This is a genomic window from Metamycoplasma equirhinis (assembly GCF_006385185.1).
Classification (GTDB): Bacteria; Bacillota_I; Bacilli_A; order Mycoplasmatales; family Metamycoplasmataceae; genus Metamycoplasma; species Metamycoplasma equirhinis.
Window position 1 is genome coordinate 1 of sequence record NZ_VFIX01000006.1, and the last position, 52,983, is coordinate 52,983.

The 52,983-nt window shown below is 29.0% G+C and carries 42 protein-coding genes, 8 tRNA genes and 1 rRNA gene; 4 read left to right on the forward strand and 47 right to left on the reverse strand.

Annotation, left to right across the window (positions count from 1 at the left end; translation table 4 throughout):
- From FJM08_RS02390 to FJM08_RS08065, 8 genes are all read right to left on the reverse strand, one after another.
- On the reverse strand, positions 1-4,120 hold a 4,120-nt coding region (locus FJM08_RS02390; RefSeq protein WP_140031615.1), incomplete at its 3' end, for a hypothetical protein.
- Positions 4,121-4,333: 213 nt separating this feature from the next.
- Positions 4,334-5,227 carry a class II fructose-bisphosphate aldolase gene (locus tag FJM08_RS02395; protein ID WP_140031616.1) on the reverse strand — a complete coding sequence of 298 codons (894 nt, stop codon included), beginning with the start codon at positions 5,225-5,227 and terminating at the stop codon, positions 4,334-4,336.
- Between the two features lie 9 nt (positions 5,228-5,236).
- A complete protein-coding gene (locus FJM08_RS08045; RefSeq protein ID WP_140031617.1) occupies positions 5,237-7,177 on the reverse strand; it encodes a transketolase family protein in 1,941 nt (646 codons plus the stop codon).
- A 49-nt stretch (positions 7,178-7,226) separates the two neighbouring features.
- Positions 7,227-8,042, reverse strand: a complete 816-nt coding sequence (locus tag FJM08_RS02405; RefSeq protein WP_140031618.1) for an HAD hydrolase family protein — start codon at positions 8,040-8,042, stop codon at positions 7,227-7,229.
- A 104-nt stretch (positions 8,043-8,146) separates the two neighbouring features.
- Positions 8,147-8,542, reverse strand: coding sequence for a nuclear transport factor 2 family protein (locus FJM08_RS08050; RefSeq protein ID WP_140031619.1), 396 nt, complete (start codon positions 8,540-8,542; stop codon positions 8,147-8,149).
- A 155-nt stretch (positions 8,543-8,697) separates the two neighbouring features.
- Positions 8,698-9,867 (reverse strand): ABC transporter permease subunit, encoded by a 1,170-nt coding sequence (locus FJM08_RS08055; protein WP_140031620.1) that lies wholly within the window; start codon positions 9,865-9,867, stop codon positions 8,698-8,700.
- Positions 9,857-10,834, reverse strand: a complete 978-nt coding sequence (locus FJM08_RS08060) for an ABC transporter permease subunit (protein ID WP_140031621.1) — start codon at positions 10,832-10,834, stop codon at positions 9,857-9,859. Before FJM08_RS08060 ends, FJM08_RS08055 begins: the two co-directional genes overlap by 11 nt.
- A 15-nt stretch (positions 10,835-10,849) precedes the next feature.
- The gene (locus FJM08_RS08065) at positions 10,850-11,602 is read right to left on the reverse strand and encodes a hypothetical protein (RefSeq protein ID WP_140031622.1); all 753 of its coding nucleotides are present in this window, start codon (positions 11,600-11,602) and stop codon (positions 10,850-10,852) included.
- Positions 11,603-11,816: 214 nt separating this feature from the next.
- Here FJM08_RS08065 and FJM08_RS08070 point away from each other — a divergent pair, with 214 nt between their 5' ends.
- From FJM08_RS08070 to recU, 3 genes are all read left to right on the forward strand, one after another.
- Complete coding sequence (locus FJM08_RS08070) at positions 11,817-12,659, forward strand: MAGa7180 family putative nuclease (RefSeq protein WP_140031623.1); 843 nt, start codon at positions 11,817-11,819, stop codon at positions 12,657-12,659.
- On the forward strand, positions 12,652-14,712 hold the full coding sequence (locus FJM08_RS08075; RefSeq protein WP_140031624.1) for a UU173 family protein: 2,061 nt from the start codon (positions 12,652-12,654) through the stop codon (positions 14,710-14,712). The genes FJM08_RS08070 and FJM08_RS08075 overlap by 8 nt, the downstream gene beginning before the upstream one ends.
- Before the next feature lie 85 nt (positions 14,713-14,797).
- A complete protein-coding gene (gene recU, locus FJM08_RS08080) occupies positions 14,798-15,307 on the forward strand; it encodes a Holliday junction resolvase RecU (RefSeq protein ID WP_140031625.1) in 510 nt (169 codons plus the stop codon).
- Here the strand turns inward: recU and FJM08_RS02445 are convergent.
- From FJM08_RS02445 to FJM08_RS02565, 25 genes are all read right to left on the reverse strand, one after another.
- Entirely contained in the window at positions 15,291-15,602 is a 312-nt protein-coding gene (locus FJM08_RS02445) for an HU family DNA-binding protein (protein ID WP_140031626.1), read from the reverse strand. The two genes, recU and FJM08_RS02445, sit on opposite strands and share 17 nt — an antisense overlap.
- Positions 15,603-15,611: 9 nt before the next feature.
- Positions 15,612-16,598: an NAD(P)H-dependent glycerol-3-phosphate dehydrogenase gene (locus FJM08_RS08085; RefSeq protein WP_140031627.1), complete on the reverse strand. Its 987-nt coding sequence runs from the start codon at positions 16,596-16,598 to the stop codon at positions 15,612-15,614.
- Entirely contained in the window at positions 16,598-17,917 is a 1,320-nt protein-coding gene (gene der, locus FJM08_RS08090; RefSeq protein ID WP_170177183.1) for a ribosome biogenesis GTPase Der, read from the reverse strand. Before der ends, FJM08_RS08085 begins: the two co-directional genes overlap by 1 nt.
- Positions 17,910-18,587: a (d)CMP kinase gene (cmk, locus tag FJM08_RS02460; RefSeq protein WP_140031629.1), complete on the reverse strand. Its 678-nt coding sequence runs from the start codon at positions 18,585-18,587 to the stop codon at positions 17,910-17,912. Before cmk ends, der begins: the two co-directional genes overlap by 8 nt.
- Positions 18,588-18,604: 17 nt before the next feature.
- Positions 18,605-18,967: a hypothetical protein gene (locus FJM08_RS02465; RefSeq protein ID WP_140031630.1), complete on the reverse strand. Its 363-nt coding sequence runs from the start codon at positions 18,965-18,967 to the stop codon at positions 18,605-18,607.
- A 2-nt stretch (positions 18,968-18,969) separates the two neighbouring features.
- Positions 18,970-20,181 (reverse strand): hypothetical protein, encoded by a 1,212-nt coding sequence (locus tag FJM08_RS08095; RefSeq protein ID WP_140031631.1) that lies wholly within the window; start codon positions 20,179-20,181, stop codon positions 18,970-18,972.
- Between the two features lie 112 nt (positions 20,182-20,293).
- Complete coding sequence (topA, locus tag FJM08_RS02475; RefSeq protein WP_140031632.1) at positions 20,294-22,132, reverse strand: type I DNA topoisomerase; 1,839 nt, start codon at positions 22,130-22,132, stop codon at positions 20,294-20,296.
- 65 nt (positions 22,133-22,197) lie between these two features.
- Positions 22,198-23,313, reverse strand: a complete 1,116-nt coding sequence (gene dnaJ / locus FJM08_RS02480; RefSeq protein ID WP_140031633.1) for a molecular chaperone DnaJ — start codon at positions 23,311-23,313, stop codon at positions 22,198-22,200.
- Between the two features lie 106 nt (positions 23,314-23,419).
- Positions 23,420-24,142, reverse strand: a complete 723-nt coding sequence (locus FJM08_RS08100) for a peptide chain release factor N(5)-glutamine methyltransferase (protein ID WP_140031634.1) — start codon at positions 24,140-24,142, stop codon at positions 23,420-23,422.
- Positions 24,142-25,221, reverse strand: coding sequence for a peptide chain release factor 1 (gene prfA, locus FJM08_RS02490; RefSeq protein WP_140031635.1), 1,080 nt, complete (start codon positions 25,219-25,221; stop codon positions 24,142-24,144). Before prfA ends, FJM08_RS08100 begins: the two co-directional genes overlap by 1 nt.
- A 65-nt stretch (positions 25,222-25,286) precedes the next feature.
- Entirely contained in the window at positions 25,287-26,135 is an 849-nt protein-coding gene (locus FJM08_RS08105; RefSeq protein WP_140031636.1) for an HNH endonuclease, read from the reverse strand.
- A gap of 35 nt (positions 26,136-26,170) precedes the next feature.
- Positions 26,171-26,434: a 50S ribosomal protein L27 gene (gene rpmA, locus FJM08_RS02500; RefSeq protein WP_140031637.1), complete on the reverse strand. Its 264-nt coding sequence runs from the start codon at positions 26,432-26,434 to the stop codon at positions 26,171-26,173.
- 1 nt (position 26,435) lies between these two features.
- Complete coding sequence (gene rplU / locus FJM08_RS02505; protein WP_140031638.1) at positions 26,436-26,738, reverse strand: 50S ribosomal protein L21; 303 nt, start codon at positions 26,736-26,738, stop codon at positions 26,436-26,438.
- A gap of 137 nt (positions 26,739-26,875) precedes the next feature.
- A complete protein-coding gene (locus FJM08_RS08110; protein WP_140031639.1) occupies positions 26,876-31,273 on the reverse strand; it encodes a DNA-directed RNA polymerase subunit beta' in 4,398 nt (1,465 codons plus the stop codon).
- Complete coding sequence (rpoB, locus tag FJM08_RS08115) at positions 31,273-34,884, reverse strand: DNA-directed RNA polymerase subunit beta (RefSeq protein ID WP_140031640.1); 3,612 nt, start codon at positions 34,882-34,884, stop codon at positions 31,273-31,275. The genes FJM08_RS08110 and rpoB overlap by 1 nt, the downstream gene beginning before the upstream one ends.
- A gap of 125 nt (positions 34,885-35,009) precedes the next feature.
- Positions 35,010-35,384, reverse strand: coding sequence for a 50S ribosomal protein L7/L12 (rplL, locus tag FJM08_RS02520; protein ID WP_140031641.1), 375 nt, complete (start codon positions 35,382-35,384; stop codon positions 35,010-35,012).
- Between the two features lie 24 nt (positions 35,385-35,408).
- Complete coding sequence (rplJ, locus tag FJM08_RS02525) at positions 35,409-35,906, reverse strand: 50S ribosomal protein L10 (protein WP_140031642.1); 498 nt, start codon at positions 35,904-35,906, stop codon at positions 35,409-35,411.
- 190 nt (positions 35,907-36,096) lie between these two features.
- Complete coding sequence (locus FJM08_RS02530; protein ID WP_140031643.1) at positions 36,097-37,578, reverse strand: DUF1846 domain-containing protein; 1,482 nt, start codon at positions 37,576-37,578, stop codon at positions 36,097-36,099.
- 116 nt (positions 37,579-37,694) lie between these two features.
- Complete coding sequence (gene fusA / locus FJM08_RS02535) at positions 37,695-39,788, reverse strand: elongation factor G (protein ID WP_140031644.1); 2,094 nt, start codon at positions 39,786-39,788, stop codon at positions 37,695-37,697.
- A 12-nt stretch (positions 39,789-39,800) separates the two neighbouring features.
- Positions 39,801-40,271, reverse strand: a complete 471-nt coding sequence (gene rpsG / locus FJM08_RS02540) for a 30S ribosomal protein S7 (protein ID WP_140031645.1) — start codon at positions 40,269-40,271, stop codon at positions 39,801-39,803.
- Positions 40,272-40,294: 23 nt separating this feature from the next.
- Complete coding sequence (gene rpsL / locus FJM08_RS02545; RefSeq protein WP_140031646.1) at positions 40,295-40,711, reverse strand: 30S ribosomal protein S12; 417 nt, start codon at positions 40,709-40,711, stop codon at positions 40,295-40,297.
- Positions 40,712-40,917: 206 nt separating this feature from the next.
- The gene (locus FJM08_RS02550; protein ID WP_140031647.1) at positions 40,918-41,487 is read right to left on the reverse strand and encodes a hypothetical protein; all 570 of its coding nucleotides are present in this window, start codon (positions 41,485-41,487) and stop codon (positions 40,918-40,920) included.
- A gap of 3 nt (positions 41,488-41,490) precedes the next feature.
- Entirely contained in the window at positions 41,491-42,585 is a 1,095-nt protein-coding gene (locus tag FJM08_RS08120; RefSeq protein ID WP_140031648.1) for an ABC transporter permease, read from the reverse strand.
- 17 nt (positions 42,586-42,602) lie between these two features.
- Positions 42,603-43,565, reverse strand: coding sequence for a hypothetical protein (locus FJM08_RS08125; RefSeq protein WP_140031649.1), 963 nt, complete (start codon positions 43,563-43,565; stop codon positions 42,603-42,605).
- A gap of 34 nt (positions 43,566-43,599) precedes the next feature.
- On the reverse strand, positions 43,600-44,502 hold the full coding sequence (locus tag FJM08_RS02565) for an RluA family pseudouridine synthase (RefSeq protein WP_140031650.1): 903 nt from the start codon (positions 44,500-44,502) through the stop codon (positions 43,600-43,602).
- Positions 44,503-44,544: 42 nt separating this feature from the next.
- On the opposite strand from FJM08_RS02565, the gene FJM08_RS02570 reads away from it, so the two are divergent.
- Positions 44,545-44,892: a YigZ family protein gene (locus FJM08_RS02570; RefSeq protein ID WP_140031651.1), complete on the forward strand. Its 348-nt coding sequence runs from the start codon at positions 44,545-44,547 to the stop codon at positions 44,890-44,892.
- On the opposite strand, the gene FJM08_RS08130 is transcribed toward FJM08_RS02570, so the two are convergent.
- The 14 genes from FJM08_RS08130 to FJM08_RS02640 form a co-directional block, all read right to left on the reverse strand.
- Positions 44,870-45,655, reverse strand: coding sequence for a PQ-loop domain-containing transporter (locus tag FJM08_RS08130; protein ID WP_140031652.1), 786 nt, complete (start codon positions 45,653-45,655; stop codon positions 44,870-44,872). The genes FJM08_RS02570 and FJM08_RS08130 overlap by 23 nt on opposite strands.
- Positions 45,656-45,728: 73 nt before the next feature.
- A tRNA-Phe gene (locus FJM08_RS02580) sits at positions 45,729-45,804 on the reverse strand.
- Positions 45,805-45,808: 4 nt separating this feature from the next.
- Positions 45,809-45,885, reverse strand: a tRNA-Asp gene (locus tag FJM08_RS02585).
- Position 45,886: 1 nt separating this feature from the next.
- Positions 45,887-45,962, reverse strand: a tRNA-Met gene (locus FJM08_RS02590).
- Positions 45,963-45,969: 7 nt separating this feature from the next.
- Positions 45,970-46,060 (reverse strand) — tRNA-Ser (locus FJM08_RS02595).
- Between the two features lie 2 nt (positions 46,061-46,062).
- Positions 46,063-46,138 (reverse strand) — tRNA-Ile (locus FJM08_RS02600).
- A 23-nt stretch (positions 46,139-46,161) separates the two neighbouring features.
- Positions 46,162-46,238 (reverse strand) — tRNA-Met (locus FJM08_RS02605).
- 4 nt (positions 46,239-46,242) lie between these two features.
- Positions 46,243-46,319: transfer RNA gene (locus tag FJM08_RS02610), tRNA-Ala, on the reverse strand.
- A 5-nt stretch (positions 46,320-46,324) separates the two neighbouring features.
- A tRNA-Pro gene (locus FJM08_RS02615) sits at positions 46,325-46,401 on the reverse strand.
- Between the two features lie 133 nt (positions 46,402-46,534).
- On the reverse strand, positions 46,535-47,800 hold the full coding sequence (gene obgE / locus FJM08_RS02620; protein WP_140031653.1) for a GTPase ObgE: 1,266 nt from the start codon (positions 47,798-47,800) through the stop codon (positions 46,535-46,537).
- An 86-nt stretch (positions 47,801-47,886) separates the two neighbouring features.
- Positions 47,887-49,434 (reverse strand): methionine--tRNA ligase, encoded by a 1,548-nt coding sequence (metG, locus tag FJM08_RS08135; protein ID WP_140031654.1) that lies wholly within the window; start codon positions 49,432-49,434, stop codon positions 47,887-47,889.
- A gap of 1 nt (position 49,435) precedes the next feature.
- Positions 49,436-50,224 carry a tRNA1(Val) (adenine(37)-N6)-methyltransferase gene (locus FJM08_RS08140; protein WP_140031655.1) on the reverse strand — a complete coding sequence of 263 codons (789 nt, stop codon included), beginning with the start codon at positions 50,222-50,224 and terminating at the stop codon, positions 49,436-49,438.
- Between the two features lie 169 nt (positions 50,225-50,393).
- Entirely contained in the window at positions 50,394-52,370 is a 1,977-nt protein-coding gene (locus FJM08_RS08145) for a rhodanese-like domain-containing protein (protein WP_211331341.1), read from the reverse strand.
- Between the two features lie 486 nt (positions 52,371-52,856).
- Positions 52,857-52,983, reverse strand: a 23S ribosomal RNA gene (locus tag FJM08_RS02640); the annotation flags it as partial.

Genomic DNA, 52,983 nt, shown 5'->3' on the forward strand with positions numbered 1-52,983 from the left:
AGTTTTTGATGCTTTCTTCTTGATTATTTAGTGCGTTTATTAGATCTTCTAATTCTTTAGCAATTTTGCTATTTAGCTTTGATTCGGCTTCTTTTAATTTTTTGTCAATTTCCTTAGATTTTTCTTCGGCTTCCTTTTTAGCCTTATCATAGCCATTATTTTCAGCGTCTTGTGTAATTTGATCTAATTTTTGTTTTGCATCATCTAATTTCTTTTTAGCGTCTTCGATTTTTTTCTTATCTTCACCAGCATTATCATAATCTTGAATTGCTTTATCAGCTTCTTTTTTAGCATCTTCTAGTTTTTTATCTAATTCTTTTTTAGTATTTTCATTTTTCTTAGATAAATTATTTTTAAATGTTTCATATGAATCTAATTCGTTTTTTAAATCTTGTAATGCTTTTTGCAATTCTTGGACTTTTGTATTTTCTGGCTTATTATATTTTTTATATTCTGCGTCAGCAAGATTATATTGAGTTTCTAATTCTCGTAAGGCTTTATCTAATTCGTCAACTTTATCTTTATTATTTTCAGCTTCTGTTTTAGCGGCCTTAAGATCTCTGGTTGCTTTTTCAAGAGCCTCTTTAACTTGACTAATACGGTTTGTTTCTGAGTTTAATTCATCGGAAACTTTTTTCAATTGTTCATTGACTTTTGTTAATTCATCATTGACTTTTTTTGTACCTTCTGCATATTTTTCTTGTTCGGTTTCCTTTTTAAGTTTTTCTAAATCTTTAACTAAATTTTCTAATTCAGTTTTAGATGCTTGAAGTTTAGTTTTATCCTTTTCGGTTATCGCTTGCGCTGCATTTTGAATTGCATCGGTAACTTTTTTCTCAATAGTTTTAATTTTGTTATCTAAATCTAGTTTTTTGTCGGCAATTTCTTTTTGTTTGTCCGTTGCTAATTTAGTTGCTTCAGTTAATTTAGAATTAAAGTTTTCTCATTCGGTTTTTGCATTAGTAGTTTTATCTATATCGGTAACTTTTTTAGAGATTTCATTTGCTTTTGTAATAGCTTCCGATAATTCGTTTAATGCTTTTTGTTTATTATCTAGTCCTTGAGCATTATTCAAAATATTAGATTTGTTTTCTAACTCTTGACTTGCAGCATTTAGATCATCTTTTAGTTTTTCAATTCTTTGTTTTTCGGCTTCTTGAGCATTTTTTAATGTTTGCTCTTTGGCTCTTGCCTCAATAAGTTTGGTTTCGATTTGAGTAATTAGCGCACTGGTCTTATTTTCTAGATCAGAGTATTTAATTTTTTTAGATTCATTTAATAGTTTTTTAGCATTTTCTAAGTTTTTTTCTAGTTTACTAATAGCTTCGGTGACCTTGTCTAATTTATCTGAATTACCATCAAATAACAAAATGTTTGCATCAACATTTTGTTTTAGTGCTTTATATTCTTCATCTGCGACTTTACGTTCATTTTCAATGTCTTGTTTTTGCTTTAAAATTTCAGTTTGTTTTTGCTTTGCAACTGTGATTTTAGAAATCAAAGAATTAAATTCATTTTGATATTTACTTTGATTTGCCTCAGTTTCTGATTTAGTATCATTTGCAGTTTTCAGCGTATTAGCAATTTCTGCTATCGCTTCTTCTGTTTTTACTAAATCATGTTTATTTGCGTCTTGTGTTGCGTCATTAACCTTACTTATTGCGCCATCTAATGCATTAATTGCAACATTTATTTTTTGCTTAATTTGATTAATGTTATCTTGTTCGGCTTTTTTGATTTTTTCTTCTAATGTTTTCTTTTCTTTTTCTGCTTCTTTTAATTTTTCTTTTAAGTCTTGATCGCTTACACCGGCTTCATCAGCTTGTTTATTTGCCTTATTTCCTTTTTCAATAGCCTCGTCTAATTGTTTTTGTTTTTCTTTTAAATCATCCAGTTTATTTGGATTGGCAGTTTTAGCGTCATTAATAGCTTTATCCAATTCTTGTTTGGCTTCTTGTGTTGCTTTTTTAGCATCATCTTCAGCTTTATTAATATTTTTTAAAGCTTCTTCAGCAGCTTTTGATTTATTTTTAGCATCAGTTATTTTTGAATTAAGATCAATATGTTCTTGATTTAGTTTTGGTTCGTTTTTTATTTTTTCTAGCAATTCTTCTGCTTTAGTAATTTCTTTATCTAATTCAGATTTTGCTAAATCAATGTTTGCTTTATTTTTATCAGAGATAGCCTTATCAACATTAGCAATTTCTTTATTTAGTGCTTCAATTTGCTTTTTAACTGCTTCTTTTGATTTAGCAATTTCTTTTTCTTTGTTTTCAACTTTTGTTTTTTGCGCTTCTATTTCAGCTTTAGCAGTTTCTAATTCAGCTAATTTATCTTCACATTTCTTTTTATTTTCAGCATCATTTGCAGTTTCAGAATCTTGTTTTGCTTTTTCTAATTCAGATTTAGCTTTAGAAATTTGTTCTAAAACAGAAGATAATTTATCTTTATCTTCACTATTTTTATTTTGATTTGCTTCTTTGATTGCTTCATTAGCATTTGATATCGCATCAGCAACCTTTTTATCAAGTTCATTTTTTGCTTGTTTTAAAGCATCTAATTTTTGTTGTGAACTTTGCGCTTGATTTTTAGCATCTTCTAGTGCTTTAGCAAAGGCGTTATACTCATCTTTAAATGAATCTTTTGATTTATCATCTTTAACTTCATTGTTAAGTGATTCGCCATCATTAATTGCTTTAGTTAATTCACTTAATGCATTTTCTAGGTCGGTAATTGATTCTTTTGTTTTGATATTATTAGTTTTTGATTCTAGATCTTGTTTTTGATTATTTAACTTAGTTTTTATCTCGCTTATTCTAGTATTTTCAGCGTCTTTTCGGTTTTTAGCATCAGTTAAAATTTCGGCAGCTTTTTCAAGTGCTTTTTTTAATGTATCTGCTTCATCAGTTAATTTGGCTTGATTTAATTTTGGCTGTAAAGCTTGGCCTTTTGCTATTTTTGCTTCTAATTCTGCGATTGCTTTGTTTAAATCATTTAGGCTTTGAGCGTTTTTAGCATCTGCACCTGCTTTTTTAAGTTCTTCAAGTAATTCTTTTAGTTCATTTTTTAATTCTGAATCTTTTGCTTTCTTTTCTTCAATACGCTTATTAAGTTTTTTAGATTCTTCTTCTAAACGTTGGATTTGCGATTCAATTTTTGCTTTGGCATCAGGCTCATTTAATTTATTAGCTTGTTTAGCGGCTTCACTGGCAACATCTTTTAATGTGTCAATTTGCTTTTTAGCTTCTTCTAGCTCTTCAACAGTTTGAGCATCTTTGCCTTTTTTAATTGCTTTATCAACTTTATCTTTTAATTCGTCAGCAAACTTTTTAATTGCTTCTTTTTGCGCAGCTTCATCTTGCTTGTTAATTTTATCTTTTAGAATTTGAATTTCAGCATTGGCATCATTAATTGCACCATCTAATTTATTGATAATGTCATTTAAATCGAAAATTTTTGCCTTGGTTTTAATTTCCTCAGCAGCAGCAGATAATTCTTCAAGTTCTTTAATTGATGCTTTAAATTCGGGAATTATTACTCCCTTTTCAGCACGTTCAATTGCTTCTTTAATTTGACGAATAATTGTTTCAGCACGTTTTTCAACTTTACTTTTATCTTTTAAAAGTCCATCTAATTTAGATTGTGCATATGCGATTGCTTCTTTAGCTTTTTCAATTGTTTCGGCTAGTCTTTTTCTATCATCTTGAAGAAGTTTTTGTTTTTCAAGATACTCTGCCAAAGCCTTAATACTTTTATCTAAAATAGGAAAAGCATCTTCACCAATTTTAATTCCGTCTTTTAAATAGTTAATTAAAACATTATAGTCTTGGATGCTTAAATCTTTTTTAGCCTCATTAATTCCCTTATTTAGGTTTTCAATAATTTTTTCGATATATTTTCTTATCTTTTTAAATTCTTCTTCAACTTTAGCATCATGCGCACCAAATTCTTTTTGATCTTCTTTTGAAATACCAAAATCGATAAACGTTGTTTTATCTTTAGGTTTATCTAATTTATTTTTGCCTTTTAAATATAGCGCTGTAGCGATTGCTGCAGACGCAAGCAAAGCTGTAGCTACTGATCCGACAATGATTGCAGTTTTTTTCTTATTAGAATTCATGTTACCTCTTAATACTTAAATAATAATTATTTAAGATGCTCAATTTTTGATCGAGCATACAAAAACCATTACATTGTAGGCGTTTTTTTTTTTTTTTTTTTGAAAATGGTTAGCTAGCGTCCTACTTTAGCATAAAAAAACACGAAAATGGGCTTTTTTCGTGCTAAAAAATTTAAAAACTTTCATTATTTAAAATAATATATTACTAAATTTTTAATTTTTGTTATGTTTTATTGCAATCGATTTATCGATTGAACCTAATTCAGTAAATTTTTGTTGCAATAATTTATAAACAGCATCCATACCATAATTTGCAATTTTACGCGGATCAAAATTCTTTGCTTCGTCTATTTTTTTAGATAAGACAAATTCTTTTAAAGCCGCAGCATTTACTAATTGGAGTTCTGTATTAATATTAACTTTAGCAATACCGTTTTTTATTGCCCTTTGAACTTGATTAGTTGGAATGCCACTGCCACCATGCAAAACTAAAGGCATATTACATGCGCTGTCGATTTTTGAGAGTGTTTCAAAATCAAGACTTTTTCATCATTCTGGATATTGCCCGTGAATATTTCCTATTCCAACAGCTAACGCATCAACACCAAGTTCTTTCATTTTAATTGCTTCGTTTGTATCTGAAACAATGATACCAGATGAAGTAATACCATCTTCTTCACCGCCAATTTGGCCAATCTCAGCCTCCACTGAAGCATTATATGATTTTGCTAATTCAATTAATTTTTTTGTATTTTCATAATTAATCGCAAAAGGTTCGTGACTTCCGTCGTACATAATTGAACTAAAACCAGCCTCAAGGGCTTTTACACATTGGTCATAATTTCCATGGTCAAAATGTAAGGCCACTTCAACTTCTATATTCATATCAGTCACTAAATTTTTAACCAAATTTGCTACAACATTATATCCGCCAAAATATTTTGTTGCACCTCAAGATGCACTAATAATAATCGGCGAATTAAAATCTTGTGCAGCTTGCAAAGCTGTTTTAGTCCAAGCAAGATTATTTATATTAATATGCGGAACCGCATATCCTTCTTTATGTGCTTTAATGAGCATACTTTTCATATTTACTAATTTTGACATATTTCTCCTTTAATTTTGCAATAGTAATTTTTTGATTTTTTTAATTATAAATGATTTATTAAAACCTTTTAATTCATATATTTCTTGTCCGTTAGTTGACTCTCCGTACGTTAAGGCTAATTGGCAATCAAATTTATTATATTTTGCTAATTGATATCACATTGAATCACTTGATGTTTCAATTGCAAAAATTGGTTTTTTTGCAATTTCTAATTGCTTAATCAATTTATTATCGCTAACCAAATTTTGAAGCAAAGGAACAGAAATTACTTGTGATTTAATATGATGTTTTTTTGCTAATTCATTTGAAATTTCATAAGCTAATGAAACTTCTGAACCGCTTGCCAAAATACTCAAATCAAACTCATCTTCACGCTTTATAATATATGCTGCTTTAAAAACGTTTAGCCTATTTTTTAGTGATGCAATTGGTTGTCTACATGTGATGATCACAATTTGATTTTGATTTTGCTTGAGCGCCCATTTAAAGGCTTCAAGCGTTTCTTTTTCATCACATGGTCTAATCGCTTTAACATTGTTCATTGCTCGTAACATTGGAAGCTGATCAAATGGTTGATGTGTAGGGCCGTCACCGCCAACTTGGTAGCTATCATGGCTAAAAACATGAATTGATGGAATTTTCATAATTGAGCCTAATCTTATTGCTGGTTTCGCATAATCAGCAAATGAAAAAAATGTTGAGTCAATAGTTTTTAAATTTGATGCTAGATAAATCCCGTTATTTATTGCGGCCATTGCAAATTCACGAATACCATATTTAATATTTTTGCCACCTTTTATAATATCGGTTTCAAAACCTACTTTAGTTGAACTTTTAAGATCCGCAGAGCCACCAATTATAAATGGACTTTGTTCAAGTATTTTAACTATTTCGCCAACATAATCTCTTGTAGCTTTATTTGTTATTGCTAATTTCTTAGGCAAGATAAATTGGTAATTTTTGTTAATAAGCGATTGTATTTCTTTATATTCATGTGGATATTTTTTAGAATATTTAAAAAATAAAGTTTGCCAATTTGAATAATTTGCTTGCTTTTTGTCTCATAGTGATTGGCAATAATCATATATTTCTTTTTCATATTCAAAAGGTGTAAATGATTTTAAACCACATTTTTGTTTAAATTCAATAGTTTGTTTTTCATCTAATGTGCCATTGTGTCCCTTAGGCATATTTTCAAATGGTGTGTATTTAGCAATATTAGTATGTATACGAATATATGATGGTTTATTTGATTTTTTAGCTTTTTCAATAGTTTCCAGTATTTCTGATGCCAAATCGCTTTGACAATCAAAAGTATTAAAATTATTTGATTCAAAAAACTTTATGAAGTCAATATTATTAACTTCATATGATTTACTATCAATTTGTGTTTCATTAAAGTCATGAATCAATATTAGTTTATTTAAATTAAGTGTTCCCGCTAATTGAATAGCTTCTAAAGCAACGCCCTCTTGCATACAACCATCACCATGTAAAACAAAAACATGATGATCAAATAAATTAAAACCAGGTTTGTTGTATTTATTTGCTAAATATTGTTGACTAAGCGCCATACCAACTCCCATTGCAACACCTTGGCCTAATGGTCCAGTCGAAGCATCAACATAAGCAAATTTATCGATTTCAGGATGACTTGGAGTTTTTGAATTTAATTTTTTATGCTTTTTTAAATCATCTAAAGTTAGTAAACCTAAAAAATGCATAATTGAATAAAAACACATTGAGCCGTGCCCCGCTGATAAAATAAATTTATCGCGGTTAATTCATTTTGGATTTTCTTTAGAAATAATTAAATTTTTTGCAATTACTGAATAGGAAATTGACGCAGCACCAATTGCCATACCCATATGTCCTCCTTTTGCGTTATTAATCGCATCAATTGCAATTCCGCGCATTGCTGATATTACTTTTTCATCTAAGTTTTTCATTATCACTCCTTTTAATTAAAAAAGTGATGACTAAAATCATCACAATATTTTATATATTTTCAAGTTCTTTAATTAGTTTTGAAATACCGCCATCTCTAAATTCTGGCGCAATGTAACACGCATGAGCTTTTACTTCATCAATTGCATTGCCCATCGCAATGAATGAGCCAATTTCAGGCAAAGCGTTAATATCGTTTCCTGTATCCCCAATGTGAACAGAATTTTTGGCACTAAAACCTAATAGCGAAGCTACAAAAGCACCGCCTTTACCTTTTGATGCTAAATTGCTAGTAATTTCAATCGAATAGCCAAACGACACTTTATGAAATGATAAATTTGGCAACTTTATTTTTAAATCTGCAATAATTAAATCAATTTCTTCTTTCGTCACACCGTAACATAAAAATTTGCAAGCTGCCTCAGTATATGGCATTTCTGAATAAGGTATTTTTTTATGTCACTTTACTCATGGGCGTTCAAAATCACAACTATAGTTTTTACCATAGTAAATAATACCGCCTTCATTCATTGTGTAAAAAAGGTTACGATCTTGCATGTATTTAATTAATTTTGTTGTCGTATCTTTATCAATTTCAATTTTCTTAACTACATTATTATTTTTATCTACAATAAGTGAACCGTTTTCGCAAATACAATATGGTGCATTAATTAAATTAGCGATTTTTAGCACATAATCGCTATTGGCGCGCCCTGTTGAAATAATAATCGGTTTTAGATTTGAGAGTTTAATTAATGAATCAATATTTTTTTGGCTAATTCCCAATTCGCCATCTTTGGTTTTTTCAGGTTCATCAACAACTGTTCCATCTAAATCTAAAAAATAAGCTTCGTAATTCGTATGCATGTATATATTATAGATACAAATTTTTATTTAACTAAAATTAAGCAATATTTTTTAATGATGTATTAATTAAAGCATACTTTTATAAGCGAAATTTAATTTGGTATTTAGTTTTTTCAAAACTCATCTTCTTGAGCTTGAAATTCAGAAAATGTTCATACTTCTAGAATCTTTCCATTTTCAATTTTAAATAAGTCAATACCTGGATTATTTAATTGTGCTTGATCTTTATTAGCTAAAGACACGACGCTTGCAGCAACAAAGTTTCCATTGCTTGCGATTCAATTAGTAACTACTTTAAAAGTTCCATTGCTGCGTTTTGCAAATTCTGCCAAAGATTTGCCCAGTTTTTGTTTTCCGACAATTTTGCCTGAAAGAGGGCCGCTCCCTCCCATATGTCATATAATGTCATCTGACATTGTTTCAAAAGCTGCGGCAAAGTTGCCTTGTGCCAATGCATTTGCATAATTATTAAATACTTCAATTGGATTATTTTGATTCATAATTTTCCTTAAGTTATAATTAATAACCTAATTTTGTTTTTTTAAAACACACAATTTGGCTATTAGTGAAGAGCTTAGTTCTCTTCAATTTTATTATATAAAAATGCAAACACTTTTTTCAAGTGTTGCACTTTAGATCATAATATTATAGTTTTCTATATAGACACTTTAGGGTTAAGTGTAGTTGAAAGTGAAATATTAAACAATTTTAGTGATACACAAAAGAAAATCAAATAAATGACAATCAAGGAAATATAAAGCGGGTTAGATTTCGAAAGAGAAATTGCTTCTTTTAAAACTATGCCAATATTTAAATCGTTTTCGTTTGTAATAAAATTTAAAAACGCTAGAGATGAAACAATTAAAACATTAATTGCTAAACGATCGGTTATCAAAATAATTAAAGATGGTAAAAGTTTTTTAAATAAATGACCATAAATGATTTGAAATTGATTTAGACCAATTACTTTAGCCGCTAAAATAAATTCGCTATTTCTCAATGCTAAAATTTCATTTTTAGCAATTTCATAATATGATATTCAAGAAATTAAAGCAAATGCTATTAATATACCGTATCATTTTGTTCCTAAAAATACGCAAAGAATAAAAATTCAAATTATTTCAGGAATGGCATTGATTATTGATGCAACTTTATCAATCAAATTCGCATATCATTTGTTTGAATTCAGTGCGTAAATTGCCGCTAATGAAAAACCAATAAATAAATTAATAGCGATTGCAAATAAAATAGTTACAATCGTAATTAATAGCGAAACATTTAAACGTGCATATAAATCTACACCATTTTGGTTTGTGCCTAATATTGTTGGTAACAAAGAAATTTTGTGAGTTGAGTTTAAATTAATTGCTTTTATTAAATCAAAAGGATTATATGCTAGCACAACAATATCAGTATTTATAGTTAAATCACCGCCACTATCATAAGCTGAATCATAAAATATTTGAAATATTGGACTTTCATTTTGGTTAAATGCTCTAATTTTTTCTAACCTTGCAATTTCACGAATAAAATCAAGTTCAGAACCTCTTTCAAAATTGCGAAAAATTGTTGTATTTAAGGCTGGCAAATTATTTACATAAATTGAATTAGAATCAATGGAATTTATTGGTGAATTTTTAATAAAAAATAAAGCAAAAATACTTCCCAAAATAACTAAACTAAAAATAATAAAACTAGCAATATTTTGTTTTTTTAAAAAGAAACGTCTTCAAAATAATTTTGTTTCCGATTGATGAACTACATAACTATCAATTGTGGTTTTTTGCTTGGCAAATTTAAATAATGTTTTTTGATTATTTGGCATATTTTAAATTTCCCTTCAAAGTAAAAATCTTTTTTTGCATTTTAATTTTTGATTCAATTTTTTGTAAAGGATTTAAGTAAGTTAAAATTATGTGATTAATTAATCTAAAAATTAAAATCAAAATGAAGTTAAAAACAAAATAAAACATAATTAAATTTATTTCCGCTTTTGTAAAGGCATATGAAATAAATACGCTATGTCCAGGAATTGAAAAAATTCTTTCAACTACTAATGATGATGAAAATAGTAATGTAAAAAATGGAATAATAACTTGAAGTTCGCTAATTAAGAGATTTTTAAAAATTTGTTTTTTAAATAATTGAAATTTATTCAGCCCTAAAGAAATAGCAAATTGATAGTAATTTGATGTGAGAGTTTCTTTAATAATTTTTCGTGCCCGAGAATGAAATAAACTAATTGTTCCAAACGAGGTTACTATAGTGGGCACAAGCAAAGAAAGAAATGTGTATTTAGCGTTAGAAATAAATTGCGATGGATAACCAAAAATATGTGAATTTGTCATTGCTAAAATCGCCACAATTAATAGTGGAATTGTCGAAATTGATGCAACAATTAAATTAATGATAAAATCTGGCGTTTTGTTAAATTTATAGCCACTTCAAATACCTAAAATATTGCCAATAATTAAGCCAAGTAAAAAGATAAACGAAATAAATAGAATTGTTCACTTGAATTGAGCAAAATACAAGCTAAAAATACTTAGGTTAGTATTATTTAACTCACTTGAAAAAATTTTGCCTGGATTAAAAATAAAGAGGTTTTTTATAAATTCTAAATATCGTTTTCATAGATTTGGTTCAATTTGATTAGCAACAGCAATGTTCTTTTTGATTTGTGGCTCCATTAATAAATTAATAGCAAAAAAAACAATTGTAATTGCTGACAAAAAAATAAAAAAGAACGCAATAATTTTTCTAAAAATAGTAATTGAATTATTATTTTTCATTATTGCTTAACTTTATTATTCTTTTTTCAAATCTGTGATTACGAAATGTGATTTAGCTTCTGTTTTTGCTTCTGGTTTTGATTTTTGATATAAATAAACTTTTTCAAAATGTAATTGACCTGAGTCTTTAACTTCTTCAATTGATTTTTCATCAAATGAAAATTGTGATTCTTTGTCATCTTCCTTGATTTTTTTAACTTCGACAAATTCTGCTAAAACTTTTATTAATTCTTCAAAGCCTTTATTTTGGGCTTCAATAATTTTTACTTTAAGTTCATAAGGGGTGATTTGTTTTTTTGATTTTGTTGTTAATTCATAATTACCAAAAGTATATTTAGCTTCGATAACTTCTTTTTTAAAGCCGCCAATTTCAAATCTCTTGGTTTCTGATTTGCCATTTACAGTTCTAGTAATATCTAAATGAATTATTCCTTCATCGGCGTGAGCATGAGTACTTTTTGCTACTGCATATTCTGCACCTTTAGGAGCTTCCGTTGAAACTTCAAAAGCAATATTGTATTTTTTAAATAATTCTTTTACTTCATCTCAATTTTTGGCATCTAGAAATTTCTTAACAACTTCTTCAGGATCAACACTTTCTTGATTTTTGGCAACTTTCGCAATTTTAATGTCTAAATGCGATTGCATTTCAACATTATTATTCACTTTAGGTCCTTTTGGGTCTTTACATGAAACTGATGCTAATGGCAAAACAAATAGAGGGCTAATTGCTGCAAAAGCAAGTAATATTTTTTTTGATTTTTTCATAATTTATCTATCTCCTTGACTTGTTATTTTACACAAATAATTATATTATAGTTTAATAAAAATTGTAAAATAAAATATTTTTAGGCAAAATAAGATGTAATTTTAATGATTTTTTAATTTTTTCGCTAATTTGTTGTGAATAAACATTTGACATCTAAAATATCTAATAAAATATAATTAATAAATATTGTCAAAACTAGTAAGAAAGGCAAAAATGAACAAAAAAATGATAATTCCAAAACGTAATTTTTTTAATGAACGCGAATATACACTTGACTACAAAAATCAAGTGCTTATCGTTAATGAATCACTTTTAAAATCTATGCAATCTAAAAAGCCCGGATCTTTTGGAGGGTTTAGAAAAATGACTGGTTCGGCATTAGGTGATATTATGCACTTAACAGATTTTAATAGCGAATTTGCTGCGTTTTCAAGATTATGCAATTTCAAAATGCCTGTTTTGGACGATAAATATGTTCGTGCTGGTATTGTACTTGAACCTAAAATTATTGAAAAAATTGAAAAACATTTAGGGCATACATTAAACCGCTACCCCGCTGAGAAATATAATTATGACTTTTTTACTGAAAATGAATTATTTGGTGGATTACCTGATGGTTATTCTGAAAAACTAAAAATGGTGTTTGAAATTAAAACTTCTGGTGAAAAAAATCTAGAAAATTGAAATAAATACGGTGTAAATCCCGGCTACATAAAGCAAGCTCAATTATACACTTACCTAATGGGCGTTAGAAATTTTGCAATTGTTGCGTGCTTTTTAAAAGAAGAAGACTATTTGAATCTCGAAACAATAGATATTAATCAAAGGTATGTTAAAAACTGAAACATGCAAATAAACGAAGCTCAAGTTCAAGATGACATTGATACTTGTATTAAATGATTTAAAAAATACACAAAAACTGGAATTTCTCCTAAATGAAACGAAAAAATTGATGCTGATTTAATTGAATTTTTAGCTTGCAAAAATTTTAACGAATGAGAAGATTTGTATAAAAAATGAGTTGAAAACGGAAAGGCAACAGCTAAATATGAATAAATATTTTCGTTATTCAAACTTTCTAATTGCAAATTGTGCCAGACCGTTTTTTGCTTTTTCAAATAATATTGAATTATATATTGACGAATTATTTAAAAGCGATGATTCAGAAGATGATTTTGATAGCGACAATTCGAAGGAAAAATATAATTTGTTAGATTTTGCAATAGATGAAATAGAAAACAAAATCGATAAAAACTTTTCCGCTTTTCTTAAAGAAAGTGACAAAAAATCATTAGATGAAAAATCTACTTTCGAAAAAATTTCATATTTAAAAAACATATTGGAAAATGATGCCGATTTTTATAAAAAACTTGCAGCTAATCAAAAAATTGATGAGGCCTTAGAATTTTTAAATTCACTTAAAAGTTTTGAATCTACAGCAATGGGGCTTGAAATTATTGAAAAAAAAGCTATAGAGTTTATAAAAAAGCAAAATCAAGATCGTAACTTTGTTGTTATAAATGTTAATGATAAATATGAAGCTAGAATTAAAAAAACAAACGAAGCTATTGTCAAAAATGCAATAGTATTTTTTCCTGTTTTCGAATATAAAAAATGTTTAGCGACACCTTTATATTACGATAGTGAAAATAAGACAATAGGAATTTTGAATTATTCTTCAAAATCTTCGCTTAAAAATATTATTCGCTTTTATTTTGAAGTAAAAGTAATGCGCAGTCAAAATATTAGTGTAAATAAATGCGTTCACATATTGCCTAAATTTAGACATCGCAAAAATGTTAAAGCAAATGAACTTGATTTTATTTCATCTGAATATTGCAAGGCAACCAAAAGTAAATCACAAAACAACGCCGCAGTAAAAAAGAAAAATTATAGCGAAGAAATTTTGCAAGCTAGATTTGCCGGAATTCCAAACCCAAGCGAAAAAAAATCGGAAAATAGATTGACAATTATTGAACACATCAATAATGATTTATCAACGGTTAATAGAGATAGTTTTTTTGATATTCAAAAAGATGATTTTGTTTGTACTTTTAAACAATTTGTTTACTATGCTGAAAATTTCGAATCAATTAGTGAATTAAATAATCTAGAAAAAATAATTACAATAAAAGATACAAATGATAGATTAGATTTAAAACTAGATTTTTATCGTTTGTTAGTTAAAAAAATTATTCCCGAATATACTTTTAGTTCAAAAATTGTTTTAAAAAGAAAAATTAATAATTTAGAGCAAACATCACTAGCAGATAGAGATTTCTTAGAATTTTATGAAAATAATAAAATTGCTATTAACCCAAAAATATTAGAACATCCCGAATATTTAAAATTAGTTGAGAATAAAGCTAAAATTGTATGATTTGATTTTGAAGGAGTTTCTAAACCTACTCCAATAATTGACTATAACCCTGCATATAACCAACTCATTTCGCAGACTTCAATAATTAAAACAATAAATAACGAAATTATTGAAAAAGAAACAAATGACTTTGTTTACGATCCACTAAACTACAACTATAAAACGCTTGTAAAAATTGTTAATGATTTATATGACAAAAATGCTGAACATTATGTCGTTTTTAATAAATCATATGAAAAGTCTAGGCTAATCGAAATTAAAGAAATGTTAGAAAACTATTGCGAAGATGGAAGTATTGATAAATTAACTTATGAATCGCAATCGCAAAAAATCAATGAAGTAAATTCAAAAATGATTGATATTGCTGATTTTTTTAATGGCAAGACCGCTGCAAGCAAATACATAAATTTAGGTTTCACCAAAGGATTATATTCAATTAAAAAAATTGAATTATTTGTATCTAATAGCAAGCTAAAGTTAAAGCATATGATCACACCATACCACGAACTAGCAGTTAAAAATGGTGGTATGGCACTTCAAATCGCCACTGCAAGAGCATTTAATGCTATTAAAGATAGAGAATGAGAACAAAAAGAAATACAATTAAAAAAATATTGTCATAATGACGTTATGGCAATGATAATGACATTTGATTTAATTCAATATTTATTAAATTGTAAAAAAACTCAAGAATATTTTAAAAATTTTATTGAATATAAAAATATTTAATTAATTTCTCAGAGATACATACTCTGAGTTTTTTTGGCGAAAAATTAGCGAAATTGTTTACCAATTATCATGGTGTAATATTAATATGAAAAACACCAATAATCGTGGAATGATGCTTGAAAGTATAATAAATAAGACAAATATTTTTTATTTAAAAAATAAAATTGCTATGATTCATAAGAAAAATTTAGATGTTTCATTTAGCAAGATCAAAATTGAAAATCGAAAACTTTTACTAAAAGATGCCGAGATAAAATCTAAGAGTACCGTTGACTATTATGGTGTCTTTCAAGGCAAATTTATTGCATTTGAAGCCAAAAGTACCGAGGAAAAGAATTTTAAATTAAAAAACATTAAGCAACATCAATTAGAATATTTATCATTAATTGAATCTTTTGATGGAATTGCTTTTTGAATAATATATTTTAAGATGCAAAATGATTTTTTAATTATCAAACATAAGAATTTAATGAAAATAATAAGCGAAAATAAAAATACGCTAGTCTATAAAGATGCAATAGCGTATGGATATTCATTAAATTTGGATTTTCCCGGTATATTAGATTACATCAAAATTGTTAGTCATTTTTTTTAATTTTTTTATAATTTTCATACTGCGCGGTAATTCGTTTTTTGTAAGTATCAGAAAATTTGAAACGAGGGTCTAATTTTGCTTCAACATTCAAAACTACTTTAGTAATATTGTGAACTTTTGTTTTTTTAGGAATATATTTTGCTGAAAAAAGTCCCAAGCCTGAAATAGATACTGTTTTTTCTTGTGCGATTTGATCAGAGACAATTTCAATTATTTCATCAAAAATTGATTCAATAATCGCTTGTTGAAATCCTGTTTTTTCGCTTGTTTTGATAATAAGTTCTTTTTTGTTCATGTTTTCTCCTTATTCTTTTTTGAGCGGTCTAGTCATAAGTGACTTTATTACATCATGGACATCTAATTTCAAATAAATTATTTTATATAGTGCCTCTACAATTGGCAATTTTAGTATTTTATTTTTAATAAATTCGTTGTAAATTACCTCAATTGATTTTAGTCCCTCAATTGTAATTTTACTTGAATCGAAGTTTTTATCAAAAAAGTTTTTTCCAAAAGTATAATTTCTTGATTTTGAAGAAAGGGCAGTCAAAATTAAATCACCTAGCCCGGTGAGACCATAAATCGTTTCTTCTTTACCACCTTTTAAGTTGTTATATAGTTTCATTTCATTGATGCCGCGTGTGATTATTGCTACTTGTGTATTAGTTGAATAACCCAGGCCTTCAGCCATTCCTGATGCTATGGCGATAATGTTTTTAAAAATTGAACCAATTTCTGCGCCTTTAACATCTAATTGTGAATAAACCCTAAATGAATCATTCGAAAAGATTTTTTGAATTTCCGAAGCAAGTTCAATATCATATGACACAGCAGAAATAGCGGTAATATTTTTTTTAACAATATCAATCGCGAACGAGGGGCCAATCAATGAGACAATCCCTTTTACAAACTGGTTTTCTTTTGTTAAAGTTATCATTTGCTCATGAACCGAAAAATTAGTTCCTGGTCAAAATCCCTTTGCAACGTTAATAATAACTGCTTTATTGCTAAGATTAGAAATAACTTTTTTAAATACTTCGCTAATAAATTTAGTTGGAATTGCAAATAAGACATATTCAACGTTTTCTAGTGATGAAAGTATGTTATTTGATACTTTGAATTTCGGTAAATCAAAAACATCGGGGAAATATTTAAGATTTTTTCCACTTGTTAGATCATTTAATTCTGCTTCTTCAATACCATAAATTGTAACATCATGACCATTATTTACTAAAACAGAAGCACAAGCTGTACCCATTCCGCCAGAACCTAAAACAAGAATTTTAGCCATTATTTTTCTCCTTTTTGGTTTTTGTTGCGTAAAACAAGCTCAATAGGTGTGCCAGAAAAATCAAAATTTTCTCTTATTTGATTCTCAATATATCTTAAATAAGTAAAATGTGCCAATTCAATATTGTTAACAAATAAAACAAATGTAGGTATTTTAGCAGCAATTTGTTTTGAAAAAGTGATTGATAAACGTCGACCATTAATTGAACTAGCCGGTCTAATCATTTGTGCTGTCATCATTAATGTATTTAATTGATTGGTATTTATTTTTCGTGAAATATTATTTTTAACTTTTATTATTTCATCTCTCAATTTGTTAATTCGATTTTTATCCTTTGCTGAAATGAATACAATTGGAGCTCAGTCAACAAATTTTAGTTTCTGTGACAAATTTTTTTTGTAATGGGACATTGTATTGGTATCTTTTTCAATTAAATCTCATTTATTAACAATAACAATTAACGGTTTTTTAAGTTCATATGCGATACCGATAATATTTTGATGAAAATGACTAACCTCATCAGTTGCGTCTAAAACCAATAAACATAAATCAGCTTCTTCAATTGATTCATTTGCGCGCATTAGAGCATAGTGTTCGACGCTATCTATCAATTTACTTTTTCTTTTAATTCCGGCAGTATCAACTATGTCAAACTTTTCGTCATTAATAAATATTGTGCTAGTAACTGAGTCACGTGTTGTTCCAGCAATATCACTAACTATTGAGCGATTCTCATTGGCCAAAGTATTTAACAAGGTGCTTTTGCCTACATTAGGTTTTCCTAAAATCGCTAATTTAAAGTTTTTAAGATTACTATCTTCGACATTACTAAAATTATTTATTACACTATCTAGCAAATTACCGACACCATCGCCATGCATTGCACTTATTGGAAAAATTTGACTAAAACCAAGTGTATAAATTGAATTATCAAAGTATTCAACTTTTTGACCTTCCAATTTATTTATTGCTAGCAAAACTGGCTTATTAATTTTTCTTAATATATTTGCAACATAAAAATCTTCGGTGGTAAGCGAATCATTTCCATCGACTAAAAAAATTAAAACATTAGCTTCATCAATTGCGATTTGCGCTTGAATTTTAATTTGTTTTTTAAAATCTTCTTCTTCAATTGTTATTCCACCAGTATCAATAATTTTAAATTCTCTCCCGGCTCAAGAAGCATCTGAATAGAGACGATCTCGTGTTACACCAGGTGTATCATAAACTATTGATTTACGTTTGTTAATTATTTTATTAAATAAAGTGCTTTTACCTACATTAGGTTTGCCAATAATTGCGACAACATTATTATTCATAATTGCCTACTTTCTCATTAACAATATCTAACATAACTTTAAAATTTTCCTCGACACTCATATTACTCGAATCAATTTCTATCGAACCTTCTGACACTTTAAGTGGATCAATGTCACGATTCATATCATTATAATCACGAATTTTGATTGATTCTAAAACATCATTGTAATTTGAAATAATTCCCATTTCAGCATCTTGCTTAACACGACGTTTTGCTCTAATTTCCGCAGAGGCTCATAAAAAAAATTTAACTTCGGCGTTAGGTAAAATTCGATATGTAGCATCTCGCCCATCAACAATTATTCCCTTATGTTTATTAGCAAAATCTTGAATAAAAAGATTTACTTTTTTTCTAATTGAAGCAAATTTTGCGATTTTTGATGCTGCTTGTGAAACTTCATCGTTTCTAATTGATAATGAAATATCATTTCCTTTAAAAATTATTTTCCCATCTTCGGTAATATTCAAATCATCAAATTCTCAAGATTCATTAATTTGCTTTTCATTTTTAAAATCTAAATTTTGCTTAATTGCATTAAAGGCAATTACGCGATAAAAACTACCGGAACTTAAAAATTTGTAGCCTAATTTTTTGGCTAGCATATTCGACATAACGGTTTTTCCTACGCCGCTAGGTCCGTCGATGGCAATGTTAATTTTTTTAGTCATGATTTTCCTTTTTTATTTTACTTTGAATTAATTTTATTATAAATTTCCTTAGCTTCGGAATTTAATTCAAATAATTCATTAGCATTTGGCATTTTTGGCTCTAATTCAATTTGAGAAATTATATTTTTTAAAAAATCTATTTCTGTATAATCAAAAAATTCAGATTTTTCTAATTTTGTTTTTAACTTATCAAAAAAATCTTTGGAATTAGAGTTTATTGAAAAATTTTCTAGTAAGGATTTTAAATATGCGTTTTTTGGTTCTTGAATTTGGCGAATATTTAGTGCTTTATTTATTTGTTCAATTATTTTTTTATCGTTTTTACATTTTTGTTCGAGATTGCGAAGCTCAATTAATAATTGTTTATTTTGTTTTTTCATTATTAAACTTTTTCAATATTAAACGTCTTTAAAACACCAAGAGATTTAAGATTTTTATCAATTTTAGAAACATATTGAAATGTAATTGTTAAACTGTTTAGTTTTTGGTTTCAAATAACAGCTTTATTGCCATCATTTTCCAGTAAAACTATATCATATTTATCCTTAGGATATATATCTGGAAAAGCATTATAATCTTGCATTGATTTAACAAATTTTGCAAATATTGCATTGATAAATGAGTCTTGTGAAAATCATTCTTTATCGTTGAGAGCATCTTCAATTGCTTTTTGCAATGTTTTGGCATTATTCAAAAGTTTTTGTTTATTTTCAGGCGAAATCGTATCTTCTTTTGCTTGTTTTGTTAATTGCGCAATTAATTCGTTACAGCTTTTAATTAAGTCATCTAAACTATTTTGATCTTTAGCCTTATCAACTTCTTTTCCGGTAATTGACTTTAAAATTTCATTCGCTTTTTTAAATGCTTTTTGTAAGTGTGAAATTTTCAAATTAGTAATCGCTCTTATTTCTTTTGCAAAATCTTCATTAATTAGAGGAAGATTTTTGTAATAATCGCTACCTTGATCTCATTTTTCCGAAATAGTCAAAATTGTGATTACTTGTGCATTTGCATAATAGTATTTAGATTTAGGCGTTTCGCGAATTTCTGATGATTCATGTCTTCCGCTAGCATATTCGTAATTTAAATAAATTTCATAACTAACTTTTAGTTCATTAGGTTTGTTGGTAAGTTCAATATTTTTGTATTTAAATTTTAAATATTTGGTTTCTTCATAATTTAAACTAGTTTCAATTCAAGTTGACAAAAATTCATTTGCATCAAATAATCTTGGCACATTTTCAAGCAATTTTTCTTTAGCCTTTTTAGATATTTTAGGGTTTTCTAGTTTTCTTTTAATATCAGGATGTGACTCAAAATATGCATTACGTTTCTCATCCGCAGACTTCTTACTATTTTGAAAATTATTGTATAAATCGCTAACATTAGAAGGACCGATTGACAATGGGATTATTTGCACTTTTTTAGCGTGTTCTAAAAAATTTTCAGGGCTTCAATATACTTTTTTAATTTTTTTTGTATTTTTCATAACAAAATAAATTGCTCCACCAATTGAAGTTAATACAACAACTGCACCTAATCCTCAAGATAAATTAACAAGTAATTTTTTGCGATTCATTTTTTTCTTTTCCATGATGCATTAATTTTATAATAATTTTTTATTTATAAATAAAAAAGGTAAATTAGCTTTGTACAAAGCAAAACAAAAACTCGTAATTTTATAAATTACGAGTCTTAACTTAATTTTATTTATTACTTTTTTTACCTCAAAAACGGCGTTTTGGCTGATCAATATTTTTAATGTAACGGCATGTTGGAAAATTAGAACAACCGATAAATTTATTATGTTTTGCTTTTGTGTAACGATAAAGAAGTTGAGATTCGCACATCGGACATTTTTCATCAATTATTTCTTGTGGTAGAACTGTTATTTCAATAGTTTTACTTACATCATCAAAATGCTCGTTGAATTTTTCTCAAAAATCTTGCATTAGTAAACGATAATTTTCCTTACCTTCGGAAATCATATCAAGTTCTTCTTCAACTTTAGCTGTGTATTCTTCGTTAATTGTTTTAGGAAAGCCATTTATTAGCTTATTTAAAACAATTTTTCCAAATTCAGTAGGATGCAGATAATTATTTTTGTTTTCAACAAATAAACGATTTTTTATAATATTAATAGTTGAAGCGAATGTTGAAGGTCTTCCGACTTTAATATCATCTAGCATTTTAATTAATGAACCTTCATTATAACGAGCGGGTGGAGTTGTTTCTTTATCTAATTTTTCAAATTCCTTAACCGAGACTCTGTCGCCTATTTTATACTCCGGTAGCGCCTTAACTACTTCGTAGCCGGAAACAGCGTAATATCCATCAAAAATCACTTCTGTATATGACATTTTAAAATAATGTATTCCGTTTTGTAATTCGTATTGATAAACTTTACGTTTTGGCGGTGTCATTAAAGCCATAATTGTTTTATCATAAATTATTTTATAAATATAACTATCAACTTCATTTAACGCATGTTTTTGGATTGCCTTTTCAGGTGTTAAATAAATATCTGTAGGTCTAATTGCTTCATGGGCATCTTGTGCACCGGAAAAACCTTTAATTTCATTAGCCACATAATTTTCACCAAATTTATTTTTTATAAAGTCTTTGGCTTTATTTATAAACGAATCATTCATTCTAGTAGAATCAGTTCTTGGATATGAAATTAAACCAGCTTCAAATAATTTTTGCGCACTAATTTGAACAATTGAAGATGAATATTTGGCTTCTTTATATAAAACGGATTGTTTAAATGGAGTAATTGCAGCTTCTTTTCGTTCGAAAATTTTATAATCGGTTACATCTAAATATAAATTTTTATTTAACGTTGTTAAAATATCAATTGCATGTTGTTTATCTATTCATGTATTATCGTTTTTAAAATCTAAATTATCCTTGAAAAATAAATGAGCAATTACGTCATCAGAAATTTTAGCATCAATTTTAGAATATAAAACAGGAACAAACTCTTCAATTTGCTTTTCTTTATCAACTACAAGTTTTAACGCTATTGATTGCACTCTTCCCGCCGAAGGTGTAGTTGGCGTGTTTTTGATTTTTTGTTGCATTAATTGTGAAAGTTTAAATCCAATAATTCTGTCAAGCATTCGCCTTGATTTTTGGGCATCAACTAAATTTTTATCAATTTCTAGAGGATTATTGATTGCAAAATTTATTGCTTCATCGGTAATCTCATTATATTTAATACGTTTGTATTTTTTTTCAAGTTTCAAAGTAGTAACTAAATTATTTGCAATTGCTTCGCCTTCGCGATCAGGGTCAGTTGCGATCAAGACTTCAGTTGCATCTTTTGTAACTTTTTTTAGTTCAGAAATAATATTTTTTTTGGCGGGGTCTGGAACCATGTTAGGTTCTCAGTTTTCAAAGTCTATCCCGAGATTACCCACACCTTTTGTTGCAAGTTTTAAAATATGACCGACCGAAGAAACAACAGTTATTTTATCGCCAACATATTTTTGAATTGTGCTCACTTTATTTGGCGATTCCACAATCATTACTTTCTCACTCATTATTTATCCTCCAAAATTTAATGTTAATATAATAGCATAAACAAAACAAGATATAAAAAAATGGATTAGAATTGTTCTAACCACTTCTTATAATCGTTGTCTTTTGCATTTTCAAAAATTTCTTTAATTTTTGAATCATCGCGTTTAGATAATTCAGGAATATATGGTTTTATAGAAACAATCAAGTTTCCTTTTTTTGATGAATTTCTAATTGGAAAACCATAATTATCAATAGTTATAACGCCATCTAATTTCATATTTCTATTAAGTTTTATTTCTTTAAAACCATACGGAGTTGGAATTTTTATGACTTCCTCTAAAATTATTGATTTTATTGAAATTGGCATATTTAAGATAATATCGTTATTTACACGTTCAAAGTGTTTGTGAGATCTTATTGCAATAGTTATATATAAATCGCCATTTTCACCACCATTAGATGATGGCAAGCCATAATCACGCAAAATTAATGTTTCGCCATTTTTAATGCCTGCTGGAATTGTAATTGTTTCAATTGATTTAATTGTTTCATTGCCTGAACCTTTGCAATTATGACATGGTGTTTTAATAGTTTTACCAAGACCTGAACATTTGTTACATGTGCTAACACTCGAGAAAAATCCCATCCTTTGTTCAATTTGGCCGCGACCATTACATTTAGGACATTTTATAATATCACTAGGTGTTTCAGCGCCGCTTCCATTACAATGCGAACATTTTGAGGATTTCGAAAGTTGAATTTTTTCAGTTTTTCCAGTTATAGCATCCATGAAATCTATTGTTATACGTGAGTTCAGGTCATCGCCTTTCACTTTATGGCTGCGTTTATTAGATGAACCGCCAAAACCAAAAATATCCTCAAACACGCTTCCAAATCCACCGCCAAAACTGTTTCCCGAACCAAAAAAACTACTAAAAATATCTTCTGCTGATGAGTAATTAAATCCACCTTGTTCAAAAGCACTATGACCAAACTGGTCATATTTTTTTCTCTTTTCTGGATCCGATAAAACTTCATAAGCTTCAGTCACCTCTTTAAATTTTGCTTCCGCGTCTGGTGCTTTATTTCTATCAGGGTGATATTGCATTGCCAATTTACGATAAGCAGATTTTATTTCTTTTTCAGATGCCGATTTTGAAACACCCAACACATCATAATAATCACGTTTGTTATCTTTCATAATTTACAATTTTAGCACAAAATAAAATTGAGTGCTAACTTTTGATATAAATATTCGTGGCAATATTAAACAAATTAAAATAGATATTTTTCTTCAAATTTGAGCATTATTTTTCGAATTTGTAGTCACGTAAATCGTTTCTTGCTAATATGGCTATTCTTTCTTTTGAATTAATATCTCTTAATATTAATACATTATTAAATTTTGCCTTAAATCATTTAGCAATATTGTCATCAATTTCGAACATCAATACTCCTTTATTATTTAAAAAATTATATGCTTGAGAACAAATTATTTTGTATGGTAAAAGTCCATTGTTTTTACCTACTAAGGCATTTTTTGGTTCATATTTTAATGATTTGCTTAAATTTTTTAGCGTTTTTAAATATGGCGGATTAGAAATTATTAAATCATATGTTTCATTTACTTTTTGGAATCAATTTGATTTAATAACTGAAACATTTAAGTTATTTAATTTAGCATTAAGTTTAGACTGTTTAATAGCTTGTGAATTTCTATCAACTAATGTGACATTGCATTTTTTGTTTTTAGCAATTGATAACCCAATAAAACCAGATCCACACCCTAAATCTAAAACCTTTGATTTACTATTGAGATATGGATATGCAGCAATAATTAATTCTTCGGTTTCATATCGTGGAATTAGCACTTTATAGCGCAAATCTAAATGAACATTTTGTAAAATTTGAAAACCAATAATTTTTTGAACGGGCACATCTTTTTTTAATTTTTTTAATTCTTTTTTAGAAATAAAAAGCGGTAGGTTATATCTTTCCTTTTCCCGCAATAATTCGTTTTTATCAATCATTAAAGACCAACCTCTTTAATTTTTTGTGCCTTTTCTTCCGCTATTAATGCATCAATTATTTTTTGTAAATCACCTTCAATAATCGTTTTTAGCGAAGTTGAAAAACCAATACGATGGTCAGTAACACGATCTTGTGGATAGTTATAAGTTCTAATTTTTTCGCTGCGATCACCAGAACCGGCTAGTTTTCTTAGCCCACTTTCTTCGGCTTCACGTTTGCTTACTTCCATTTCATAAAGTCTAGATTTTAAAACTTTTAACGCGGTTTCCCTATTTTGAATTTGGCTTCTTTCATCTTGCGAGGTAACTACGATTCCAGTTGGTTTGTGCGTTATTCTAACCGCTGAATCAGTTGTATTAACTGATTGCCCGCCAGCGCCGGAACTTCTAAATACATCAATTTCAATATCTTCCGGTTTAATATCAATTTTAACATCTTCATCAATTTCAGGCAAAACAGTAACGGTTGCAGTAGAAGTATGAACTCTTCCTTGAGTTTCCGTTTGAGGAACTCTTTGAACGCGGTGGACACCACGTTCAAATTTTAGTTGTGAAAAAACTTTGTCGCCTTTAACGCTAAAAATAATTTGACTAAACCCGCCTGCTGCCCCATAAGTAGAATCAATAATTTTTATTTTATAATTTTTCGCTTCACAATATTTTTGATAAATTTTAAATAAATCACCTGAAAAAATATTTGCTTCATCGCCGCCGGCAGCTCCTCTAATTTCCATAATAACATTGCGTTTATCATTTTCATCTTGAGGAAGCAACAATTCTTTTATTTTTTCTTCTAGATTTTCTAAATCTTTGATTTGATTATCGATATCGTTTTTGGCCAATAAAATTAATTCCTCATCTTTTTCGTTTGCTAAAATCTCTTTTGATAAATTGTAAAGTTCCTCAACATTTAGATATTTTGTAAATGTTTCATAAATTTCTTCAATATCCGCTTTTTCTTTAGCTAATTTGGTGTATTGTTTAATATCATTATATATATCAGATTCATTTAATTTTTTAGCTAGATTTTCATATTGCTTGGCAATAGAAAATAATGATTCTCGCATTGTCTTTTCCATAATTAAAAATTATAGCAAAATAAAAATGCTAAACCTAAATGAATTGAGCATTTTATAAATCAATATTAAATACTTGAACCTTTTTGCTGATTACAATCATGACATAAGGTTTGTAAATTATCTAACGTGGATTTACCCCCTCGTGATATAGGAATAATGTGATCAATTTCTAAATTTTTATTATATGCTCCACACCGTTTGCAACAATAATTGTCTCGACTATAAATTTCAAAACGTATCTTATTAGAGACTTGACCATGTTCCACTTTATTAATTGCTTTACGTATATCTAAATCAATACATAAATTATTTCAATTGCGCTGTCTTAATTTTTTAATAATAGTCACAATTTCAGAATACGTAAATACTTCTTCCTTTGTTTGAAATATGTGAGTTTTATATAGATTAGTTAGATGCAAAATTACACCAATTTTATATTCTGAAATAGGCTCAGGTTTTATATTTTTATAAAAGAGAGAATTTTGAATTTTATTAATTTTGATAAGCGAATAATGTTTTGGTGCAATTTTGAAATCTTTTAATTCAATATTAGCCAATTCATTTTTGTATAACTCATATAAATTTTTATTCTCAGATGCGAGTTTTGTTTTTTTGAAAAATATGTTTTTATAATAATCAGAATCTAAAAGGTAAATTAAATATTCTTTACAACTAATGTTATTAAAATAATTTTCATTGTCATAAAAATGATCATATTTATCAATTCATTCAAAAAAATTAAATTGATATTTATTATTTAAAGATTGCAAATTTTGTAAAGCTTCGCTATTTTCTAGAACGTATTTTTTTAGTTTTTTAGCACGCTTAACAATAAATACGTCAATTAGAATTGCTATCAATATTGTAAATACAAATATTGCGATTGCTATGCCTAATATGTAATATTTCTTCATGACTAAATTATATAAAAAATAAAGCTAAATTAGCCTTATTTTTTGTCAGTTTTTGCATATACTGATGCAAATTTTCTATTAATTCTGTTTTCAAATTTAACGATTCCATCAATTAAAGCATATAGAGTGTCATCTTTGCCACGGCCAACATTTTGCCCTGGAAAAATTTTTGTTCCTCTTTGTCTATAGATAATACTTCCCGCTAAAACAAATTGTCCGTCAGTAGCTTTAACACCTAATCTTCTACCGGCTGAGTCTCTACTATTAGAGGTCGTTCCACCAGATTTCGTATGTGCCATATTATTTCACCTTTATTTCTGAGATTTTAACTCTTGTATATGGTTGACGGTGTCCCAATTTGCGTTTGTGTGTTGATTTTGCATTATGTCTATAAACAACAATTTTTTTTGCTTTTCCTTGCTTTTCGATGGTTCCTAAAACAGAAGCTTTTTCTAAGTAAGGTGTACCGATTTTATCTTCAATTGCTAAAACTTTGTCAAATACAACGTCGTCGCCTTCTACACCTGCTATTTTTTCAACGTAAATTACATCGCCGGCTTTAACAATTAATTGTTTTCCGCCTGTTTCAATAATAGCAAACATTACTTTGCCTCCTTATATTTTGTCGCATCTTTAAGGTACTAAATTAGTTTGAAAAACCTTTTTAGAATGGTTACTATATAAGTAACTGTTTTATTATATCAAAAAATAAAAAAAGCACCGTTGTTTAGTGCTTTTTTCTATTCTTCTCAAACTTTTTCGTAATCTAAGTTTTCACTTTCTTCATTAATGGCAATTTGTTCTTCATCAGATGGGCTATAATCGTCATGAACTTCTTGAATAATAGCGTCAATATCTATATTTTCAGTTGATTCTAATTCAGCATCTTCATTTATGTTCTTAAAATATGCTATTGATGGTTTAATATCATATTTTGAATAAGATTCAAAAGGATATAAAGCTGTTCCTGAAGGAATTCTCTTACCAACAATAATATTTTCTTTTAGACCACTTAAAGTATCTGTTCTTGAAGAGATCGCTGCATGAACCAAAATTTTTGAAGTTTCTTGATATGAAGCAGCTGCTAAAAATGAATCAGATAATAAAGGAACTTGTTTTGCACCTTTGATTACAACTTTACCAAATGCTGGTTTAAGACCTTTAGTCAATAATTGAGCATTTTCTTCTTGATAGTCAAAAATATCAACAATTGCACCAGCGAAGAATTTCGAATCACCAGGATCACTAATTACAATTTTTGACATCATTTGGCGAATAATAATTTCGATATATTTGTCGCTAATTGCAATACCTTGAATACGATAAATTCTTTGAATTTCTTTTAGTAAATAATTTTGAACGGTAATTGTATCAGTTAAATTCAATAATTCTTTTAAAATGATTGGACCTTCTGATATTTTTTGACCAATTTCGATTTCTGATCCAATTTCTACTCTTAATTTTTTATTTGTTGAGACAAAAATTTTTTGTATTGTTTTTACATTTTTTGCATTTTTGATTTCAATTGAAATTAAATATGAAGTTTCATCAGTTTCAGATTTTTCGATTTTTGTAACTTTTCCAGCATAAGGAGAAATTACTGCAGGGCGACCTCATGGTTGTTCGTGAGCATCAATTAATTCAATAAGTCTAGTAAAACCACCAGTAATATCCTCTACACCAGCGACACCACCAGTATGGAAGGTACGCATTGTTAACTGTGTACCAGGTTCACCGATTGATTGAGCAGCAATAATACCAACAGCTTCTCCGATGTTAACAATTCTATTTGTTGCCAAGTCTTTACCAAAACACATTTTACATACACCGTTACGAGTGTTGCAGCCCAAAATTGATCTAATCTCAACCTCGGTAATACCTAAATCTTCGATTCTTTTAGCTATTTTTTCAGTAATTAAGACGTTACGATCGCAAACCATTACACCGCTTGGCGAAATTACTGGTTTATTAGTAAATCTACCAACAATTCTTTCTTTTAGTGAAACAATAATTTGATTATTTTTAGTATCGATAATATCTTGTGCTACATATCCATAATCAGAACCACAGTTTTCTTGTCTTACAACAATGTTTTGAGCTACATCAACTAATCTTCTTGTTAAATATCCAGATTTAGCAGTGTTTAAGGCGGTATCAGTTAGACCTTTTCTAGCACCATGAGTTGATGAATAGAATTCAAATGCAGTAAGTCCCTCAATAAACGATGATTTAACAGGAACTTCAACAGTTGATCTAACAACTCTATCGTTTTTAGCATCGGCTTTAGTGGTTTTTGTGTTGTTAGCCATTAATCCACGCATACCAGCTAATTGGACATAGTTAGCAATATTACCACGAGCACCCGAATTAATCATTGTAATAACAGGATTTTGTGGGTTTGATTTAATAATATCTTCTAATACCTTTTGAAGTGATTCTTTAATATCGGCTCATTTTTTGATTGTTAACGAGTATCTATCATCATCAGTAATTAAACCTTGATCGTAGTATTGTTTCAATTTAGCAATATATTGGTCGCCTTCAAGAATAAATTCTTCTTTTTTATCGGTTTCTAAAATATCTGAAAATGAAATCGAGATACCAGATGTAGTTGAATAGTCAAATCCTAGTTGTTTGATATTGTCTAATATTGAAGCAACAAAGTTTGTATATTTAAATCAAACTTCATCTAAAATTTGAGCTTTTTCTTCAGGAGTTAAAGGAATTTTGATTTCATCATCTTGTGCTTTAGATGCACGATAAATATTTAACGCATCCACTTTGTCTCTAGCTTGTTTAGTAAATTCATCTAATAATAATGCGTGTTCTTTGTCAATATTTTCATTTTTATATGATTTCAATTCCATGAAGTTTTTCAAAATGCCAACTTCATTACTATCATCTAATTTATCAATTACTGATGCAATTTCTGCGACAGTAGTTGTTGCAACATATTTATCAAAAATATAACGAATAATTTTGGCAATATTTTTCTTGTTGAATCCTTCTTGCAATGATAATTCATGCTTTATATACTCTGAAATGTCAGTTGGCGCAGATACAACATATTTGTTATTGAATGTTTTGTTATATTCTTCTAATGAAATTGCTTTATTTACATTATTATCGTAAATAAATGGGAATGATTTAGGAAAGATATTGTTAAAAATAAATTTACCTACTGACGAAATTACATATTGTGGTGTTGCTGATGGATTAAGCAAACGATAATCTTTAACTTGTTCCGCTGGCATTGCAACCCTTGCGTGTAATGAAACTTTTTTGTTTTCAAGCGCACGCATCATATGGTCAAAGTTATCAAATACCCTGCCTTCACCCTTAGCATTTTCTTCCTCAATTGTTAAATAGTAAAGACCAAGAATCATATCTTGTGAAGGATTAATAATAGGTTCGCCATCTTTTGGACCTAAAATATTTTTATTAGCAAGCATTAATTCACGGCTTTCTAATAAAGCTTTTTCTGAAATAGGCACGTGAACAGCCATTTGGTCACCATCAAAATCGGCGTTAAATGGAGTACATACTAATGGGTGTAATTTAATAGCTTTTCCACGTACTAAAACTGGTTCAAAAGCTTGAATTGAAAGTCTATGTAAGGTTGGTGCTCGGTTTAAAAGCACTAATTTTCCCTTAATAGCCTCAGCAACGTGAGGTCAAATAATAGGATTTTGATCTTCAATTATTTTCTTAGCGTTTTTAATTGTGGTTGCTACTTCTTTTTCGATTAAACGTGAAATAATTCATGGCTCAAATAATTTTGCTGCCATTTCACGAGGAATACCACATTGATGCATTTTAAGTGATGGGCCAACAACAATAACTGAACGACCAGAATAATCAACACGTTTTCCTAATAGATTTTGTCTAAAACGGCCTTTTTTTCCGGTCAGAGCGTCGCTAATTGATTTAAATGGACGATTATCTTTTGATAAAACAGGGTTTGGACTTCTTCTTTGGTTGTCAATTAAAGCGTCAACTGCTTCTTGAATCATTCTAAGTTCATTTTGGATAACTAAAGTAGGAGCATCTTTTTCTTGTCATTGTTGTAGTCGGTTATTTCTAATAATTACCCGGCGATATAATTCGTTAATATCAGAAGTTGAGTGACGACCACCATCTAATTGAATTAATGGACGTAAATCAGCGGGAATAACCGGCAAATTGTAAATTAACATACTTGTTGGATCTTGCTTTGATTCAATAAATGCATTAATCACTTGTAAACGTTTGTATAATTTTTCACGATTTTGTTTCGAAGTTGAAGCAAATTTTTCAGGGTTTGCAAATTCTTCAGAATTTAATTTTCTAATTTCTTCAGAAACAAATTCCTTTTCTTTTTGTAGATCAAGATTTTTTAATAAATATTCAATTGCTAAAGCGCCGGTACCAATTTTAGCATCACAATAATGTTCAATAACTTCGTTTAATTCATAGAAATCAATACCGTATTCTTGGCCAATTTTAGAAGTCGCTTTATCAACTAATGTGTCAAGAGTATCTTTAATGTCTTCATAAGCTTCGCTATTTTCTTCAAAGCGTAAAAGCAATTCTTCTAGCGCCGCTTTATATATAACGGCAGCATCATTAATTTCAATAATTTGATTTTTAGGTAATGATTTTAAACCACCGTCTTCTAAAACGATATGATTTTTATAGTAAATTAAGTTTTCAAGTTCTTCACGACGAACCGAATCTTGGCCTTTACTTGTCCTTAAACCTAATAATTTGTAAATAATTGAGTGATCAACTTTAAAATATCAAAAGTGAACTACAGGACTATTTAATTTAATATGTCCCATATGATTTCTACGTGCCATTTTGGGCAATATTTCCACATGTTCTTGACGACAAAGTTCTGTTCTTGTGCAATATTCGCCTTCATTTATTTTTTTGTATTTATAGCCACAGACTGGACAACGATAATCAATAATAGGGCCGAAAATTATTTCATCAAATAATCCACCACGTTCCGGTTTATAACTTTTGTAATTAATGGTTTCTGGCTTCGTAACTTCACCATGAGATCATTTAACAACATCTTCAGGGGTTGCAAGAGCTAATGAAATTTTAGCAATTCTTTCTTCTTGCAATAAATCATATTTACTACTCTTTTTCATTATTCTGCTCCTCCTTCAAATTCTTGATAGTATTTTGTATCAATTCTTTGAATGTCATCATCTACTTCATTTTCATTTAATTTTTCGTGAGCTTCTAACTTAATACCTAAACCACGTAATTCATATGCTAGAACGTTAAATGATTCTGGCATACCTGGTTTTGGCAATTTAACGTTTCTTGCCAATGAATTATAAAGTTGGTTACGGCCTAAAATATTATCTGACTTATACGTTAAAAGTTCTTGCAATACATTTGAAGCTCCATATGATTCAATTGCTCATGTTTCCATTTCACCAAATCTTTGACCACCATTTTGGCTTTTTCCGCCAAGTGGTTGTTGAGTAATAAGTGAATATGGTCCAACAGAACGAGCGTGCATTTTATCATCAACCATGTGATATAGTTTAAGATAATACATAATTCCTACCGAAATAGGATTATCAAATGGTTCACCAGTTCTTCCATCATAAACAACCATTTTTCCACTTGGGTCAATTTTTGCTTCTTCTAAAATTTCGCGAATTTGATTGTGAGTTATGCCATCAAAAATTGGGGTAACAAATTTAGTATTTAGTTTTTTAGCAGCCAAACCTAAGTGAAGTTCTAAAACTTGTCCAATATTCATACGAGAAGGAACACCCTGAGGGTTTAAAACAATATCAAGTGGAGTTCCATCTTCTAGATATGGCATTTCTTCAACTGGTAAAACAATTGATACAACACCTTTATTACCATGGCGTCCAGCCATTTTATCACCGACTTTAATTTTACGTTTTTGAGCGATAGAAACTTTAACGATTTTATCGATTCCGTCTTCAAGTTGGTCGCCTGTTTCACGGCTTAAAATGTCAACAGCAACAACTGTGCCGTTATGACCGTGTTTAACTTTTAGTGATGTATCTTTTCTTGAAGTTGTTTTTTGGCCAAAAATAGCCGCCATTAATTTTTCTTCAGGAGTTGGGTTTTCTTCGCCTTTTGGCGAAGTTCTACCAACCAAAATGTCGCCGGCACTAACTTCAGAACCAACTTTAACAATTCCGTTTTCATCTAAGAAACGTTTAGAGAAATTAGAAACATTAGGAATATCATCCGCAGTTAGTAAATCATCTCCTGCTTTAGAATGTCTAAATTGAATAGTTTGTTCTTCAATATGAATCGAAGTATAGACATCATCTTTTACTAATCTTTCCGATAAAACAACGGCGTCTTCATAATTGTAACCATGTCATGTTGTAAAACCAACTAACACGTTTTTGCCTAATGCTAATTCACCATCTTGCATAGAAGGGCCATCAACTAGCAAATCGCCAGCTTCAATGCGTTGATTTAATTTTACGATTGGTATTTGGTGAATTAAAGTACCTTGATTACTTCTTTCAAATGTTCTTAAATGGTAGACATCTGGCTTGCTTAACCCGTCTGGAATAATTTTTATAATTTCTGCATCAACATAACTAACAACACCAGCGCGTGTTGCACAAATGTTTGTTGATGAATATTTAGCAATATCAGCTTCCACACCGGTTGCAACTAATGGTTTTTCAGGAAATAGAACAGGAACGGCTTGACGTTGCATGTTTGATCCCATAAGTGCACGGTTAGCATCGTCATTTTCTAAAAATGGAATTGCTGATGCGGCTATTGATGTCATTTGACGGTTGGATACACCAATATAATCAACTTCATCAGCTGATACTTCGACAAATTCGTTGTCACGTCTAGCCATAACTTTTTCATCAACAATAACATTATTTTTAATGTGAGTTGTTGATTGCGCAAATGTATATCCAACTTCTTCAATTGCGGTTAAATAAATAGGTTCGCTAAAATCAACTTTACGGTTGGTAACTTTAAAATATGGTGATTGAATAAAACCGTATTTATCAATTTTAGAAAATGAAGCCAAGTTTAGAATAAGTCCGATATTAGGGCCTTCTGGGGTTTCAATTGGACAGATTCTACCAAAGTGAGTAGGGTGAACGTCACGAACTTCAAATTGTGCAGTATCACGGTTTAATCCTCTAGGTCCAAGTGATGTAATTCTGCGTTTATTTGAAATTTCTGCCAGCGGATTACATTGATCCATGAATTGTGATAATTTTGAAGTATTAAAAAATGATTTAAATTGGTTAAAAATTGGTTTATTGTTTGTTACATTTTTAGGTGTAATTTTATCAATATCCTTAGTTGAAATTCTTTCACGGGTGTTTTTTTCTAACTTAATTAGTCCAATTCTAAATTGATTTTGAAGTAATTCACCAATAGTAACAATTCTTTTATTAATAAGTGAATCAGGATCATCATCAATTCCCACTTTTGAAAGTAAATTAAAGTAATATGAAATTGTTGCGACAATGTCAGGTACTAATAAAAACTTTTCATTAGCAGTAGGGTCGTTACCCAATACCTGAATTTTTTGATCATTTAACATGTCTTTTTCGGTTGGATATATTCAAACTGAAGGAACATATAAACGATTACGTAAAACTTGAATTTCTTCGGGTTCATTTTCTTGCGGCTCTACTTGTGAACCATAGACATTTTCATCAATATTAGGTAAATGTCACATAGGAATGATGCCATCTTCAAATTCTTTGTGAATTTTGCGTGCGATTTCTCAAGTAATAAATGTGTTTTTTTCATGCAATAATTCACCATCTTCAGAATATAGATTTTCTGCAAGATATGAATTTGCAATTCTTTCCTTTACATTCAATTTACGATTTAATGTAAAGCGGCCAGTTTCAGTCAAGTTATATCTTTTTTCATTAAATAAAGTCGAGGGAATTAAATTACGAGCAGAATCTGCTGTCATTCTATCGCCTTTTCTTATTAAACGATAAATAGCTTCTTGTGCTTCTAATGTGCTATCAGCATTTTCAAATTTTGAAATTTTGTCTTTCTTTAGCGTTTCTTCTAATTCGGGCACATTTCCAAACATCATTCTAATGCCATCTTCATTAAAACCTAAAGCTTTTAGAAATGTTGATAATAAAAATGATTTATTTTTGTCGATATGAATCTTTATTGTATCAGTACCAGAAGAGGTTACTTTATGATAAATTTCTACTCATGAGCCAAGTTGTGGAATAATTTCCACTTTGTTAAATAAGTCATTTGCTTGCTTATTTCTAACGTTAACCCCAAAATATGCTCCTGTTGATCGAATTAATTGCGAAACAATGACTTTTTCAGAACCGTTAATAATAAACGATCCACCATAAGTCATTATTGGAATTTCAGCAAACACAACTTCTGAATCTTCGACTTCACCAGTTATCGTGTTTGTTTGTCTTAATTTAGCTTTTAATTTTCCTTGATATGAAGAGCCTTTTTGTTTAGCTTCTTTTATGCATTCATATTCAATTTTTTTTGGATATTCAAAATGCGCAGAATTGTGGATGTAATCAATTCTTACTTTTCCGTTTGCTTCAATTGGATAAATATTTCTTAATTCTTCTTCAATGCCTTCCTTAAGAAATTTTTCAACCGATTCTCTTTGCATTTCCAAAAAGTCAGGGGTCTCAAATTTATGTTGGCTAATTGAGTAATCTCTTCTTTCGGTAATTGGTCCAAACTTTCTTAGTTCATATTTTGATTTAATCGCCATATCTTTCCTCATTTTTTAGTTTATTTTTTAAATTAATATTTTATTTGTGATATTTGCACGTATATGCATACGTATATAATAAAAAAGCAAAAAAGGCTTTGAAAAGCCTATTTTTGATTTTTTAATTATTCTAAAACTACTTCAGCTTTAACTTCAGCTAGTTTTGCTTTAATAGCTTCCGCTTCTTCTTTCTTAACATTTTCTTTTAGAACTGCAGGTACTGATTCAACTAATTTCTTAGCATCCATTAATCCTAGACCTAATAAATCTTTAACAGCTTTAATAACTGCTAATTTGTTTCCTCCGTCTGATTTTAAAGTAATGTTAAATACTGATTTTTCTTCAGCGGCTTCAGTAGCGGCGGCTGGAGCAGCAGCAGCAACTACAGCAGTAGGATCAATTCCAAATTCTTCTTTTAATCCTTCTACTAGTTCCATAACTTCTTTAATGTTCATTTCTTTTAATGCTGAAACGAATTCTTCTTTTGTTAATTTTGCCATAATAATCTCCTTGTTTTAATGTAATTATTCTGATACTTTTCCTTGTTTAACTAATTCATTCAAACCAATTGCTAAATTTCTGATTGGTGATAGTAATGAATTTCCAAGAATCATAAGTGATTCTTCGTATGAAGGAAGCTTAGCGATTTCGTTTAATGCTTTTGCGTCTACAACTTTATTTTCGTAAATTCCAGCTATTAATTCAAATGCTGGAAATTGTTTTTTAAATTTAACTAAAGCTTTTAAAGTTGTTAAATCATCTTCTTTTGCAAATGCATAAATATTTTGACCTAATAAATAATCGTTTAAGTCAGCATGATTTAATTTGTTTAATGATTGTTTAACTAATCTATTTTTGTAAACTTTCAATAGAACGCCTTGTTTAGCTAAATCATTACGAATTGATTGCAATGAAGCAACATCTAAAGTTTTATAGTTAACAACATATAAAGCTTTGGATTCAGTAATGTTTTTAGCGATTTCATCGACAACTAAAACTTTAGCATCTCTTAAAGCACTCATTTTTCCTCCTATAAATTATAATTGCAATATTCAAAAAAGTAAGCATACTTGGTAACATATTAAGCTTTCAGCTGTTACTGTCTTCGTATATTGCGTGCTTATTATATCATAATAAAAATAATTTCTACAACAAATTTGGATATTTTTTGTTGGCAGAAATTAATGTAATAATATTGCTAATTTAAGGTGTTTATTTATGATAAAAACGATTTTTTTCATATTTAGGATCTTCGGTTAAAAATATTCCTAATCTAGAGAAAATTTCAACATCTGTTTCAGATAAAATAACAGTTGAATGAGCATCAGCATTTTTTAATTTCGGAATTGATAACATTGCCTTTTTTGCGTTTTCGTTTTTTTCAGCTGATGCTGAAAGAACAATTAAAGTTTCATTCATATGCAAACGTGGATTTTGATTATGTAAATAATTAATTTTTAAATCTTGAACTAATTTTATAACCGAAGGCTCTAATAAATCAATTTCTTTAGGAATTTTTGCCAAGTATTTCAATGCATTTAATAACGCGGCTGAACTTGGCCCTAATAAATTAGATGTTTTGCCGCGTACAATGTAATTATCCGACAATGAAATTGTAACAGCCGGCATTTCAGTGGTTATTGAAAGTAGATGTGCTTCCGTTATTGCTTCGTTAAGTGAATAATTAATGTTATTTTTCTTTAAAATATCTTCGATTTTTTTAACACTTTTAATTGTGCCGATATCTTTTTTCAAATCAACCATAGCGTGAAAATAACGACGAATAATTTCCTTTTTAGAAGCTATAATTGCTTTTTCTTCATCTTCAATGCAAAAACCAGCCATATTAACGCCCATATCAGTTGGCGATGAGTAGGGACTATCACCATAAATTCTTTTGAATAATGAATTTAAAACCGGAAAAGCTTCAATGTCGCGATTATAATTTGTTGCCTCTTTTTTATATTTTTTCAAATGAAAGGGGTCTATCATATTTTGGTCATTTAAATCTGCCGTTGCGGCTTCATAAGCTAAATTGATTGGATGATTAGGCGCCAAATTTCAAATTGGAAATGTCTCGAATTTTGCATAACCTGATTTAATATTATGTTTTGAATCATGATAAATTTGACTTAGAGCAACTGCAAGTTTGCCAGAACCCGGACCGGGAGCGGTAATAACAACTAATTCTCTTTCAGTTTTAATGTAATCATTTTTACCAAAGCCATTTTCAGAAATAATACTATCAACATCGTTGGGATAATTTTTAATGATATAGTGACATGAAACGCAAATTCCCAATTTAGTTAATTTATCTCTAAAACGTTTTGCGTTGGCCTGTTCATTATAATGAGTAATAACAACATTTTTAACTAAAAAATTATATGAACGATATAAATCAATTAAACGTAAAATATCTTGGTCGTAACTTATTCCTAAATCGGCATGTAATTTATTTTTTTCAATATCACGAGCCGATAGCACTAATAATATTTCTATTTTTTCTCTTAATTTAAGCAATAAATTAAGTTTTGCACTAGGGTCAAAACCAGGTAAAACTCTACTAGCATGTGAATCAAGTAATAGTTTACCTCCAAATTCTAAATATAATTTATTGTCAAATTGTTCAATACGTTCCTCGATGTTTTTTGATTGTAAATCTAAATATTTGTAATTATTAAAGGCCTCTTTCATTATTCATCTCCAGTTTTGTTTTATTAATTATAATGGATTTTAATTTTGCTATAAGCAAATTAAAAATAAATAAACGCTAGCGAGTTTTTGCCAACGTTTATAAATTATTTTATTAATTAATCTTCTTCGACTTTAACTTTTCCACCACGTTTTTTGATGATTTCATCAGCTAAATTGCGAGGCAATTTTTCATAGTGGTCAAATCACATTTGATATGTTCCACGACCTGTTGTCATTGATCTTAGTTGTGTAGCATAACCAAACATTTCGCTCAATGGAATATATGATTTAATAACGTGTGCGCCATCATTTCTGGTTTCATTATCTCTAACTTGTCCGCGTCTTCTTGAAATATCACCCATAACATCACCGAAAAAGTCCTCGGGTACAACGACAGCAACATCCATAATAGGTTCCAATAGAACTGTTCCTAATTGTTCACGACCCTTTGTAAGTGATTTAGAAGCAGCGATTTTATATGCTAATTCTGAAGAGTCAACTTCGTGGTATGATCCATCGAATAATGTTGCCTTAATATCAATCATTTGATATCCAGCAAGAATACCAATAGCCATTTTTTCTTTAAGACCTTTTTCAATTGATTTGATGTATTCTTTAGGAATTTTACCACCAACAATTTTGTCAACAAATTCAAATCCACCATCTGGGTTTGGTTCATATTTAATTCATACGTGACCGTATTGACCTTTACCACCAGATTGTTTCTTGTGCATTCCTTCAACTTCAGCTGATTTAGTAATAGTTTCACGGTATGAAACTTGAGGAGCTCCAACAGTTACTTCAACTTTAAATTCACGTTTTAGTCTATCAACAATAATGTCAAGGTGTAATTCACCCATACCAGCAATAATTGTTTGACCAGTTTCTTCATCAGTGTAGTATTTAAATGTTGGGTCTTCTGCTGAAAGTCTCTGCAATGCCAATGACAATTTTTCGGAAGCGTCTTTTGTTTTAGGTTCAATAGCTTGTGAAATAACGGGTTCTGGGAAGTTCATATTTTCTAAAACAACTTCTTTTTGTTTTTCATCAATTAAAGTGTCGCCCGTGGTTGTGAATTTTAAACCAACGGCAGCAGCAATATCTCCTGTTCGAACTTCATCAATATCTTGACGGCTATTTGCATGCATTAATAAAATACGGCTTAATCTCTCTTTTTCGCCTTTGGTTGAGTTAAAGATATATGAACCTTTTGCTACAACACCTGAATAAACTCTAAAGAAAGTTAGATTTCCAACAAATGGATCATTCATTACCTTAAATGCTAATGAAGAGAAAAATTCTTCATCGTCTGCAGGAATATGAAGTTCTTCATCGTTCTTATATGCTTTCATTGGTGGAATATCAATAGGTGATGGCAAATAATCAACAATAGCATCGATCATAAATTTAACACCTTTGTTTTTAAATGATGTTCCACAAACAACTGGAAAGTATTCTGAAGTTAATGTAGCTTTTCTGATTGCCTTTTTCATTTGTTCTGGAGAAACTTCTTGTTCCATTAATAAAGTTTCCATAACATCTTCATCGTAATCAGCTAGTGATTCAGCCAATGAAGCACGCATTAATGATGCTTCATCTTTTAAATAATCAGGAATAGCGATTTCAGTTAAATTTTCATCAATCGATCCGTCAAATTCATATGCTTTCATTGTAACAAGGTCAATAACGCCAGAAAATTGTGCTTCTTCACCAATGTTTAATTGAATAGCGTGTGCATTTGCGCCCAATAATTTTTTAAGTGATTCAATAGATGCTTTAAAATTAGCGCCCATTTTGTCCATTTTGTTTACGTAAACAATTCTAGGAACTTTATAATTTGTTGCTTGTCTTCAAACTGTCTCAGTTTGAGGTTCCACTCCGCTTTGTGCATCAAGTACTGTAACAGCACCATCTAAAACACGTAGTGAACGTTCAACTTCAATAGTGAAGTCAACGTGTCCTGGGGTGTCAATAATGTTTAATCTTTTACCTTTTCAAAAAGCTGTGGTTGCAGCTGAGGTAATAGTAATACCACGTTCTTGTTCTTGAACCATTCAGTCCATTTGTGAAGCTCCTTCGTGGGTTTCACCAATTTTATGAATTTTACCAGTGTGGTATAAAACTCTTTCTGTTGTAGTTGTTTTACCGGCATCAATGTGAGCCATTATACCGATATTACGATAATCTTCAATTTTATATTCTCTAGCCATATAAGTATCCTATTATCATCTAAAGTGTGCAAACGCTTTGTTTGATTCAGCCATTTTGTGGGTATCTTCACGTTTTTTAATAGCTCCACCCATTTTATTTGAGGCATCAATAATTTCATTTGCAAGCTTTTCTTCCATAGTTTTTTCGTTTCTTAATCTAGCAAATTGAATTAATCATCTTAGTGCTAGTGTTTGTTTTCTTTTTGCACTAACTTCACAAGGTACTTGATAGTTTGAACCACCAACTCTTCTTGATCTTACTTCTAATTGAGGACTAATATTTTCTAATGCTGTATTAAATACTTCAAAAGAATCTTTTCCGGTTTTTGTCTTTACAATTTCTAATGCGTTATATAAAATGTTTTCAGCGATTGATTTTTTACCGTCTAGCATAATGGTGTTAACTAATTTAGTAATAATTTTTGAGTTAAAAACTGGGTCTGCTAGAACTTCTCTAACTGGTGCTTTATGTTTTCTTGACATATTGTTTCCTTTCTAACTAATAATTAATTACTTTTTGGTTTTTTAGTACCATATACTGAACGAGCTTTTTTTCTTCCATCTACGCCGGCTGCATCTTGTGTTCCACGCACGATTGTGTATCTAACTCCGGGTAAATCTTTAACTTTACCGCCGCGAATTAATACAACTGAGTGTTCTTGTAAATTGTGTCCTTCTCCGGGAATATATGCTGTAACTTCTTGTCCATTTGATAATCTAACACGAGCATATTTACGAATAGCTGAGTTAGGTTTTTTAGGCGTCATAGTTGCAACACGAGTACATACGCCACGTTTAAATGGCGCAGGTATTGAGTTTTCTTTTTTTTGTAAAGAGTTATACATTTTACCTAAAGCAGGAGCTTTAGATTTTGTAGTTTTATCTTTACGGCCTTGTTTAACTAATTGAGCAACTGTAGGCATTTTAAAATCCTTTCATTTTAATTTAATTAAATGTTTTTATATTATATAAATGTTTGGTATTTATGCTATTTAACAAAATACGTTAAAATTATACAACAACTAATCCGGTGTTTAACATTTTTTTATAAATTTTTATAAACCCTAAAAAAATCATTTTTACTTGGAATTATTTAATAAAAAAAATCATCGCTATTTTGGCGATGAAATTATCCGATTTTGGCTTTTTCTTCTTTGGCTTCTTTTAAAATATTATTTATTTCTTCGGTGTATTTTAGAATTTCTTTTTTAGCAATTGACATATCAACAGTTTGTGGTAATTTATTAATTTTTTCATTAGCCTTTTTGGCAACTTCGGCGTATTTCGGATTTATTAGTTCTGTTTTAACATAATTTAACAAACTAGTTTTAGCAATATAATAATCGGCAATAATGTTATATTTTTCTTGCTTTAATTTGATATACAAAGAAATTAAATCATTAAATTTATTTTCATAATTATTAATAAAATCTTTTAATTCGTTATTTTTTGCGATTTTTTCGTTTTGCATATCGTTAACCATTTTGGTTAATTTGTCTTTGAATTCTTTAATATCAGTATCTTTATCATCTTTAAAATATTCATTAACATCGCCAATAAGCGATATCATTTTGGATTTTAAACCATTTAATAATTTGTATTTAACATTTGAAAAATTACATGAACTTGATAAAACCGGAATTGTTGCGCACATCCCCAAACCGGCAACCATTATAGGCAAATAAATTTTCTTTTTCATATTTTATTTAAAATCCAATGAATAAAATTTTGCTACTAAATACTCTTTATATTCTTTTAGGAAATCAGCTAATGATTTTTCATTTGCACTTTGACCATTGTCAAGAGTATATGTTATTGTGCTATTAGGGTTGTAAAATAAATCTTCAATGTCGCCATCGCGATAAGTCAATCATGTATTTTTTTGAATATTTTGATATACAGGATCTTGTGATCTTACGGTATATAAATATTCATCATATTTTTTGGCAAATTCTTTTTTGTCCACTTTGTCAAAATGTTCAGTTTCTTTCATTAATTTAACTTTTTTATCCATACGGTCCATTCAAATAATTTCTTTTTCAACTTTTGATAGCGAATCATTATTTTCGGGTTGGCTATAACCTAACATGTTTTGTTGCATTTCTTGTTGTTTTTCGATTGTTTCAAGTGATTCTATAAAAAAATCAATTTTAAAAATCTCATTTAAATATTCTTTATATTTTTTAATTAATGAAATTTCGCTGCTATTAATTTTTGTATTATAGTAATTTAAATAATTTGTTAAAACACGAGGAGCAAGTGGATTTGATTGAGAAATTTTTTCTACATCAATTTTTATTTTGTCGGGATAATTACTAATTAAATTGGCTTTTTGCGAACGTAATGATTCTAATTCTAAAAATAAATCATTTTTGTTGTGTTTATATTGTGGAGAATTAAATCCATAAATATATAAAATAAATAAACTAATATTGAACGCACAAATTGCAAAAAATGCTAATAATGTAATTGCAATAAAAGCAACATAAGTATTATTATTTGCTTTGATTGTTTTGGAAATCATTATTGAGGACACAATAATCATCGCAATTCAAGTTGCGTTTATTATTAAAATGTTGAAAAAGGCGTTGCTTTTTGGCGATAAACCTTGCACATATTTAATAACCAATTCTTCTTTTAAAATTTGTTTAGTTTTTGTAATACTGCGTTTAAAATTTATTATTAATTTAATTGTCATATATAGCGCAGCAATGAATATAAGTGCTAATAAGAGCAATCAAATTGAATACGTTGTTGGTTTAGTCGTTGATGACGAACTTTGAAAATTTATTGGCATTTTTCTTCCTTTTCTAATTAATTATTTGTTTTAGTTTGATTATCGTTGTCGTTATTTTCGTTAGATTTTATTTCGCTATTGAAATTATTTTGATTTGATTTGGCATCAAAATTTTTTTCTTCAAAAATAGCGGTTATTTTTTCGATTAACTCTTCTTTACTAAATTCATTTGCACCGTAGATATTTAGTTTTTGTGCCATTAAAACTAATTGTTCTTTGTCTAAAATTTCCAGTTTTTCGCGGTATACGCTTTTTTGCGGCATACCGTCGCCTGACATCATTGCAGTGGCTACAGTAGCATCAGCTGTAGTGGTAGTTTGTGAAGATGAATTAGAATTTGAATTGTTTGAATTATTTTGTTGCGAAAAAAAGTTTTCAAATGCTGCAAATGTGGAATCACTACTCATATTTTTTTGCATCAATCTAATTTTTAAAATTCTAAATGTTTTAATAGCTCCATTTGCCATTGTTCAAAATGTAAAAAATGTAATAATAAATAAAATTGTTGAAACCATATTTAAAATACGATTAATTTCCCATGGATATATCTTTAGATAACTGGAACCTGAGAATATTGCATTTATAATCAAAATTACAGCAATTAATAAATAAATTTGAGCTAAGAAAAATGAATAACTCGAAAAATCATTAGTCTTTTTAATTTTGATAAGTGATAGCACATGTCAAATAAATATACCAAATATGACACTAACAAACACTGTGCTAATGCTTAGGTTTCGATTTCATGCCTCACTAGCACGAGCAGGAACATTATCGGTATATGATTTGCTAATTATTTCTGCATAATGCGTTAAATAATTTTCTTTAGCATAAATATATTGGACTATCGATGTAATTTGTAACAATAAAATAAGTCCGAAAAATACCGAAAATAAAATAAATCACATTCAGTATCTTTTACCGTGTTCTTTATATAATTCGCTTGTTGAATTATAATTATCAAAATCAATTTTATTCATATTCACTCCTAATAATTAATGTATTAATTATATTTTAAAATATTTTTTCTTGTTCAATTTCGTTTTGCATGACCAATGGCATTTTTGCTTCAAAATGTCGAACAATTCCATTAGCATCTACAAAATCAAGTTCACCAGCGTGAAGTCTTTGATTGAATTCATCAATTGTTTTATTATAAACTGGATCTCCATAAATTGGGTGGCCAATATATGCCAAATGTACTCTAATTTGATGTGTTCTTCCGGTTTTAAGGTTGCATTTTATTAATGTTTTATCTTTTCCGTTAATTTTTAGATATTTGATTACTTTAAGCATTGTATAAGATGACTTTGAATTTAATTCTGTTACGGTAAATTTTTGGCGATTTTTATTGTCTCTTCCAATAGGTAAATCAATATGAACTTCCTTGTTTGCGATTATTCCATCCACTATTGCATAATAAGTTCGTTTAATTTCATGATTTTTAAGTAAAGTTGCAAAATAATTATGGGTTTTATTATTTTTTGCGATAAGTAAAAGCCCGCTTGTATCTTTATCAATGCGGTGAACTATTCCCAATCTTAAAAGACCGTTAACATCGCTTAAATTATTTTTAAAATGATACATAAGTGCATTAACCAAAGTTGAATCATGATGTCCAGGAGCGGGATGAACTACTAGTCCAGATGGTTTGTTAACAACTAAAAAATCATCACATTCATAAACGATGTCTAGAGGTATATTTTGCTCTTTTACATTAATTTGTTTGTCGATTTGTCTAATGATTTCAATTTCATCATCAATTTTCAAAATATATTTATTTTTATTGATTTTACTTCCGTTTACATAAATCGATCCTTCTTGGATTAGTTTTTGAATATCATTACGACTAATTTCGGAATTATTAGCAATATATTTATCAATTCTTTCGCTATATTCAACTTTAATTTTCAACATACGAATATTTTAACATATTAAGACATATATAATATTTATGCTATGCATGAATTAATTATTAAAAAATCTAAATTTTTAAGCTTTTGCTTTAATGTTCATTCCAAAGAGGAAGTGAAAATTTTACTTAATAAGCTAATAAGCGAACACAAAAAAGCTAATCATATAGTTTATGCATTTATTATTGAGGAAAATAAAATCAAAATTTCCGGATATAGTGACGATAATGAGCCCAAAGGTGTAGCCGGAATTCCGATATACAAGTTATTAGAAAATAAAAATCTAACAAACAAAGCGGTTTTTGTTGTTAGATATTTTGGCGGAATTAAATTGGGCAAATCCACGCTTTTACGCACCTATTTAATGGCGGCTAAGCAATGTTTGGGTGACTAGCACTTTCGTTAGTTGGTTGACTATCAATTTTCTTTTGTTTAGCGTTATAAACAGTGATTGTTGTAAATTGTATAAAGTAGACAGTTAATGAAATAAATTGTCATGCAAGCGCCGGTGTAACTTCGATTCATGCATCTTTTATTGAAACACTAGGATCATGATTTATTGGTTTTAAAATAAAATATGCAATTCATAATAAATTATTAATCATAAATAGAAATGGCATTCATTGTGAAACACCTTTGAAGTCCTTATTTTTTAAATTAATAATCAATTGTGGTAAAAATGCTAATGTGGTTAGTGATGGGGCAATAGCAGCTATTATTCCACGATGCGCTTCAGGTAAAATCGGAATAATATAATCATGTTTGTTTTTTGGCATTCCTGCCTTTATAAACTGATTCATGTTTAGCGAAAATAAAATTAATAAAACTAAACAAACAAATGAAATGATAGTAATGCCAATAATAACTTGCATCATTTGCTTTTTGGTTTTTTGATCTAAAAAATAATATAAATAATACATCGTTGCAGAATATATTAGTGTACACACTATGTTCGCAACAAATACTTGTCAATAACTTGGACCTGCAAACATTCCGTAAATTACTCAAAAAACAATTCCGATATAAAATATTCAAAATGAAGCAAAATTAACTTTTCCGGTTTTTTTAGTTTTTAATTGTTGAATTAGTTGAGGAATACCTAATCCTATTGTAGCAAGCGCCCCTAATATTCCTAACGTTTCGATTGCAATATTCATAACCTTATTATTATATAAAAACGTTTAAAAATAAGTATAAAAAAACACCGAAAGGTGTTAGTCATTTCTGAAATGGTGGCTCCGGCAGGAATCGAACCAGCGACACACGGAGCTTCAGTCCGTTGCTCTACCAACTGAGCTACAGAGCCATAATGGCGGTCCAGACGAGAATTGAACTCGCGATCTCTTCCGTGACAGGGAAGCGTATTAAACCACTTTACCACTGGACCGTGGTTGCGGAGATTGGATTTGAACCAATGACCTTTGGGTTATGAGCCCAACGAGCTGCCGCCTGCTCTACTCCGCTATATAAATGGCGGGCAATGAGGGATTTGAACCCCCGCGGGCCGTGAAGCCCCTGGCAGTTTTCAAGACTGCTCCCTTCAGCCTCTTGGGTAATTGCCCAATGGTGGACCCAACAGGACTCGAACCTGTAACCGACCGGTTATGAGCCGGTTGCTCTAACCATTGAGCTATGGGTCCGTGCGCTCTGTTAGGTTTACATATGGTAGCACCGAAGAGAGTCGAACTCTTGACCTTCCGGGTATGAACCGGACGCTCTAACCAACTGAGCTACAGTGCCATAATGGTGGAGAGGAAGGGACTCGAACCCTCTACCTCCTGCGTGCAAGGCAGGCGCTCTGGCCAGGTGAGCTACCCCCCCATAAATGGTGAAGAAGACAGGATTCGAACCTGCGACCGCTTGAGCCCAAGTCAAGTGCTCTACCAAGCTGAGCTACTTCTCCACGCGCATTAGATTGTTTGCCTTATTATTATATATAAATTTTAATTTAAATTGCCAAAAAAAATATTTTTTGTTTTGTGAAAAAATTGATGATTTTTTTCGCTCAAAAATGTGCAAAAATGCCAGTATTAATTTTAAAAATCTTCGGCATTTCAGGTAAATTCATAATCTTTAATTTTAATAGTATCGCCGTTTTTGATTTCACTATTTTTAATTAGTTCAAAAACTCCAAGTGATTTCAATTTGTTATTAAATCTTCAAAGGTTATCAATTGAAAGCAAAGGAATACGATCATAAACTTCGAATACGTCATCACCAATTATTTCATATGTTTCATTATTTAATTTAATAATATTAATTGGTTTTTTATTTAATGAAATGACAACGATATTATCTTTGTCTTCAGTAAAATTTATATTTTGTTGTAATTTAATTTTTTCAAGTAACGAACGTTTAATTTCGTCAATATTTTCATTAGTTAATGCAGAATGTGAAATTAAAGGTATTAGTGGAAATTTTTTAGTAAATAATTTTAAATGTTCTTCGAAGTCATCAAGGTCGCTTTTATTAGCGATTACTACTTGTGGTAAATTTTCTAAATTAAGATTATATTTTTTTAGTTCGTCATTAATTATTTGAAAATCCGAAATTGGATTTTTTTCGGGCGACCCAAAATCAATAACGTGTGCAATAACTTTACAACGTTCAATGTGTTTCAGAAATCTAATTCCTAACCCTTTGCCTTCATGTGCTTTTTCAATTAGTCCTGGCAAGTCAGCCGCAACAAATGTTTCATCAAAATATTTTACTAGTCCGAGTTGAGGAACAAGTGTTGTAAAATCATAATCAGCAATTTTAGGTTTAGCATTTGAAATCTGAGAAATAATTGTGCTTTTTCCTGCGCTAGGTTTGCCAACAAATCCAACATCTGCCAAAACTTTCAAAACTAAATGAAGTTCTAATTTTTGCCCTTGTGAGCCATTTTCACATATTCTAGGCGCAGTATTACGACTTGATTTAAATCGTAAATTTCCCTTGCCACCAATGCCACCTTTGGCAATTAAGTATTTTTCATTGCTTATAATATCAGCAATTAATTTATCACCTAAATAAACCATTGTTCCCATTGGTACTTTTACTATTAAATCTTTACCAGCTGCACCATATGCATTTTTAGGTTTGCCGTTTTCTCCAGATTCAGCTTGTAATTTATTTTGGTAGTAAAATGGCAAAAGCGTATTTTGACCAGTATCACCAACAAAATAAATGTTTCCACCGTCGCCGCCGTCGCCACCGTCTGGGCCGCCTTTATCAACATTTGCTTCACGGCGAAAACTGATAATGCCGTTTCCACCGTTGCCCGCCTGCACAATTATATTAACTTCATCAATAAATTTCATGTTACTATTTTACCAAATAGTATATATAAAAAATAGATATAACATAACTAATTAAAGTTAATTATATCTATTGATTATTTAACAAATTATTTAATTCTTTCAAATAAAATTTCATTTGCAATAATTGGCTTATTATCAAATTTACTGAAATCGAGCATTTTCTCGTAACTATTTTCTGTTTGAGCTAAAAATTTTAAAACTTTTTTGCTTTTATTTGGCATTACAACACTCAACATAAAATTAATTGCATATATCCCGTTAAGCAAGGTATTTAAAATGACGTTTAAACGCAATAAATTATCTTTCAATTTTCAGGGTTCGGTTCGATCAATATATTCATTTAATTTTTTGCCAAGTTCTATTGCTTTTTTAAGAGCTTTGTCAGCGTGAAATTCGTCAAATTCGGCTTGATATGATTTATATGTTTGTGAAATTAATGCAAAAATTTCTTTGTCAATTATTTCTAACATTCCGGGAAAATATTTTGTTCCATTAACAAATGAATTATTTATCATTTTGGCGCTACGGTTAACTAGATTACCAAAATTATTTGCCAAATCAGCATTTAAAACATTTATAAGTAATTCTTCACTAAACGAAAAATCATTATCAATATTTACTTGTGAACTAAAAAAATACTTTATTTCTTCGGCGCCATATTTTTGGACTAGTGGAATTGGATCTATTACGTTGCCTTTTGATTTTGACATTTTTCCTTCAGGGGTTATGATTCATGAATGAATAACTTCTTTGGTTGGCAAATTAATATCTAGGGATTTTAAAAATATCGGTCAATAAATAGCATGAAATCTCGAAATTTCTTTGGCTAATAAATGCACACGTTCATCACCATTTTCTCAATATTTTTTGTAATTAGAATTATCATCTGATAAGTATCCTAAAAAAGTAATATAGTTAAATAAAGCGTCTAATCAAACATATATAACATGTTGTTTTTTATCATTTTTTTGATTAATTTTTATTCCCCAATCAAAAGATACACGTGTAACTGATAAATCGTCTAGCCCCTTATTAATAAAGTTATTATTTAATTCTTTTAAAATAACTTTATTTGCTAAAAAATCAGGATTTTCTAAAAAGAATTTTTTAATTCAAGGTGTAAATTTTGACATTGCAAAAAAATAACTTTCCTCTTTTACTTCTTGCAATTCATGGCCAGATTGAGGGTGATAGTATTTGCCCTCTTTATGCATTGCTTGGGTTTTCGTTAAAAACTCTTCATCGCTAATAGAATATAAACCTTCATATTCACCACGATAAATATAGCCTTTTTCAAGCATTTTATCAAAAATTAATGCAATGATTTTTTCATGATTTTTATCGGTTGTTCGATTAAATGAATCATATTTTATATCCAATAAATTTCATAAATTTTCAAACTTTTTCGCTTGTGCATTCACATATGTTTGTGGATCAATATTATTTTCTTCAGCTTTTTTTTGAATTTTTTGACCGTGTTCATCAATTCCTGTACAGAAAAACGCATCATATCCTTGTTGTGATTTGTAATTTTTATACACTCAAGCTAAAGTAGTTGTTAACAAATGTCCGATATGTAAATTTCCACTAGGATAGTATATTGGTGTTGTAATATAAAATGTTTTTTTAGCCATATTATTCTCCTCTTGCTTCCTTTTTTGGAATATATAATGCTTTTATTTCGTCACGATAGCTATGATCATTAGAATCTTCATTATGTAAATATAAATTTGCTAAAAAGTGCGTACCTCATCCGGAATTATATCTAGCTTCAACTAAACAAAATTTAGGCAAACTATTAATTCTAGTATAAACAATTTGAATTCGTTTTGGTTCAAATTTATACTTTCTTAGTAAACAAAGTAAATCCACATATCTAGCAATTGGTAAAACTATTGTTAAATAACCTTTTTGTTCAATAATTTTTGACGAGCCTTCAATCAATTGCTCGAGATTTAAATTAATTTCATGTGTTGCTAATTTTTGCTCTATGGTGCAATTGATGCGAGTTTGATTATAGTTTTCATTATAATAAGGCGGATTTGCCACTATTGATGAATATTTTTTAGCTAATTTGTTACCGCATTTATAGGCATATTCATTTACTCATTTTTTAAAATCAGCATTAATGATATTTATTTGATTTTCCATGGAATTTAGCTTAACATTTTGCTTAGCTAATTGACATGCTTTTTTTTGTATTTCAATTGCATCAATAGTGATTTTTTTGCTTCGCGCAGCAATAAATATTGATAAGGCGCCATTATTTGTTCCAATTTCCAAAATATTTGAAACATTACGATTCAACGATACGAAATTGCCAAGTAAGATTGTATCAACGGAATAATTAAACATTTCCTTATCTTGATAAACAAATAAATTCCCGCTGTAACCAAGATTGTTTTTAATAACACCTTTTTTCATATTCATTTAATTATAAATGAATTAATCAATTAATTATGTATTAATAAAAATTGCAAGCATATAATTTTAAAAATTAATATAAGTTTTTTAATCTAAATAAAAATAGAAAAAAATGAAGTCATATTTTTACAATATGATCATCCATATTTTTTACAGATTTTAAAAATAATTAAGCAATTGTATTTTTTAAAAATTCAAGCAATTTAGAAATATTATATGTTTCAACTGAGGTAAAAATTACCTTATTATTTTTATCTAAAATAAATATTCTAGGAACAAAACGGAAATTTTGGTGCAATACTTTTCAGTCGTCATCATAACTATATAGGTTAGGCCGAAATATATTTTTATCTACATGTTCTTTTAAGCCATTAGCATTAAGTATATTATAATAATTACCTTGTCCATAACCAGTAGAATCTATTAAATCTATAAAGTTAGCATTTTTAAAAGGATTTTGTGTAAACTCTTTTGATCTTTGCAAACAATGTCCGCAATATATTTTTCCATACAATAATATAGTAGGTTTATCATTGTCTTTTGGAATTATTTCACTAAATTTTTTAGCATCGCCGTTATAATCATAAACTTTAAAATTCGTTACATCAGTACCATATAATTTTTTATTGATATCAATTTGTTTAATATCTGTACCACTTTCATCGTAATATCCATGATATTCAAATTCTTTATCTTTTTCACGTTCTTCAAATGTTTTTTTTGTGAAGTTTCGATTTGATTCTCACTCTTTTTCTGGTTCTTGTGGCTTTTCTGGTTGAGGATTTGGATTGGGTTCTGGAGTTTGAATTTCCGGTGCGTTTTCACCATTTTTATTTTTCAATTCTACATTGAATGTGTTTTTAATTAATAAATTAAATTTATTGAAAAATTCTTCTTTTTTAAATGCTTCTGAAGCATTTACTAATCTGCCAAATTCATCTAAAATTACTAGTTTTGGCGTAGTTGAAAAATTCAATTTCTTTTGTCAAATAAAATCACTAGCATCTAAAAATGAATTTGATAATTCATATTTATTTTTTGTAAATACATCTTTTACGTTTGAAACTGATTCATCTAATTCATTAGGATTAATTGAAGTTAAAATTTTTACATAATTAAAATTTGATAAATCGAGATTTTCTAATTCGGTAAAAGTTTCTAAACATGAACCACAAGTTGTTGAGCCAAACATTAAAATTGTTTTTTTAGATGGATCGATTTTTTCAAATAGTTTACTTTCTTTTTTATCTAGATCAAATAGTTTGTATTGCAAAATATTTGTTCCGAAACGGTCTTGTATAAATTTTTCATTGATATCATGTTTGCTTTGACTGTTTATATGACTGTAAGCATTTTGGCTATTATAATCACTATATGATTTGTCTTTATCAATGGTCGAAATTTTAAAACTAAATAAAGCTATTTTTTGATTTGTTTTTTCTTTTAATTCAATTGTGTATATTTTTTCATTTTCGATATTAACAGCATTAAAAACGTTTTTCAAAACAAATTCTGAATTTACATTATTAATTTCCTTGCTTGCAATTGCATTTTTGTCTTCACCATATAAAGTAGCCATAAATTGTTTGTTTTCTTTAAGACCTAAAATATTAAATTTAACTTCATTATAACTGCTAAAAACATTTTTTAATGATTGAATTGTGATATCTTCATTAGTTACTTTAGGCTTTACAACTGGTTTGCCGTCTTTTAATCATTGAGTGATTCCGCCATACATTCAATAAACATATTTAAAACCATTTTCATGCATTAATTTGGCAGCTTCTGACGATCTATTTTGAGTACGACAATATACTAGATATGTTTTATTTTTGTCTAATTTTAAAATTTCGTCTTTAAAATTTGATTTTTTAAAATCAATATTAATCATTCCTTCTATATATTGCTCGTTAATTTCACCTTGAGTTCTAACATCTAATAATTGAAAGTTAGGATTATTTTTATTTTTATTAATAATATCTTCTGCAATATTGGTATTAACTTCTTTTAAAAATTCTTCGTTTTTATCGTTTTCTTTTTCATTTTTTTTATTGTCATTAGTGATATTGCATTTAGTTGCAATTGGTAAAATAGCAACTGGCATAGCAACAAAACTTGCTAAAAGTATTTTGATATTTTTTTTCATATTTTTCCGCCTTTATTTTAAATGGTTCATCTATTTTATACTATTTTATTTTTTTATAAACAAAATTATCAATTTAATGAAATTAATTATTGATTATTAATTAAAAATGAATAATTTTTGCGATTTTATTTTATAAAAATAAACAAAATATTTGAAAATTTAATTAATATAAAAACAATTAAACAATGATGTTGTTTAATTGTTGTATTTCATTAACGGTATATAAAGTAATTATTTTAAATTGAATGCTTTAGCGACTACTTTTTCTAGTGTTCCCATTGGTAAACCACCATTTTTTAAAAGTATGTCAAAAAATTCTTTAATATAACCATGTTCAGCATTTTCTAGTATAGTTCCATCAATTTTCTTTGATTTATTGTTTATTTTTTAAAAAAAATGAGAAATAAAAAATCAGGTATAAGGCCTAATTAATTTCGTTCCCTGAAAACTGAATATCGCAATTTTAGATAAATCTCTATAGAATCCACTATTAAACCGTTCAATTTATTAGTACTGGTCAGCTGAATGCATTGCTGCACTTACACCTCCAGCCTATCAACCTCATAGTCTATAAGGAATTTAAAGGGAATACTCATCTTTGAGGGGGCTTCCC